Below are 55,952 nucleotides of genomic sequence, written 5' to 3'. Positions count from 1 at the left end.
ACCGTCGCCGGCGATCTTCACCGTGATCCTCAGGCGGTCGGCCGTGGGCGCCGCGGAGAGGGTGTACGGATTACCGCGGGACCAGCCCGGGCCGTCGAGGAACCGCCAGATGAAGAACTGTCCGGACTCGGTGCGCAGCCTGTCCAGCCGGTGTCCGCGCATGGTGACGGAGAAGATCCCCGGCCCCTCGGGACGTACCTCCGCCACGCGCAGGCGGTGATAGAGAGATCGCCAGGCGGGCCAGCCCAGCCGGTAGAGGACGGTGACGCCGGCGGCGAACAGATACAAGGTCCACCAGTAGGCGCGGGCCCAGGCTTCGTGGAAGTCGGCTCCGTCCTCCAGCATGTGCGGGAAGGTGAAGGCAACGCCCAGATAGGCGTACAGGTGGAGGAGGTGCCAGGACTCGTAACGCAGCCTTCGGCGGGCCGCACGGACCGAGGTGACGACCACCATGATCACCGCGATGGTGCCGATCGTGGCGAACAGCATCCACGGGTCGGTGATGAAGAGCTTCCACATTTCGTCCAGAGCGGCGGCCGGGTCACGGGAGATGCGCTGCACGGCGAAGAGGGCGATGTGCGCCATCATCAGCCAGAACGAGGCGAAGCCGATCCAGCGGTGGCGCCGGGTGAGCAGGTCGTGGCCCCAGGACCGCTCGACCCAGGGGATCCGGGCCAGGAGCACCACCTGCAGCAGCATCAGATCGGCGGAGACAAGACCGGTGAGCAGGCCGAGTGATCCGACTGCGGTGTCCACGGTGGTCAGGCTCAGCAGGCCCTGGTTGCGGATCCAGAGGAACACGACGGCGACCACTGAGGCGATGGCGGCCGGGCCCAGCAGGTCGGCGAGGCCGAACCGGAGGGCGCCCCGGCGCGGCGCGGGCGGCCTTCGGTGGCCGGCGGCCGCCGCGTTGGATGTGGTCATCAGTGGCTTTCCCTCAGACATGTGACGGGGCTGAGAGCACCCTGCTGGGCGCTTCGATGACCAGAGTGGAGGGCGTTTTTGTGGCGCCTTTAAGAAGGCACGGACAGCGGCGGGCGCCCACCGTTCTTAATCTGTTTTGTGAATGATCAGCCATGCTGTTCGCGGGCGGTTCAGACGGGCCCGTCCGTTTCGTCCGGGCTCCGTGATCCGCAACCGCCACAAGGCTCGGGTGTCTGCCCAGCACGGAAAGTGAGGGGCGATGTCAGTTTCCCGGCGAAAGCCGCTGGTGCTTGTCGTGGACGATGACCAGGGCGTCCGCCAGGCGCTGCGGCTGGGCCTGTCCGTCGAGGGCTTCGACGTCCAGGAGGCCCCGGACGCAGAGTCCGGTCTGGAGTCGATCACCACACAGCTGCCCTCGGTCGTCCTGCTGGACGTCGTCATGCCCGGCATCAGCGGAGTGGAGGCCGTACGGCGCATTCGGCTGCAAGGTCGCACGATTCCGGTGTGCATGCTCTCCGCACGCGACGAGGTCGACGACCGGGTGGCAGGACTGGCAGCCGGTGCCGACGACTACGTGGTCAAGCCGTTCTCGGTCGCCGAGCTCGCCGCCCGGCTGCACGCCCTGGTCCGCCTGCACGAGAGCAGCCAACAGCGCCCCCTCCTGTTGGGGGACCTCACCATCGAGCCCGCCCGCCGGGAAGCCACGCGCGCCGGTCGTGAGCTGGGGCTCACCACACGCGAATTCGATCTGCTGGTGACGCTCGCCCAGCGTCCGGGGCAGGTCCTGAGCCGCTCCCAGCTGCTGGAACAGGTGTGGGGATATACCTGGGACGTGGACACCAATGTGGTCGACGTCTTCATCGGCTATCTCCGCCGGAAACTCGAAGCGGACGGCGAGAAGCGGATCCTGCAGACAGTGCGCGGCGTCGGATTCGCGCTGCGGACATGAGGCTCCCCCTGCCGCGCAGCCTGCGCTCACAGATCACCGCGAGTGTCGCCCTCCTGGTGATGCTCGTGGTCGGCGCCTCCGGCCTCGTCATCGTGGACCGCATCGACCACCGTGACCGTACCGACGTCGACCGACAGCTCACCGCCCGCGCCGACAAGGTGCAGGGGGACGCCGACAAGCTGTTGTCGCAAGGAAACGGGGCGGACAGTCCCGGCAGTGACGACTACGGCGGCCTGCTGGTCGGCAGCCAGTCCCTGGTCCGGCTCGTTTCCGGGAATGAGATCATCACCCAGCGGGGTGATGAGCCCACGGCTGACATTCCCGTCCCGACATCGGACGGCCTGAGCACCGTCCGCGTCGGCGGCCAGTCCTGGCGGTCCTTCGTGCAGCCCCTCAAGGGCGACTCCGACGAACGTCTGCAAGTGCTGCAGAACCTCGACCCGATCGAGCAGCGACTGGCCGACAACACCAGAATCGTGGCCGTCGTCGCCGTACTGTCCATGTTCGTCGCGGCAGGCGGCGTCTGGCTGATCACCCGGATGATCCTGCAGCCGCTGCAAAGGCTGCGCACGGGAGCGCAGCGTATCCGCGCCGCCGACACCGATCAGCGGCTGCCGACGGTCACCGGGCCGCAGGAGGTGGCGGACTTGTCCGCATCCCTCAATCGGATGCTGGCCCAGCTCCAGACGAGCATGCACGCCACCCGCCGTTTCACCGCGGACGCGGGACACGAACTGCGCACCCCGCTCACCACCATCGGCATGAACCTCGAAACCCTGCAGCGCAATCCCCACCTGCCCGCCGCCCACCGGCAGGAGGCCCTCGATGCCATGGTCATGGAGCATCGCAGGATCACGGTGCTGTTGGAGGGCTTGCAGATCCTTGCCCGCGGTGATGCCGGTGCGCTTCCTCCGCGGGCCACGGTGGACCTGCCCGCACTGCTCGACGAGGCGGTACGTCACGCTCAGCACCGGCATCCGCTGACCACGTACAGCATGTCCGTCGCCACCGGTGGCGTTCCGCGCGTCGAGGGCTGGCCGGCCGGCCTGCGCATGGCCGTGGACAACCTGCTCAACAACGCGGCCCTGCACGGGCGGCAGCCCCAGGGGCAGGTTCACGTGTCGCTGGCGTGGGACTCCTCGCAGGCGCACATCTCCGTTGTCGACGACGGGCCCGGCATTCCCCCGGACCAGCGCGAAGCCGTCAAGGAACGCTTCGCACGGGGCCGCAGGCCACGCAGTCACGGCTCCGGTCTCGGGCTGGCCCTTGTGCAGCAACAGGCCGAGCTGCACGGCGGGACGCTGACCCTGGGAGACGCCGCCGGCGGCGGACTCAGAGCGACGCTGACCATCCAGCTGCACCGGGCCGCCGGGTCCTCCACCCACAGCACTCCCCCGGCGCACTCCCGACGGGGGTAAGTGTCTGTGGTGGGATCACGTGGATTCGTTGGCGTGGGCCCCGGCGGGTTCTGTCTTCCTGAGCCGGACACCGTGAGGTGCGCCGTGCAGTTCCGCATAGACGCCTCGGTGCGCGAGGAGCTCGTGATGTGTTCCGGTCTCCACCACCTGACCGTTGTTGAGCACCACGATGCGGTCGGCCTGGGGAGCCAGCTGCAGGTCGTGAGTGATCATGATGGTGGTGCGGCCGGACATCAACTGGCGTAGCGGGCCGATCACTCGACGGGCTGCCAGGGCGTCGAGTCCGGTGGTGGGCTCGTCGAGGATCAGTACGGGCGCGTCGCGCAGCATCGCCCGGGCGATCGCGATGCGCTGCAGCTGGCCGCCGGAGAGCTGCGCGGTGTGGGGATCGATGTGGGTGTCGTAGCCGTCGGGCAGTGCGGTGACGAAGTCGTGGGCGGCAGCGGCTCGGGCCGCGTGTTGGACCTCCTGGTCGGTGGCACCGGGACGTCCGCAGGCTATGTTCTCGTGGATGCTGTCGTGCAGGATGAGGGTTTTCTGGGGCAGCAGGGTGACGTTCTCGCGCAGGAAGGACAGGGCGACGGTGTTCAGGTCGACGCCGTCGAGATGGATGCCACCTGCAGTGGGGTCGTAGAAGCGCAGGAGCAGTTTGGCGATGGTGGACTTTCCCGCGCCGCTGGGGCCGGTGACGACGATGAACTCACCGGGCCTGGCGGTCAGGGACACGTCGCTGAGAGTGGGCGTGTCCTGTCCGGGATAGCTGAAGCCGACGCGGTCGAGCTGCACCATGCCGTGCACGCGCCATGGTGTGACGGCCTGGTGGGTCGGCGGGTCGGTGACGGCGGGCTGTGTGTCAAGGATGTCCAGCAGCCGTTCGGCGCCGGCGATGGCCGCGCTGATGGTCAGGCCCAGTTGGCCGAGGCTGCGCAGCGGAGGGTACAGGTAGCCCAGAAAGGCGGAGAAGGACAGGAGTTGGCCGAGGGTCATGCGGTCCTGGGAGATTTCCCAGGCGCCCAGTCCGATCACGCCGAGGACGCACACCGTCTCGAGAACCTCGACGGCCTGCTCGTAGAGTTCGCCCATGCGCGCACCGGTCACCGAGGCCCGCATCCACGCGCGAGCCTCGCGGCGCAACCGCTTCTCCTCGGCGTTCTTCCGGTTGTAGGCCTGCGTGAGCACCACGTTGCCGAGCGCCTCTTCGACGACCGAGGTGATGGCCCCGTCGGCGACACGTTCCTCGCGGGCGACGGCCTTGATGGGGGCGGAGAACTTCCGGGCCGTGAGCCACAGGACCGGTGCGAGCAGGAAGGTGGCCAGCGCCAGGTCCCAGCGCAGCCACAGGGCGGCGGCCGAGAACAGCACGACGTTGAAGACGGCGGAGACGATACCGACGACGCCGGAGACGACCATTTCCTCGATCGACTCGACGTCCCCTGTCAGCCGTTCCAGCAGGTCACCCTGGCGGTGTCTTTGGAAGAAGTCGGGTGGCAAGTCCTGTACGTGCCCGAAGACGTCGGCCCGCAGGCGCATGACGAAACGCTCCGCTGTCCACACGGCGAGGGAGTTGCCGGCGTACCCCACGGCGGCACCGAGGACCGCGACAGCAAGCCACTGGCCCGCGGGTGTCCAGAAGGCTTTCAGCGAGCCCTTCTGGAGCGCGTGGTCGGTCAGCTGGCCGAACAGCAGGATCGCGGCCGTCTCGCACAGCGCGGCGACGATGACACCGACACAGATCAGCACCAGCCAGCGCCGGTCACCCCTTGTCAGGGGCCAGAAGCGGGCGAACGCCTGCCCCATGGTGAGCGTGGGTGGCGTGTTCGTCTCAGCGCCGTCGGTGTCCCTCGCAACGGTGTGCAGTTGCAGTCCCGCCAGCGTCTGAGTGCCGTGGGGGCGCAGCAGGCCGGGGCGGCGGTGACGTCCTCGTACGGGGGGTGCTTGCGGCAGGCGCAGTTGCATCGTCTGCTGTTCGTCGTACGAGGTCACTGCCACTCCTGGATCGGCTTGGACATGCAGGAGGCGGGTCCGCGGCTCCGTGCCGCGGACCCGCCTTTCGTTCAGCGGCAGGTCAGTGCTTGATCGGACGCTTGTGAGTCTTCGGCTTCACCGTCTTGGCCTTGGCGGGCTTGGCCGGCTTGGCAGGCTTGGCAGGCTTCGTGGTCTTGACGGCGGCGATCTTCTTGAAGCTCATGATTCCTCCATAAGCGCAGCCCAACAGCTGCTCAGTTCTTCCGTCGGAGCCGTCCGGCTTCGACACGGAAAACACTAGAAGGCGTTCTTGAGGGTGGCTTAAGAAAGGGCTCCCGATTACCCACTTCAAAAGAATCAAAGAATATTCGACAAGCAGGATCCTGGAAATTCGCCGCTCGCCGGCGGCCCGAGCATGCAGAAAGCGGGCCTGCGACTGGCAGTCGCAGGCCCGCTTGCCCTCTCCGTTGAGGGTGAGGGGTTGTTCAGCTTGAGAAGGAAGGTCCGACCTGAGGTTACTTGATCGGGCGGGTCTTGCGGGCCTTCGCCGGCTTGGCGGGCTTGACCGCCTTGGCGGGCTTCACCTTGGCAGGCTTGGCGGGCTTGACCGGGACGACCTTCTGGAAGCTCATGATTCCTCCATACGCACAGCTCAGCGGCTGCCTAGTTCCTTCGCCGCAGCCGTTCGGCTTCGACACGGAAAACACTAGGAGGCGTTCTTGAGAGGAGTTTAAGGAAGCGGACTCCGAGGAGTTCTCTCCCTATTCTGAAGAACTCTAATGAATTAGAAAAACACAGGAACACCCACATCGGGCAGGAACCCGTCCGGCCCCGCCCCGTCAGCGACTCCCGCGGGCGTTGAGCCTGGCGGCCTGGCGCGTCAGGTGGTCGCGTTCGGCGAGGTTGGCTGCTTTTGGGGCGGCCTCGGCGTACAGCCGTGCCGCCGTCGCCAGGTCGCCGTCACGCTCATGGAGGTACGCCGCCACGGCGGTGTGCCGGGGCAGTGAGTCGTCCAGCGCCGCGAGCTCCGCCAGGCCGGCGCGCGGTCCGTCGGCCTCACCGACGGCCACCGCGCGGTTGAGCCGGACGACCGGGCTGTCGGTCAGACGCGCGAGTTCGTCGTACCACTCGACGATCTGCACCCAGTCGGTCTCCTCGGCGGTGGGCGCGTCGGCGTGGAGGGCGGCGATGGCGGCCTGGGCCTGGAACTCGCCCAGCCGGTCGCGGGCGAGGGCCGACTGCAGGATCCCGACGCCCTCGGCGATCGACTTGGTGTCCCAGCGGGCGCGGTCCTGCTCGGCGAGCGGCACCAGGCTGCCGTCGGCCGCGGTCCGGGCGGCGCGCCGGGCGTGGTGGAGCAGCATGAGAGCGAGCAGTCCCGCCACCTCGGGATGGTCGATCGCGGCCGCGAGCTGCCGGGTGAGCCGGATGGCCTCGGCGGCGAGGTCGACGTCGCCGGAGTAGCCCTCGTTGAAGACCAGATAGAGGACGCGCAGCACGGTGGCGACGTCGCCGGGCTGGTCGAACCGGACGCCGGAGACGGTGCGCTTGGCCCGGCTGATGCGTTGCGCCATCGTCGCCTCCGGAACCAGGTAGGCCTGGGCGATCTGCCGGGTGGTCAGTCCGCCGACGGCACGCAGCGTCAGGGCGACCGCGGAGGACGGTGTCAGCGATGGGTGGGCGCACAGGAAGTAGAGCTGGAGGGTGTCGTCCACCGCGGGCGCGGGCCCGGTAGCCGGCTCCTCCTCGACAAGGTCCTCACGCCGTCGGCGGGCAGTGTCCGCCCGGGTCTGGTCGAGGAACTTGCGCCAGGCAGCGGTGACCAGCCAGCCCTTCGCATCCCGCGGCGGGTCGGCCGGCCACACGCGGACGGCCTCGACCAGCGCGTCCTGTACGGCGTCCTCGGCCGCCGCGAAATCGGCTCCGCGGCGGACGAGGATCCCGAGCACACTCGGCGTGAGGCTCCGAAGCAGCGCCTCGTTCACTTCCGAGGTCACTCCGTGACCGTGGGCCGCACGCCATAGGCGGGACGCAGCTCCAGCCACTCGTGGATCGGCTCCCCGCCCTTTCCAGGGGCGGCCGACAGTTCCCCGGCCAGCTCGACCGCCCGCTCGTAGCTGTCGACGTCGATCAGCATCCAGCCGGCGATGAGGTCCTTGGTCTCGGCGAACGGTCCGTCGGTGACCGGCGGGCGCCCCTCACCGTCGTAGCGGACGAACGTCCCCTCGGGAGCGAGCGCCTGCTCGCCGACGAATTCGCCGGTCACCACCAACCGGTCCGCGAAGTCGCGCATGTACTGCACATGCGCCGAGATCTCCTCCGGCGTCCACTGCTCCATCGGCACGTCATTGACCGAAGCCGGAGCGCCGCGGTAGTGCTTGAGCAGCAAGTACTTGGCCATGGTGATTCTCCTCGGTGCTGGTGCGAGCCATTCTGGCCGCGTTCACTGCGGGGACGAAGCCAGTCACCGGATCTCGACATCGCCGTCCGAACTTTTCCGAGATTCGTCGAGGAGCCTGGGTGCGCTGTCTCACGGCCTCCCCGTCCGCGCCGTGGCGCGAGAGCAGGACGGAGCGACGCCTCCCAAGATCAGCGGCGACCGGGCAACTGAGTCAGAAGAGATTCCTCCCGTACGCCATTCCCTGTGGTCCTGGCGCGTCGTGGTGCGTTCGGACCCACGGCTTGTTCGGCGTGGTACGCCACTGATCGCGCCTGTTGCGACAATGGGCGGGTGAATAACGTGTCATCACAGAATCAGGATCGCCGAGGCCGGCCCAACTACGACCGTGAGTCTCTTCTCGAGATCGCGGTCGAGGTCTTCAACGAGCGCGGTTATGACGCCACCGGTATGGAGGAGCTGGCCAGACGCCTGGGCCTGAGCAAGTCCAGCATCTACCACCATGTCTCCGGCAAGGAGGAACTTCTGGATCTTGCCGTCACCCGTGCGCTCGATGCCCTTTTTTCTCTCATTGACGAACCCGATGCAGCCCAACTGCCCCCGACGGCCAGGCTTGAGCACATCGTGCGTGGGAGCGTCGAAGTACTCGCAGCCGAGTTGCCGTATGTCACCTTGCTGCTGAGGGTCCATGGGAACAGTGCCGCTGAACAGCGAATCCTGAAGCGGCGACGCGAGTTCGACCACCGGGTTGCCGAACTGGTCGAACTCGCGGCGGAAGAAGGAGGAATCCGTGCCGATATCGATCCCCATCTTGCGAGCCGACTGGTTTTCGGCACCGTGAATTCTCTCATCGAGTGGTACCGGCCGGACGGGGAACTGCCTGTGTCGGTCCTCGCCGACGCTCTCGCCACCCTCGTCTTCGGCGGCTTGCGGTCTCACGGTCACTCCGGCCCTGGCGACACTCCCCCGCGCACGAGTCGACCCCGCATCTGAAGCGAAGCCACCTCCGCAAGGAATTCGGTCGCGCCCCGTGAGGTGAGCCGATACTTTCCGTCTGAGCGCATCGAGGTTCGAGACGCGACCGCAAGGGGAGATCTGCATGGACGCTGAGGGTGCGTGGACCGACCGACTGGGCTTGCTGCTCGACCAGTTCGACAAGGCCCGGGAGATGGCCCAGGTGCGGCTGACGGGGCTCGGTGATGAGGAGTACCTGTGGGAGCCGGTCCCCGGTTGCTGGTCGCTCCGGCGCCGGGGCGAGGCGGCGACGCCCAGGGCGTTCGGGCCGGGCGAGTGGGTGCTCGATCTGGGCGCGGCGGACATCCCGGCGAGCGAGTACGCCGAGGTGGCCAGACAGGCCGCCAGTGGCATGACCGTCGCCAAGATCGCCGAGGACTGGAGCGTGAGCGTCGAGCGGGTCGAGCAGATCCTCGCTCACACCGGTGCGCCGGAGCCGGACATGGCGCCGATCACGACCATCGCGTGGCGGCTGGGCCACCTGCACTACCAGTTCGCGGGCGGATGGGAGTGGGCCTTCGGCGAGCGGCTGCAGGACCCGAAGCTGATGATCGACTTCTCGCCCTCCGCCGCCCTGACCCTCGATCGGTTCTGGCCTGTCATCGACCGCTGGCGCGAGAGCATCGGCGCCGTCACGGAGGAGCAGCTCGACACGGTCGGCTTCTCGCAGTACCCGTACGGTTCCGACCCGGACGACCCGTTCATCGGCGTGCTGTCGGGGACCAATCTCGAATTCATCCATCACATGGCCGAGATTGCGTTGCTCCGCGACCTGTGGCGGGCCCGCTTCACGGCCATCCTCTGAACGGTCGGCCGTACGACCGCCAGATTGCGTACGTAAACAGTGCGATGCAGCGCTTCCTGCCCGACGGGACCCGTTGCCGCTACCCCCCTGACCAACTGCCGGAAGGACAAGGGCGGTCCGCGAAAGGGTCCCCCGGAGCGGACGTCAGTCACCGACCGCCGTCTCTGGAGGACCCCGACCGTCAAGTCGTTCTACGGGTAACCAGCCACACACAGCCGAGGCTGATAAGCGTCACCGCCGTGAGGTAGAGGGCGATAGGTGTGGTGGATGACCAGCTTGTGTAGAGGCCTGTGGCAACGGTCGGCGCGATGCCGCCACCAAGGATCGCTCCCAATTGGTAGCCGAGAGAAGCCCCGCTATAGCGAATCTCAGCCCTGAAGAGTTCCGAGAACAGTGCCGCTATCGGCCCGTAAACGATACCCATGAATACCGCCGTCACCAGGAGTGCCAGCAGAATCAGGGCTGTGTTCGCGGTGTTGATCATTGGGAACAGGAAGAGCGCACACACGACAAGGCCTATGGAACCAGCTCTGAGCACCACCCGGCGGCCATGCCGGTCCGAAAGAGCGGAAGCCCATGGAATCACCGCGAGCCACACCAGGGACGCGATGAGCGTGAGGACAAGGATGCGGTTCCGGCTCAGTTCAAGTACGGCGGTCGTGTAGGACAGCAGGTAGGCCATGAAGATGTAGCCGACCGCGTTGATTCCGATGAACGCTCCGGCGGAAAGCGCGACTTCCTTCCAGTGCTCTCGCAGCACCGTCACGATGGGCATGCGCTGTTTCGTCTTCGACTGCTTGACCGCCTCGAAGTCCGGGCTTTCGGCGATGGTGAGTCGAATCACCAGGCCTGCCACGACCATGACGGCACTCGCCAGGAAGGGGACTCGCCACCCCCAGGCCAGGAAAGCGTCGCTGCTGAGATTGGTGGTGAGGCCGAGGAACACCAGGTTGGCAATGATGAGCCCGCCGGGCACGCCCATCTGCGGGAAACTGCCGTAGAAGGCCTTCTTTCGGTCCGGGGCATGCTCGACAGCCATGAGGACCGCGCCGCCCCACTCGCCACCGACCCCTATGCCCTGGATGAAACGGAGGGTCACCAGCAGGATCGGCGCCCAGACACCGACGGTGGCGTAGGTGGGAAGCAGCCCTATGCCCACCGTGGCCAGTCCCATGGTGAGCAGCGAAATCACCAGCATGGACTTGCGGCCGACCCGGTCACCGAAGTGGCCCATGACGATGCCGCCCACCGGGCGGGCGAAGAAGCCGACCGAGTAAGTGGCGAAGGCGGCCAGGGTTCCGGCTGCCGAGGAGACGCCGGGGAAGAACAGCGGTCCGAACGCAATTGCCGCAGCCATGCCGTAGATGAAGTAGTCGTACCACTCAATGGCGGTTCCGACGAAGCTTGCTGTTGCCACTCGCAGCGGGCGTACCTGCTTTGGTGTGACTGTCTCGGGTAGGTTTCGGTCGATGGCCACTGCTGTCTCCTGACAGGGTGAGCGATGCCGCCGCAGCTGTTCATCGGGGCTTGGGGAGAGAGATACCAAAGCGGATTTGGGGATAAACCCGCCCGATTGCCGATCTGATCGAGGCCGGCCTTTCGCTACCTCGATCAATGGCTGGATGCGCCCTGCCGACTTGCTCCTGAGCCCGGTTTCCTGGCACGCCTCGTGTCGTTGGACCGAGCTGGTCGACTCAAGCAGGGCGCTGCGCAACTGGGTTCCGCAGATTTCACTGGGTGAGTGATATCGACGGCGCCAGCAGCAGTCGGCGGAAGACCGAGGCAGGGTGACGCCCGGATCGCTCCCGCCAGCTGGAGATGGAGACTCTGCAGCTGAGTGGACTAGGCCTTTCATCATGTCGGCAGAGACTTCCAGGGCTGCGGCTGATCTTCGCCCCAGACCTACCGACCGAACGATTGGTCGTCTCGTGACTGGTAAGTAAAGGCAGCCATGCAACCGGTGTCAAGAGAGTGGAACGGATGGAAGTTTGCCCGTCCAAGAGCATCACTGGGGCAATCGTTTACTGGCGCCCCTCAACGCCCTGACTGTCGCAGGGATGGCCTTCGTCACCTCGGGCAACTCGGGGGCGGACACCGCCGCCAGAGGCCCGCACAGCCACGTCCTCCATCCGGACAACCCAGAGAAGTGACGCTCCGTCGGCGGAAGTCAGAAGAGGCAATCAGGCATGCCAACAACCCATGCAAGGTTTGCTGATTTGCATGGAAGCACTATCGAACGGCAATCGTGACCTTGCGCGGACGGCGGCTCGCGAAGAGACAGCCGTCGCGCAGGGGTGCCCCTTTGGTTCGCCGAGGGCGGTCAGCTGTCGTAGTCGACGGTCAGCGTCTCGGAGAGCGGGTACGTCTGGCACGTCAGCACGTATCCCGCATCGATCTCAGCGGTTTCGAGGGCATAGTTGCGGCGCATGTCCGCCTCGCCCTGCGTGACTCGAGCGCGGCAGGTGCCACAGACCCCTCCCTTGCAGGCGAAGGGGAGGTCCGGCCGGATGCGCGCGGCCGAGTCGAGGATCGTACTGTCGCGGGGCAGCCCGGCCGTGGTGGAGCGGCCGTCGAGGGTGATGGTGACCTCGCTGACGGGTCCGTCGGCCGTTGGCTCTTCGCGGCGGATCGCCTGGGCCGGCTCGTCGGCGAAGAACAGTTCCTGGTGCACTCGTTCGTTGGACACATTGAGTTTCGCCAGTACCTGCTGGGCGTCCCGGACCATCCCATGGGGACCGCACAGCCACCAGTGGTCGGCGCTGGGGACATCGATCAGTCCGTCGATGAGGGCATCGAGGCGCTCGCCGTCCAGGCGTCCGGAGAGCAGGTCGGCCTCACGGGGTTCCCGGGAGAGGACGTGTGCGAGCTGGAAGCGTGTGCGATAGGTGTCCTTCAGGTCGGCCAGCTCGTCGGCGAACATGACTGTGTCGGTGCGCCTGTTTCCGTAGAAGAGCGTCACCTTGGACAGGTCGTTGGACGCCAGTACCGACTCGGCGATGGACATCATCGGGGTGACCCCGGATCCTGCCGCGATGAGTACATGGTGACCTGGCCCGGTGAGGTCGGGGGTGAAGACACCTGTGGGAGCCATGACTTCGATGGTGTCACCGGCCCTCACCTCGTGGACCAGCCAGGAGGAGAACAGCCCTCCCGGCACCTCCCGCACCCCGATGCGAGGGGGTGCGCCGACGGGCGAGCAGATCGAATACGAGCGCCGTTCGTCCCGGCCGTCGATCTCACGGCGCAGCGTGAGTGACTGACCTGGCGCGAAGACGAACTCCTCCGCCAAGGCATCGGGGATCTCAAAGCTGACAGCGACCGCGTCTTCGCACAGGCGTTGCACACCGGCAACGCGCAGGGAGTGGAACATCGGGCGGCGCCTGCGTGCCCTTGTCGCGGGGGCACCGGAGGTCGGTGCCATCAGCTCTGCCATCAGATCTCCTTGACGTACTCGAACGGCTCATGGCAAGTGAGGCAACGCCACAGTGCCTTGCAGGAGGTGGACGCGAAACGCGATGTCTCCTCGGTATCCACCGACTGGCAGCGCGGGCACGGCACGACGTGACGGATCGGCGACAGGCTCAGCGGTACCGGGCCGGCGGGGCGTTGCGGTGTCCTCAGCGGTGGGGCGATGTCGTACTCGGTGAGTTTGCGGCGCCCCGCGGGGGTGATCCAGTCACTGGTCCACGGCGGGTTCAGTACCGTGCGGATCTCCACGCGTTCGAAGCCGGCCTCCTGAAGGCGGGCAGACACGTCCGCCCGCATCTCCGCCATGGCCGGGCATCCCGAGTACGTCGGGGTCAGGCTCGCGACGACCGTGCCGTCCTCCGCGATGGTGACATCGCGCAGGACGCCCAGGTCGGCCAGGGTGAGCATGGGCAGTTCGGGGTCGGGCACCTTCTCGGCAACACGCCGGGCGCGCCGGACGTCGGACAGGACGGTCACCATGTCGCCTCCGGGTGGGCGCGGGCCACACTCTGCAGTTCGGCCAGGAGGGGCGCGAGGTACTCGGTGTGCTCGCCGTGCCGGCCCGCTCCGGGCAGAGGCGGAACCTGCGGCATGGTGAGCCCGGCGGCGTCGAGGACCTGCTGAAGATCTGCCAGGACTTCGCTTCGCCCGTCGTGGGCCGAGAACAGTTCCGGCAAGTAGGGGGCCACGGCTGCCAGGGCGTTGTTGATGCGGCGGTGGGATTCTTCCGTTCCGTCTCCCAGGCGCACCATCCACTCGGCTGCGTACTGCCGGTGGTAGGCCAGTTCCTTCAGTGCCTTGGCGGCGATCGCCGAGAGTACGGGGTCCGGCGACGATTCGAGCCTTGCGAAGTGAGCGATACGCCAGCTGGAGAACACGAACAGCCGCACGATGGAGAACGCGAAGTCGCCGTTGGGAAGTTCGACCAGGCGGACGCTGCGGAAGTCCTCGGCGTCCCTGAAGTAGGCGTAGGCGTCCTCGGTGCGTCCGGTGCCGTCGGCCTGGCCGCAGCGGGAGTACAGCAGTCGCGCCTGGCCCAGCAGGTCGAGCCCGATGTTGGCGAGCGCCACCTCCTCCTCCAACTCGGGTGCCAGGGTGACCCATTCGGCGAGCCGTTGCGCCAGGACGAGGGTGTCGTCGCCAAGTGCACTGCAGGTGGCGGCCAGTTCGGCGGCATCGATGCCGTCGGGCACCGAGGTGTCCACACCGTGCAGCGGGTCCTCAAATCCGGTACCGAACGCCCAGCGGGCATCGCTGTCGTCGTGGCCCTCGGCCAGAGTCATGTAGACGTGGTCGTCACTCATCCCCGGCTCCTAGATGTGCGGGACATCGTCAGGGATGTCGTAGAAGGTCGGATGGCGGTACACCTTGTCCGCGCTGGGCGCGAAGAAGGGGTCCTTCTCGTCGCGTGTGGAGGCGGCGATGTACTCCGAGCGCACAGCCCAGATACTGACGCCCTCGTTGCGCCGGGTGTAGAGGTCGCGGGCGTGGGTGAGGGCCATCCGGTCGTCCGCTGCGTGGAGCGACCCCACGTGCACATGGTTCAGTCCGCGCTTGCCCCGGACGAACACCTCGTACAACGGCCAGTCCCGCTTCTCGTTCTCCGTGTCGCTCATGCAGCTGCCTCCTCACGTGCCCGGGCGGCCTGCTTGCTCGCGTGGGCGGTCGCCGCCTCACGTACCCAGGCGCCTTCATCGTGTGCGACCCTGCGCCGTTCGACCCGCTCCGTGTTGCAGGGGCCGTCTCCGGTGATCACCCGCTTCAGTTCGGCGAAGTCAGGGGTGCCGAAGTCGTGGTGGCCTCGTTCGTCGTTCCAGCGCAGTTCGGGGTCGGGCAGGGTGACGCCGAGCTTCGCCGCCTGCGGAACTGTCATGTCGACGAAGCGCTGGCGCAGCTCGTCGTTGCTGTGCCGCTTGATCTTCCAGGCCATGGACTGGGCGGAGTTGGGCGAGTCGTCGTCCGGTGGACCGAACATCATCAGCGAGGGCCACCACCATCGGTCGACGGCGTCCTGCACCATCTCGCGCTGACCGTCCGTGCCACGCATCATCGTCATCAGCAGTTCGTAGCCCTGGCGCTGATGGAACGACTCCTCCTTGCAGACCCGCACCATGGCCCGGGCGTAGGGACCGTACGAGCTACGGCACAGGGGCACCTGATTGCAGATCGCCGCACCGTCCACGAACCAGCCGATGACGCCCACGTCGGCGAAGGTGGGCGTCGGATAGTTGAAGATCGACGAGTACTTCTGGCGGCCGTCGATCAGTCGCCGGGTCAGGTCGGCCCGGTCCGCTCCCAGCGTCTCGGCCGCGGAGTACAGGTACAGTCCGTGGCCTGCTTCGTCCTGGACCTTCGCGAACAGGATCGCCTTGCGGCGCAGCGACGGCGCCCTGGTGATCCATTCGCCTTCCGGCTGCATGCCGATGATTTCCGAGTGTGCGTGCTGGGCGATCTGCCGGACCAGCGTCTTGCGGTACCCCTCCGGCATCCAGTCGCGCGGCTCGATCCGCTGGTCGCGCGCGATCGTCGACTCGAAGTGGGACCGCAGGTCCGGCTCGGTGTCGCCACCGGAGGACGCGACGGACTGTGCTGTAGCCATCTGTACCACCTTCCCTACCGACCATTCGTTCGGTCCATCATACGATGAGCCCTCCCCGGCCTGGCAAGCACCGGGGGTGTCAGCACCCGGAAAAGGACGGCTGCTGTCCTGCCAGGAAGGCCCGCACCGCGGCGCGGTGATCCTCTGTGGCGCCCAGCCGCTCCTGCGCTGTGGCCTCACGCTCGAGTACGGCCTTCAGGTCCTGCCCCTCCGCGGCCCGCACCAGAGATTTGAGCTCGGCGTATGCGGCGGTCGGACCGTCGGCCAGACGTCGGGCCAGGGCGAGTCCTTCCGCGCGGGCGGAACCGTCCGGCACCACCCGATGGAGCAGTCCCCACTGCTGGGCTTCCTCGGTTCCGAAACGCTCCGCCAGAAGCGCCAGGGCAGTGGCGCGTGAGGGCCCGACGGCCTGAGCCAGCGTGGCGCTCAGTCCGCTGTCGGCGGCCAGCCCTATCGCGGTGAACGCGGTGGTGAAGCGTGCGCTCTGCCCGGCGACCCGGACATCGCCGCAGAGGGCAAGGCCAAGCCCTGCCCCGACACAGGAGCCCTCGATCGCCACGACCAGCGGACACGGCAGCGTGTGGAGGGCTTCCACCAGCGGGTTGTACTCGGCTCTCAGCAGCGCAAACGCGGTGGCGGGCTCGTCCTCAAGTGCCTGGGCGTGCTCCTTGAGGTCCTGGCCGACGCAGAAATGGTCACCCTGGGCCGTGAGGAGCACTGCCTTGATCTGCGCGCCCTCATGGTGTGCCTGTCGCACAGCGGCCAGCAGGCCGAGCCGCAGGTGGACGTCCAGTGCGTTGCGAGCCCTGGGCCGTTGCAGCTCGATCACGGCGACCGCCCCGTCACGGGTGTAGCCCACGCCGGTTGGCTCGCTCCCGGCGGAGTCCGCCGCCCTGACGGTCACCATGTGTAGAACCCCTGTCCCGCCTTCTGCCCGAGTTCGCCACGTGCCACCTTGTCCCGCAGCAATTGCGGTGGCGCGAAGCGATCGCCGAGTGTGGCATGCAGGTATTCGGCGATGGCGAGCCGCACATCGAGCCCGACCAGGTCCGTCAGCCGCAGCGGTCCCATCGGGTGCCGGTAGCCGAGCCGCATCGCGTCGTCGATGGCCTCGGGGGCGGCGACACCTTCTTCGACCATACGGATGGCTTCCAGGCCCAGAGCCAGGCCGAGACGGCTGCTGGCGAAGCCGGGGGAATCCTTGACGACGACGTCCTGCTTGCCCAGCGCCTTGGTCCATTCCAGAGCGGCTTGGACCGTGTGAGGAGCGGTGTCGGGGGCGACCACGATCTCGACCAGGGCGGAGGCCGGCACCGGGTTGAAGAAGTGCATGCCGAGGAAGCGTTCGGGGCGGCGGAGGACGGAGGCGAGGTCGGTGACCGACAGCGAGCTCGTGTTGGTGGCCAGCACCGTCGCCTCGCTCACCGCTTCCTCGGCCGCCTTGAGCAGGCGGGCCTTGAGCGCGGCATCCTCGGGAACGGCCTCCACGACCAGTGCGATGTCCGGGGGCAGGGCCTCCACTGTGGCTACGAGAGTCACGCGGCGGGTGACGAGCGCTGCCGGCTCGGCAAGGTGACCTCGCTCCTCAGCGCGCCTGAGGCCGGCACCGATCCGCTCCACCGCCGCGGCGGCAGCCTCCGTCCCGCTCTCCACCACCGTCACCACCGAGCCGGCGGCAGCGAAGGACTGGGCGATCCCCGAGCCCATGCGTCCGCCCCCGATGACTCCGACGGCCTTGGGCGCTGACGTCATGTCCGGCTCCTTCTGTCGAGAAAACGTGTCATGCGGTCCTTCTTGTCATCACTCTCGAACAGCACGGCCTGTGCCAGGTCGTCGGCAACGGGGTGGGCCCCGGGCGAGTCGACGACGAGCTTCGTGAGGCGCAGGGCCGTAGCCGACGAGCGCGCCATGCGATCGAGCAGCGCGTGGGCCTCCCCCAGCAGTTCCTCGGCCGGTACGACATCGATGACCAGGCCCGCGGCGTGCGCCGCCCGGGCGTCGAGGTTGCGGCCGGCGAGCAGGATCTGCTTGGCGACCGATTCACCGACCAGTTCGGGCAGGCGCCAGCAGGCACCCGCCGCCGCAAGAATTCCAAGGCCCGGCTCGGGATTACCGAAGACAGCGTCGGGGCCGGCAAGGCGCAGGTCGCAGGCGTAGGCCAGTTCGGCCCCGCCTCCCAGAGCCCAGCCGTCGACCGCGGCGAGCGTGGGCATGGGCAGCCGCCGGACTCGCTCGAAGAGCCGGCTGTTGATGCCCTGGAGAGCTTCGTCCCTGCCCCGCTTGAGCAGTTCGGCGATGTCGGCCCCGCCTGCGAAGACACCGCCGTGACCGGTCAGGAGAAGCAGCTTCGGGGCGCGTTCCAGTTCTTCGCACACCTGGTGCAGCTCGGTGATCATGCGGCCACTGATGGCGTTGCGGGCCTCGGGGCGGTGCAGGGTCACGACGAGCCGGTCCGTCCGCTCCTCCACCAGCAAGGTGTCGTACGACGCGGAGAGACTGTCGGCAGTCATATCCGCTCCACCAGGAGCGCGACGCCCTGACCCACGCCCACGCACAGGGTGGCGAGGCCGCGGCGGCCGTTCTCCCGCTCCAGCCGGCCGAGCAGGGTGAGGAGGATGCGGGCGCCGGAGCAGCCCAGTGGGTGGCCCAGGGCGATGGCCCCGCCGTCGGCGTTGACCTTCTCCTCGTCCAGCTTCAACCGCCGCATCACGGCGAGTGCCTGAGCGGCGAAGGCTTCGTTCAGCTCGATCGCGTCGAGGTCCCCGGTCTCCCAACCCGCGCGGCCGAGTGCCTTCTCGGTGGCCGGGACGGGCCCCAGTCCCATGAGGTTGGGCTGCACGCCGGCCGAGGCGGAACCGATGATCCGCGCCCGCGGTGTCAGTCCATAGCGGTCGACGGCTGCCGCGCCGGCCAGCACCAGTGCGGCGGCGCCGTCCGACAGCGGAGAGGAAGAGCCTGCCGTGACGATGCCGTCCTTGCGGAAAATGGTGCGCAGGGAGCCCAGCTTTTCCAGGGTCGTGGTCGCGCGCGGGCCCTCGTCCCGGGTCACGTGGGTGTCATTGACCGGGACCGGCACGATCTCCCGGTCGAAGCGGCCTGCCTCCTGCGCCGCAAGAGCTCGGTGGTGACTGCGCAGGGCGAAGGCGTCCGACTCGGCACGGGTGATGCCGTCCAGAGCCGCCACCTCTTCCGCGGTCTCCCCCATGGACAGGGTGATCTTGGGTGTCTGCGGTCCGGCGTCGTCGGCGACAGCCCGGTCCGCGGCCGCGAACTGCGGGTTGGTGAACCGCCAGCCCAAGGAGGTGTCGTGCACCTGCCCCGGCTTGGCCCATGGGGTGCCGGGCTTCTCCATCACCCAGGGCGCGCGGGTCATGGACTCCACTCCCCCGGCGACCACCAGATCGGCCTCTCCGGCGCGGATCGTGTGAGCGGCAGAGGCCACCGCTGTCAGGCCCGAAGCGCAGAGGCGGTTGACGGTGTAGCCGGGCACGGTGTGGGGCAGGCCCGCGAGCAGCGCAGCCATGCGTGCGACGTCCCTGTTGTCCTCACCGGCCTGGTTGGCGGCTCCCAGGACGACTTCGTCCACGGCTTCGCGTGGAATGGCGGAGCGGCGGACGGCCTCGGCGACGACCAGAGCCGCGAGGTCATCGGGGCGTACGGCGGCCAGGGCACCGCCGTAGCGCCCCTGGGGGGTCCGGGCTCCGTCGATCAGGTAGATCTCATCCGACATCAGGCGGACTCCTCATTGGGGGCTGGGGCAGGGCGGCGCGACTGCAGGGTCGCGAAGCGGCCGGCGACGAAGGCGGCGTCGGACAAGGTGGCAGTGGCCGCCGGGCTGGCGGCGCTGCCGTGGAAGTCGCTGAAGGCGGCCGACTGGTTGACGAAAACCCCACCGGTGAGGTTTTCCGAGAGGTGTACGCCGACGTCCAGCGCCGCCTCCTCGGCTGCCGCCAGGACCTCTTCCCTGGTGGAGTGGACGGCGGCGGTCAGTGCTCCGTGCTCGCGCACCGTGTCGCGGAAGACGGAGAGGCTGTGCTCGGTGGAGTCGGTAACGATGACGAAGGAGACCGGCCCGAACCACTCGCGGGTGTAGACGGCCCGATCGGTTTCCGGGTCGAGCCGTGCCACCAGCGGCGTCCGCATGGCAACCCCGGGGTACGCGGGGTGCGCGACGGCAGCCGACGCTCGGACCGTGCGGCCCAGGCCGGCAGCCTCCTCAAGCCGCTCGCGCACTCCCTCGTTCACGAGGGCTCCCAGGGTGCCGGCTGCCCGGGCCGGGTCACTCAGCAGCTGATCCAGCGCGGCGCCGAGGTCGGCCGCGAACTCGTCGGCGCTCTTGGCACCCTCGTCCGTGACAAAGCCTGCGCGGGGGATGAGGAGGTTCTGCGGGGTGGTGCACATCTGCCCGCTGTAGAGGGACAGCGAGAAGGCCAGGTTGCCCAGGAGGCCGCGGTAGTCGTCGGTGGAGTCCAGCACCACCGTGTTCACGCCCGCCTTCTCCGTGTGGACGGCGGCCTGGTGTGCGTGGGTCTCCAGCCAGTCGCCGAAGGCGGTCGAGCCGGTGAAGTCGATGATCCGTACGTCGGGATGCACGGCAAGGACACCCGCACTGCGCTCGTCCGGCTCTTCGGCGACAAGCAGCACCACATTGGGATCGAAGCCGGCCTCAGCCAGGACTTCGCGAGCGATGCGCACAGTGATCGCCAGGGGCAGGACGGCCCCGGGATGCGGCTTGACGATGACCGGATTGCCGGTGACGAGGCTGGCGAACAGGCCCGGGTAGCCATTCCAGGTCGGAAAGGTGTTGCAGGCGATCAGCAGCGCCACTCCGCGCCCGACCGGTGTGAACTTCTTGTCCATCACCAGGTGGCCGCCCTTGCGCTGGGGCTTGCTCCAGCGGGCTCGGACGGGGTGCCGTTTCTGCTCCGTCCAGGCGTAGGCCACCGCCTCCAGGCCACGGTCCTGCGCATGGGGGCCACCGGCCTGGAAGGCCATGACGAACGCCTGCCCGGTGGTGTGCTGCACGGCGTGGGCGATCTCGAAACTCGCGGTATTCAGCCGGGCCAGGATCTCCGCGGCCACGCCGGCCCTGGTGTCGGGTGTGGCGTCACGCCAGGAGGCGGCCGCGGCCTTCGCGGCGGCAACGGCGTCCTCGGACGCCAGGTGGGGGTAACTGATGCCCAGCGGGAATCCGTACGGCGAGGTCTCGGTGGGCGCGGCCCAGGTCTGGCCGGGGTGGCCGGGCAGGTCGAACGGGGTGCCGAGCTGACGGTGGAAAGCGGCCTCACCGTTCTTGGCGGCGTCTTCCCCGTAGAGGGACTTGCTCGGTGACTCGGGGTACGGCGACCAGTGATCCCGGGATAGGACCGCGGCGGCCGCCTGGTCGAGCAGTGCGCTGTGACGTGCGAAGCAGTCAAGATCCTCTGGGCTCTGTTGGAGCATACGGTCCCCCTCTTGACAGGCAGGAGTCTTGCTGGATTACTTGGCCTTGCCGCACGCTAACCGAATGTTCGGTCGGTCCACAAGGTGGTGGAAATGACGACCCAGGTAGACAGCACGACGCCTGATCCCGTCACAAGGATGTTCGCCGATGACGAGGCGTCACGAGGGCTCGGCATCGAGCTGCTGCAGCACGGCGACGGGGCTGCCGTGCTTCGGATGACCGTGACCTCAGCCATGGTCAACGGACACAAGATCGCCCATGGTGGCTTCCTGTTCCTGCTCGCCGACTCGGCCTTCGCATGCGCCTGCAACAGCCACGGACCCGTGACCGTCGCCGCGTCCGCCGACATCGACTTCATTGCGCCCGCGTACGAAGGTGATGTCCTGGTGGCCACGGCACATGAACGCACTCGGTTCGGCCGCAGCGGCATCTACGACGTGAGTGTCCTGCGCGGCGACGAAGTGATCGCGGAGTTCCGCGGCCGGAGTCGCACTCTGCGCAGCACGCAACATGAGGAGCCGCAATGAGCAGCGAAGTCATCGTGCCCGAGCACCTGGAAGCGCGCCGGGGAGACCCACCTCCCAGGGCATTGCTGGATGACGGCGAGTTGCTGTCGCGCGAGGAGATCAGGTCTCTCCAGCTCACCAGACTGCGCACGACGCTGCAGCACGCGTACGACAACGTGGAGCTGTACCGGCACAAGTTCGACGCGGCCGGAGTCAAGCCCGACGACTGCCGCAGCCTTGAGGACCTTGCCCGGTTCCCCTTCACCACCAAGGCCGACCTGCGCGACACCTACCCCTTCGGCATGTTCGCCGTCCCGATGTCGGAGGTGCGCCGCGTGCATGCGTCCAGCGGCACCACCGGCCGCCCCACGGTGGTCGGTTACACCGACAACGACCTCTCCATGTGGGCCGATGTCGTCGCCCGATCCATCCGGGCCGCCGGCGGCCGCCCGGGGCACAAAGTGCATATCTCCTACGGCTACGGCCTGTTCACCGGCGGCCTCGGTGCCCACTACGGCGCCGAGCGCGCCGGTTGCACCGTGATCCCTGCCTCCGGCGGCATGACCGCACGCCAGGTGCAGATCATCCAGGACTTCAAGCCCGAGATCATCATGGTCACGCCCTCGTACATGCTCACCCTTCTCGACGAGTTCGAGCGACAGGGCATCGACCCTCGCTCGACCTCCCTCAAGGTCGGCATCTTCGGCGCCGAACCCTGGACGGAGGAGATGCGCCGCGAGATCGAAGAGCGCCTGGACATCCACGCCGTCGACATCTACGGGCTGTCCGAGGTGATCGGTCCCGGCGTCGCCCAGGAATGTGTGGAGACCAAGGACGGACTGCATGTCTGGGAGGACCACTTCTACCCCGAGGTCGTCGATCCACTCAACGATGACGTCCTGGCGGAGGGTGACAGCGGTGAACTGGTCTTCACCTCGCTCACCAAAGAAGCCCTGCCCATCATCCGCTACCGCACACGGGACCTGACTCGGCTGCTGCCCGGGACCGCCCGGCCCGGATTCCGCCGTATCGAGAAGATCACCGGACGTTCCGACGACATGATCATCCTTCGCGGTGTCAATGTCTTCCCCAGCCAGGTGGAAGAGATCGTGCTGCGTACGCCCGGTGTGGCCCCGCACTTCCAGATCGAACTCAGCCGGCGGGGACGGATGGACCACATGACCGTCCGCGTGGAAGCACGGCCCGACAGCAATCCCCCTCAGCGCGCGGCCGCCACAAAGACCATCACTCAGGGAATCAAGGACGGCGTCGGAGTCACCGTCGAAGTAGCCGTCGTAGACCCGGAAACCCTGGAGCGGTCGCTGGGGAAGCTTCGCCGCGTGAAGGACACGCGTCGGCCCTGAGCGACCAGGGAATCCGTACGTCCTTCCCCCGCAGGGTCGACCGACTCCTCACGTTTACAGGGGTTGAGGGCCGGGGTCCTGTCCTTCGTGGGAGCACGGAATTGGTGTGCTCCCACGAAGGCACGTATCGCTGCCGTCGACAACGGCTCGCAGGTGTCCTGCTAGTGCTGTGCCGGCGTAACTTCGCCGGGTTTGCGCCTCGCCCTACCTCCGCCAGAACAAATGATGCGCAACGCCACTCGGGCTGGGCACGACCTCGAGATGGAACCGGTCGAGCAGGTCATCGGGTGACTCCCAGAGGCGAAGGCCTGATCCGAGCTTCACCGGCGAGACCGCCACGTGCAGGGTGTCCACGAGGCCGGCGGCAAGGAACTCCCTGACCGTGGTGACCCCGCCGCCGAGTCGGACGTCCTTGCCCTGCGCGGCCTCCCGCGCCCGTTCGAGGACAGTGATCGGGTCGGCGTCGACAAAGTGGAACGTGGTATCGGAGAGCGTGATCGACGGACGTACATGGTGGGTCATGACGAACACCGGGGTGTGAAAGGGGGGTTCGTCACCCCACCAGCCGCGCCAGTCGTAGTCGTGCCAGGGCCCCCGCTGGGGGCCGAACTTGTTGCGGCCCATGATCTCGGCGCCGATGTTGTGTGCGAAGTCCCGTGTGAAGTAGTCGTCGAGGCCTCGACTGCCCCCGGGGTCGGTGCGCATGGGCCAGCTCGCCGTGGCGCCGGCCCAGGCGAACAGCCTCGCGGGATCGACGTGGCCGAACGGCCTCTCGAGGCTCTGGTCCTCACCGGCACCGATTCCGTCACTTGAGACGTTGAAGTTCATGACTTTCAGTAGCTGGCCCATGTGTTTCCCTCGTCAGGTCCTGTCGCATCCTCGTGTGGCGAAGTGCCCCACATCAGTACGTCGAACGGGGCGCGGGCGGATCGACAGGGGGCGTAGCTTTTTTTCTCGCCGCGGATGCGGGCTGTCCTCGCTGCGCAGGCGCAGGTTCCAGTGCACCATCCCGGAGGAGGCCGACCAGGTCCGCAACGGCGAGAAGCCACGAAGCGGCCGCGCTGGTCGCGAGCATCGAACGAGTGGCGGTGACCAGCGCTGTCGTCACGGTCTCGGGACCAGCTGCACCCTACGGTCCAGAACGGCTGAATGAATACCGACGGACGTGTCCCGCATGTAGGCCGTCCGCAGTTCGTGCGCTTTCCGGTACTCCTCGGTTGCGAGGGCCTCGCGCATCTCCGTCTCGGACTCGAAGGCGATCCGCACGATCGCGTCGATCGGCTCCTCCTCCCCGTCCGTCGCGAGGTCGGTCAGGTAGTACTGCACGTACTCCTTGACCTGGGGAAGACCCGCGTAGGTCGGTCCGTACTCCAGTTCCATGAACCGGCGGAAGTCCTCCGTGGAAACCTCCGGACGCTTCCTGATCACCGTCATCAGCCTGAGCATGCCGCCACCACCTTCCTGAACACCTGTTCATTGCACGCTAACATGAACAGGTGTTCAATGACTCGGTGACCAAGGCAGACAACCGAGACCTGCGCTCCGAGCTCGTGGCCGCCGCGACCGCCATGCTGGCGGAGCCTCAAGCGGTGGCCGTTCCGTCGCTGCGCTCGATCGCCCGGGCCTGCGGGGTGGCCCCTTCGGCCGTGTACTGGCACTTCCCCTCCGAGGCGGACCTGCGCTCCGCGGTGCTCGACGCCGAGTACACCTCGCTGGTCGAAGCGGTCGAGTCGGCCCTCGACGCAACGGACGAGGCGGACAACCAGCTGGTCGTCGCCGGCGACGCCTACATCGCGTGGGGTGCGGCCCACCCGGGCGCGTACCAACTCCTGTTCGAGAGCAGTGACGCGCTGCCGGAGACCAGAGCCGCGCACGGCCCTCGTCTCCAGGCCCGCATCGTCGAACTCGCGCGGCTCGTCGACCCGGACGCACCCTTCGCCTCCGCACTCCTGTTGTGGTCGGCATGGCACGGTGTCGTCTCGCTACGGCTCCACAAGAAGAGCGAGTGGGACTGGGGAATGACCGCACAGGAAGCGAACCGCCGGCTGATTCAAGCGTTGGTGACCAACCGAGGCCGGTGAGCGGGTTACCGGTGACGCCCTGCATCAGGGTGCCGGCCGGCCCGGGAGCGACGCCGACCAACAGGCTCAAGTCCCGTGACCAACGCGGCGGGACGCCGTACCGGGCATGACTCCGCCGGTCCACCGAGTGCCGTAAGCCGACGTCCGAACACGCAGGACGCCAGGACGAGTTGGCGCCACGCCGCGGCCGGCCTCACGACAGACGCGACCGCCGGCACCCCCGCGGGCGGCCCCTCGCCTGCCTCGTCACAGAAGACCGGGGTGTGATCAACAGAGCTACCATGTGGATATGACTGAGAGTTCCCGGGGAAGCAAGCCGACGGATGGTGGCCGTCCCCTGAGGCGAGATGCCGCTCTCAACCGGGAAAGAATCCTCCAGGCCGCACGCGAGGTCTTCAGGCAGCGCGGGCTGGGGGTCACACTCGATGACGTGGCCCACCACGCCGGCGTCGGCGTCGGTACGATGTATCGCCGCTTCCCCACCAAGGAAGCCCTCGTACGCACCCTGTTCGAGCAGGATCTCGCGTTGCGGCAGGAGTCGGCCGAGAGGGCGCTCGCCCACCCCGACCCTTGGCAGGGCCTGGTCGACTTCCTCATGGACATGACCGGCGACCTCGCCGAGAACCGCGGCCTCCATGAAGTGATCATGCTGGGCAGCCACAGCTCCGGGCCCATGGAGAGAGCACGCGGAGGCATGCTCCCCTTCCTCGGAGCCTTGATCCGCCGCGCCCAGGAGAGCGGGGACCTCCGGGCCGAGGTGACCCCTTCCGACATCCCCGTCATCCAGCACATGCTGAGCGCCGCCACGCAGTTCACACAGGGCAAGCGGCCGGACATCTGGCGCCGCTACATCGAGGTCCTTCTGAACGGCCTCCGGGAGCGCCCCGACAACCCTCCCCTGACGACTCCAAGCCTCAGCAACGAAACGGTGGAGCAGGTCATGGGACTGGTCAGGCCCGCCGACGAACGAGAGTAGCGAGCCGGCGGCAGACCCCTGTCAGCGCTTGCATGCAGCCTCCGATCCGGAACCCAACGGCCGGCCGTAACGGACCCATTAGCGCCTTGACGCGTCGGGCGCCATGTGGCGTGCGCGGAGGTCCGCCCGCAAAGTCCAAAAGCGCTCTCAGCGAGCGAGAGTCCAGGCCCTGACCTCGCCATCCGGCTGAAGTTCTCGCCGCAGGCCGGCCGTCACAGCCTGAGTGGCCCTCAGGCGGGCTATCCATGTCCTGCGTATCGACCAGGGCGGTGATACCGTTGGGAAGTGGAGAGAATATCTCCGCTTATGGAGGAGGTTCATCATGACTGCGCGCAGCACGCTCAGCGTGATCGCAGGGATCACGATTCTCGGTCTCGGGGTGACGGCTTGCTCATCCGGGGGATCGTCCACAACAGCCGCCGGATCCGCGTCCCCCTCCCCCGCGACAAAGACCGTCGCCTGCCCAACGGCCTCCAGCGAAACCACGAGCACCGCTTCCTCAGGGGCATCCAGCGCCCCTCCCGCCGGGGCGTCGATTCCCGTGGCGAAGACGGTGAAGCCGGCCGACACCAGCAACAGCACGGTCATCACTCCGGACGGCCCGCAGATGGAGTGCACCAACATCGCGGTGACGACACACAAGGACATCACCTACTCGTCACCCACGGCCGACGGTAAGAAGCTCGACCTTAAGCTGGACCTTCAGGTGCCGGAGACGGCAGGCAAGAAGCCCTTGGTGGTCTACATCACCGGAGGCGGGTTCGTGATGGATGACAAGTCGGCCAACCTCGGCCAACGCACCTACGTGGCGGATCAGGGTTACGCCGTTGCGAGTATCGAGTACCGCACAACGACGACCGGCTCCACCTACAAGGACGGCGTCGCCGACGTGAAGTCCGCCATCCGCTTTCTGCGTGCCCACGCCGATGAGTACGGCATCGACACGACCAAGGTGGCCGTCTGGGGTCAGTCGGCGGGCGGATACCTCGCCGCCATGGCTGGTGCCACCAACGGGACGAAGCAGTTCGACTCCGGGGACAACCTCGGCCAGAGCAGTGACGTCCAGGCCGTTGTCGACGAGTTCGGCGCCGGTGACCTGGCAAAGACCGCCGACGACTTCGATGCGGCGACCAAGGCCACGTACATGGCTCCTGGCAGCTTCGTCAACGCGTACGTTTTCGGCCCCAACTCCAGCAAGACCGTCGCAACGGACGCTGCCGCGAACAAGGCAGCCGACCCGGCCACCTACCTGAGCTCGTCCTCCGCTCCGTTCATCCTGCTCCAGGGGTCCGACGACCACATCATCTCTTCCAGCCAGTCATTGATCCTTCTCGACGCTCTCAAGGCGAAGGGAGTGGGGGCCACGCGCTGTGTCGTCAAGGGTGCCAACCACGGAGACATGTCGTTCCTCGGTGACACCAAGGCCGGTATCCCGTGGTCCACACAGAAAGTGATGGGCACCATCACCGGATTCCTGGACAAGAAGCTCGAAAACTGATGTCCGGTGGCTGCGAGCGGGCCGGCGGTGAATTCGCCACCCCTGGCCTGTAGTCACTCGAGCGGACCTGCTGCCTGTCTCTGGGCCTCCTCCCTCGCCTACAACCACTTCCCCATGACCAGTAGTTGGTTGTCGTGTTGGTCATGGGGAGCGGGCGGTGGGACGGAACCGACTGCTCCGCGCCACGCGTCTCCGGTCGGCCTCGGTACATGTGATGCAGGGCACTTCGCGAATTCCGAACTTTCCGATGTCATTCCCGTCCTGTCGCTGACCCCGCCCGACCTCGATGGGAGGCCTCATGCCGTCCCCAATACCGTCGGCTCCGGAGGGTGGCAGGCGCCACGCTCAAGGATCCGACGCGCACTCTGCCGGTCGCCTCGTCGGGCGATCAGCAGAGTTGGCCCTCGTCGACAAGCTCTTCAGTTCGGCCGCCACGCGGGGCATCGCCCTCATGCTGACCGGAGAGGCAGGGGTGGGCAAAAGCGCTCTGCTCGATACCGCGGCGCTGCGAGCGTCCGAAGCGGGCTTCCAGGTTCTGCGTGTCGTCGGCTCCCCATTCGAACAGAGCGTCAGCTTCTCGGCCCTGAACCAGATACTCCAGCCACTGAGTGGCGAAATCGCCGCGCTGCCCCGGCGGCAGGCTGGAACACTCCGAGCGATCCGCGGGCTGTCCGAAGAGCAGCCGCCCCAACTGCTCGCCATCGCCGACGCTGTTCAAGTGCTGCTCTCCCGGGCTACCAGGAAGAGTGGTCCCCTCGCACTGGTCATTGACGACGTCGCATGGCTGGACCGGCCCAGCGCCGTGGTCATGGGGACCGTCGCCCGCTGTGTACGGAGCAGTTCCCTGGTCCTGCTGGCAGCGTCCAGGACCGGCGACGAGTCCTTCTTGAGCAACACCGGGATACCTGCGTACGAGGTGCAGCCCCTGGACGAGGACTCCGCGAACGAGCTGGTGGCAGAGCGGTTTCCGGCAATGGCGGCCAGGGTCCGCCGGCGTCTTGTCACAGAGGCCGGCGGAAACCCGCTGGCTCTGCTGGAGTTGCCCGTCACCCTCAATGAGGCTCAGCGGACAGAGCATGGACCGCTGCCGGCTGTGCTGCCGCTGTCCGAGCGGCTCAAGAAGATCTTTTCCGTACGGGTCAGTGCTCTCCCGGACGCGACACGGAGGTTGCTTCTGCTCGCCGTGCTGGACGGCTCAGGTGATCTGCACATCCTTGAACGGGCCGTGAGCGGCTCCGACGGCCTGACCGGGCTGGGCCCCGCCGAGAAGGCCGGACTGGTGCAGGTCGATCCCCTGACGAGCCGCCTCGTCTTTCGGCACCCACTCACTCGTTCCGCGGTCATGGAGTTGTCGACGAGCGCCGAGCGCCGGTGCGGACATCAGGCGCTGGCCGATGAATTCCCGGAAGGATCTGAGCGCCGGGCCCGGCATCTGGCCGATGCTGCGGTCGGCCCCGACGACCAAGTGGCCTCCCTCTTGAACGAAGTGGCCTACAGCACGCTGCGTCGTGGCGATGCCGTCGGCGCCATCACCACTCTGCTGCGTGCTTCCGAGTTGAGCAGCACGGGGACGGCGAAGGGAATCAGGCTGGCCGAGGCGGCCTGCCTAGGCGCCAACATCACCGGTGACCTCCGCAACGTACGCGCTTTACTGGACAACGCAGCGCTGGCTGACCCCATGAATGCCGGATCCCTCGCGGCCGCCGCGGCAGCGGCCAGCCAACTCCTCAATGGCGAAGGCGATGTGGACACCGCTCACAGGCTCCTCGTCGGCGCGATCGACAACCATGCCCGGCCGAGCCGAACAGACGACGACATCCTCGGCGAGGCGCTGCACGTACTCCTCCTGGTGTGCTCGTACAGCGGCCGACCGGAGCTTTGGCAGATTTTCGAGAGCACGGTGACACATACCCAACTGCACTCCCCCGACCTCCTGTTGCCAGTGGTCCGCGGCGCGTTCGGTGATCCCGCCCACGGGGCGCTGTCCGTGCTGGACACTCTCGACGGCCTCGTCATCGATCTTCATCGGGAGGCCGACCCCAGACGCATCATTCGGACCGCGATGTCCGCGGCGTACGTCGACCGCCTGCCCGGCTGTCGCAGTGCCCTGCGCCGGGTCATCGACGACGGCCGCAGTGGAGGAGCCATCGCCTCGGCGATCGACGCCCTCTTCCTGCTGGGGAACGACGCCTACACCAGCGGGCAGTGGGACGACCTTCCGGACGTCATCGATGAGGGTCTGCGCTGGTGTGCAACGTACAGCTACCGTCTGTCGGCATTTGAAGGCCGCTTCCTGCAAGGTCTGCTGGCCGCCGCGCAAGGTGACTGTCAAGGGGCACGGCAGACCGCCGACTGTCTCGTGTCCTGGGGGAACCCTCGCGGACTCGGTAAGTTGCGTCTGTACGCCGCCCACATCCGGGCTCTGTCCGCGCTCGGCAGCGCGGACTTCGAAGGCGCCTATCGCCATTTGAGGTCAGTGGGCACGCCCGGCCGGCTGCCGCCGCACATGCCCCATGCTCTGTGGCTCTTCCTGGATTTCACCGAGGCCGCCGCTCGCACGGGCCGCCACTGCGAAGCCACCGAACACGTCGCAGCGGTCAGGCGAAGCGACATCCCCTCCATCTCGCCGCGGCTGGCCATGATGACCGATGCCGCCGAGGCCGTGGCCACCCCTGACGTCATCGAACATGAACTGTTCGAGAGCGCCATCGCCGCCCCCAACGCCGAACGGTGGCCGTTCGACTGGGCGCGGATCTGCCTGGCCTACGGCGAGAGGCTGCGCAGAGCCAAAGCCGGCGTCGCGGCACGCGTCCATCTGGACGCCGCGCTCAGCACGTTCCAGCGCCTGGGTGCCAAGCCCTGGAGTACGCGGGCGGCGAATGAACTCCGGGCGAGCGGTATCCCCGTCGAGGCCGTCGTACCTGGTGAAGACCGGCACTACTCACTGCTGACTCCGCAGGAATGCCAGATAGCGCAGCTGGCGGCCACCGGGCTGACCAACAAGCAGATCGCCGCCCAGCTTTTCCTCTCTCCCCGCACCGTGGCCACGCATCTGTACAGCGTCTTTCCGAAACTGAACGTCACCTCTCGTGCCGGACTGCGCGACGCACTCAGCGGCCTGCCCCCGGCCGCCCGCGCCGGCTCCGGGAATGTACTGGGGTGAGTTGACGGTGCCGGTCAGATCGTCGGGGGCGCTCACTCGACCGTTGGCACGCGCGCGAAGCTCTCCTACTTGTCCTGCTTCCGGCGAACCATCTCGGTGATCCAGATTGGGGCGAACGGCGATGTGCAGCCCGGGGACGTCGGGTAGTCCTTGAGCACCTCCAGGCGCTCGCCGATGCCGATGGCACGGGCGCGGTGCTCGGAGTGTTCGATCCCGATCTGGGCCAGGCAGTGGTTCATCGCCCACTGCAGGCGATCCGGGGCGTCCTTCATCTCCGTCTCGATGATGTCGAGCAGTCCTGCGAGGTCGAGATCATCGGGCTTCTTCGCCACACGCTCGGTGGTCAGTGCCCAGCCGGCACTCGCGACCACCGGATCCGGATCGGCGGACCAGGCCAGTCGGAGTTCTTGGGAGTGCGGATTCTTCTTCACCACGTAGTTCACGAGCCAGTCGTGCACCTTGGGTGCGCGCGCCTCGCGCAGCATGACGTCCAGCTCGTCACGTTCGAACGCCTTCGGGCGGCAGATCAGGATCGCCAGCAGCCTTGCCGCGGTGTCGTCCGTCTCCCAGAGCCGGCACGCGAGTTCCTGCTGCGTCTTCAGCCGCTTCGCGAGCGCGCGCAGCTTGCTGAGGTTCACCCCGTGATCGTCACCGTGCTTCTCGTTCACCGCACGCGCCTTCGGGTCTTCGAGCTCGGCCAGCTCGGCCACCACCTCGGCCAACGCCGTCTCGGCCACCTCGGTCTCCTGTCCGTCGCAGGCGGGATTCAGCGTACGACGGGAGCCGGCCTCCCGTCGTACACGCCGGTTCGGCGACTGCCGCCGCCACGAAAACACACGTCGGGCAGGTCGCGACCTTCAGGGCCGGGGCAGGTGCGGTACACCTGCCCCGGCCCTGAAGCGCGGCTCAGACCCTGTTTCCGCGCGACCTGAGAGTCACAGGGCGCCTCGCGCCGTGCTGTTCACGAACCGTGTCACCGCGTGGGCGAAGTCTTCCGGCTCCTGGCAGGTGCGGGTCGTCCACCGGCCGGGAGGGGACCGGGGCTCGTAGCAGGGAACGGCTGGCATTGCACACGATCATCCGCAGCCACGCGCCCACGGACCCCGGCTCGCGGACGTCCCCGATCCGCCGCAGTGCACTCAGGGCCGCCTCCTGCAGCACGTCATCGGCATCGGCACCCGGCCCGGGAATGCTCAGCGCCACGGCCCGCATACCGGCCCAATGCCGTTCCAGCAACAACCTCAGAGCGGCGACCTCTACCGCCTGAGCTGCCCGCCTTAGCACGGCGTCCTCAGCGCGTGCGGCCCCGGCCACATCCCCGTTCACGAGACCCCCCTCCATCGCCTCGCCACATCCCCCAAGTGTGCCCAAGCCCAACGGCCCCTCCTAGGCGGGAGGGTGTCTCTGGTGTGGTCCGTCACGCGAACGACAGCCGGGTCACGCACCCTGCGCATCGGTGTCCAGGGATGTCGTCCGGCCGTCAGTCCCGGCCCGTAGGCCGTCCATCAGGAGTCCGATCAGACGGTCGGCCTGGGAGCGCCAGTCACCGGATACGTCCAGGCGGAGAAGGCCGCTCATGGCCAGCACCACGTCGGCCGTCCCGAGATCGGAGCGGATCGCTTTCGCGGCTGCACCTGCGGCGACGAGGGAGTCGATCGCGCCGAAGACCTTCGCGTAGGACTCGGAGGCCCAGCCTCCGCCGGAGGGATTCATGCTCTGCAGCGCTTCGGACATCTGCTGCTTGGTGACCAACAGGGCCGCCAGGCGTCTCATCCACTCCTTGAGCGCCTGGTCCGGCGGCAGCGTCTTGAGGAGTTCGTCCGCGGCCGAACACAGCTGATCCACCTCGTACTCGTAGGTGGCCAGGACAAGGGATTCCCGGTCCGGGAAGTGCCGGTAGAGGGTGGCAATGCCCACCCCGGCGGCCTTGGCGATGCCGCCCAGTGAGGCGTTCTTGCCCGCGCGGTTGAACTCGTCCTGCGCTGCGGCCAGCAGCTTCTCGCGGTTCCGACGAGCGTGGGCGCGTACCGGCTGCGGTGGCCCCTGACGTTCCTGCATGCGCACTCCCCGGACCCTCATGCCGCCCGGGCAGGCAGACATTCCGGCCCCTGCTTGCTTACCGGAGGACCCTCCGATAACGTTGTTAATACCGGAGGGTCCTCCGGTATCTCTGTCACCCTACAACCGTCCTGCGGGTCCGCACCCGCTCGCACCACAGCGGGACCACCGTGGACGACGAACGGAGACATCCCATGAACACGATTTCACTCGGCGACCTCACCACCTCCTCCCAGGGGCTTGGCTGCATGGGGATGAGTGAGGGATACGGCCCCACGAGCTGGGACGACGCGATCGACACCGTCCGCCGCGCCCTCGACCTCGGCGTCACTCTCATCGACACCGCGGACGCCTACGCCTTCGGTCACAACGAGGTCCTCGTGGGCCGTGCCATCGCCGGCCGCCGCGACGAGGTCCAGCTCGCGACCAAGACCGGCATCGACCGCACGGGCAGCGACGCCTGGGTGCTGCGCGGGGAGGCCGGCTACATCAAGCGCGCATGTGACGCCTCCCTGATGCGGCTGGGGGTCGACCACATCGACCTCTACTACCTGCACCGGCCCCCGCAGACCGCCGAGATCGAGGAGTCCGTCGGCGCCATGGCGGAGCTGGTGAAGGAGGGAAAGATCCGGCACATCGGCCTCTCCGAGGTGGACACCGCACTCCTGCGGCGCGCTCACGCCGTTCACCCGATCACGGCGGTCCAGAGCGAGTACTCGATCTGGTCCCGTGATGTGGAGACGACGGTTGCCGACGGCCTGCGCGAGCTGGGAGTGGCCCTGGTCGCGTACTCGCCGCTCGGCCGAGGCTTCCTGACCGGCACGGTGGATACGGCATCCCTGCCGACGGGTGACGCCCGCAAGCGGCTCCCCCGCTTCCAGACCACGGCCAACGAGGCGGTCGCGGACAGCGTCCGCTCACTCGCGGAGACCAAGGGAGTCACTGCGGCGCAGCTGGCCCTTGCCTGGGTGCATGGGAGCAGCGAGCGCCTCGGCGTTCCCGTCGTGCCCATTCCCGGAACGAAGCGCGTGAAGTGGCTGGAGCAGAATGTGGCCGCCGAGGGCATCGATCTGACCGCCGCCGAAGTGCGAGCGCTCGATGCACTGGCGGCCCAGGTGGTGGGCGGCCGTTACTGACCGATGTAGGTGCCGGAGTGCCGTGGCGCGGGAAGCCACAGCCCTCCCGGCCGACGGGAGGGGACTCACGATCCGGTCGTGTCGGCGAAAGGCCGCACGCGAGACTGATCCGCTACCCCCGCTCCGCCGAGCCGGAGGATGGACCTCCACCGAATCGGACACAGGGGCCCCTGCAAAACCGGACGCACGGACCTCTGCCGATCCGTACGCCCCGCCCTCTGCCGAACCAGGCGCACGGCCCCGCTCGCGAAGCCCCCCGAGAATGAGCCCCAGCCCGAACTCGAAGCGGTCGTCGAGGTTGACGATCTCCTCGACGGGCGTGGCGAGCAGCTGAGGGTACGTCTCGCCCGCGGCGGCGATGTCGAGTTGTCGAGAGCGCCGTCGCTCTGCCCCTGCTGTTCCAGGGCTTCCCCCAGGATGTAGCAGAAGACGGTGGACGCCGCCCGGAGAGCCGTGGCCCCGCTGAAGCCCGCCCGCTGCATGACGCCGACGAGACGGTCCGCGAAAGCCAGAGTGTGCCGTTTGGCGGCGTGGCTGCCTCCGACGATCCTGGCGCCGTCCTGCTGCGCGAGCAGAGCCCGCCGAAGTTGTCTGCCGAGGAGGACGACCTCCGCTTCCCACTCGTCCCCACGATTCTCCGTCAGGGCTTCGGCCAGGATCGCTTCCGCCAGCTCGTCGAGGAGTGCCTAGTTGTTGCTGAACACACGGTAGTTGGCGGGCAGTTGCAGCTTGGTCCTGTCCGCCAACCGCCTGGTGGTGAGTGCTTCCAGCCCACCGTCGTCGACAATCTGCAGAGCGGCGGCTACCAGTGCTCCGGCACGGCTTGTGGCGGAAGGCGGAGCACTGGCGGGTCCGGGTGAGGAATCCTTATGACTCGTCGGCACGTTGACGATGTTGTCGGCACCATTGCCATACCGGCGACAACAGCCGCTGACCGTACGGGCTGTGTCAGTACGTCCTCTCGGACTGCTGCAACTGGGCCGCGAGGGACACCAGGAGCGCATCATCGGCGTACCGCGCGCCGAGCAGCACTCCGATCGGCAGCCCCTCGGCGTTCCGGGTGAGCGGGACGGTGATCGAGGGCATGCCGGTGAGGTTGTAGACCCCGGTGTACGGCATGAACGCGGTCATTCTGGCGAACTCGGCCGCCGGATCCGCGTCGTTGCGCAACTCCCCGATCCGCACCGGTGGTTGGGCCAGCGCCGGGGACAGAATGACGTCATAGGCGGCGAAGAGCAGGTCGGTGAGCATCTGCCCGAGCCCGCGGAAGGTGGACAGCGCCGCGTGGTACTCCCGCGCGGACACCCCGTCGGCGACCTCCCTCAGATAGGCCGTGAAGGGCATCAGCTCGTGCTCCCGCTCCGGCCTCACCTCGTACGACGCCGCCTCCACCGACCAGACACGGGTGAACGCCTCGACGATGCCCCCGTCGGGCGGCATCTCCAGCTCCCCCACCTCATGGCCCAGCGCGGCGAGGGCCGCGGCGGCGTTGTCGAGCGCGTCCGCGCAGTCGCGGTGCAGGACAGCGCCGGGCACCATCGGGTCCCGCAGCACCACGACACGCAGCGGCCGGGGGTCACGGCGGGCGTGCTCCACCAGAGTCGCGCCACCGGGGTGCCCCGGCGCGGTGTAGACATCGCCGGGCATCGGCCCCGACATCACGTCGACCAGCGCCGCCGCGTCGGCCACCGTGCGGGCCAGCGCGCCGTGCACCGACAGTCCTGTGACGTCGGGGCGCATGGGCCCGTTGCTGATCCGGCCCCGGCTCGGTTTCAGTCCCACCAGGCCGCAGACGGAGGCGGGGATACGTACGGAACCGCCGGCGTCGGTGCCGTGCGCGAGCGGGGCGAGGCCCGCCGCGACGGCCGCCGCCGCACCGCCGCTGGAACCGCCGGGCGCGCGCCCGGGGCTCAGCGGATGGCGGGTCGGCGGCCCGAGCCGGTTCTCCGTGTAGCAGGGCAGTCCGAACTCGGCGGTGTTCGTCTTGCCCAGCATGACCGTGCCGGCCTCCCGCAACCGGGTGGCGACGTGGTCGTCGACATCGCTGACGTGGTCCGCGAAGGCCGCCGAACCCCAGGTGCACCGCACCCCGTCGACCTGGACGAGGTCCTTGATCGGTACGGGCACGCCATGCAGCACGCTGAGCCGCGTACCGTCCCGGCGAGCCGTCACGACCGCCCGCTCGGCCTGTTCCGCCTGGGCCCGGGCGAGTTCGGCCGTGACGGTGAGGTACGCGCCCAGTTCCGCGTCCCGCTCCTCGATGCGACCGAGGTAGTGGTCGGTCAGTTCGACCGGGGAGAGGTCGCCCTTGGCCATGACGGCCGCCTGTTCCAGCGCGGTCATCTCATGAAGATCGGACATCCCGTCAGATCCCCTTTCCGCCGCGGGCCAGCTTGACAAGGCCCGGGGCCAGGGCGGCGAGGGCGGCGACCCGGCGCAGCCGGGTGGTCACCCGCTGCCGGTTCGAACGGGCCTGCTGATGCACGTCGACGTACACCTCCGGGCGCACGGTCGCCCCGGAGAGCAGCTTGACCACCATGTGGGAGGTGAGGGCACCGAACATCATGGCGACATAGGTGACCTGCGGGAAGCTGTAGTCGGGCCGCCCCAGATTCGCCTTGACCTCGACGAGCATCTCCACCGGCACATAGCGCAACGGCACGGCCTTCAGCAGCAGTTGCCAGGACGTGAGCCGGTCCAGATCGGCCTCGGCGATCGCGCCGTCGAACGGCTCCTTGACGTACCGGTAGTCGTAGCAGCGCACGTACTGGGCGCCCGCGATGTCCCATCCGGTGACCAGCGGCAGCCGCCGCTCCAACGCGAGGCGGTGGAGCAGGTGTTTGGCCCGCCAGCCGTCCATGGTCGTCACGTCCACGCCGTCCACGATGACGTCGCAGTCACCGACCAGCGCCGCCGCCGTCTCCTCGGTGACGCCTTCCGGGAAGACCTTGACGCGGGCGTGCGGGTTGATGGCCTCCACCCGCTCGCCGGCGACCGTGGCCTTGTTGCGGTCGACGTCGGTGGCCGCCGCGCTCTGCCGGTTGAGATTGTTCACCTCGTACGTGCCCGGGTCGGCCAGTACGAAGGAGCGCACCCCCAGTCGGGCGAGCGGCTCGACGGCTGCTCCTCCGATGGAGCCGCATCCGGCGACGAGCACCGTCGCATCGCGCAGCACGGCCTGTTCGCCGGGGCTGACAACTCCCCTGTTGCGGGTGGTCAGTTCGCCGTAGAAGTCCTTCTCCCCGGTGTGGAGCTCGCCGGCTCGGAGCTCCTCCGCCTTCAACTCCTCGGCCTGATAACTGCCCATCTACGACGCCTCCTTCATGCGGTACGCGCCCGTGCGGCGGGCGGTCATGGCGGAGACCAGTCCCACGAGGGTCATCCCGTCCGGGCCGCCGCCGAGGTACTCCTCGATGAGGTCCATGTAGTCGCCGAGGTCGTCGTGGACGGGCGCCACGAAGGGAACGGCGTTGACCGTCTGGTCGTAGATGGGCGCCATGATGTCCGTCTCGGGCAGCCACGGCGAGGTGCCCCGGTCGACCTGGAGGTCGAAGCCGGTGAGGCGGAAGTGCCGAATCGCCACCTTCTCCTTGGCGTCGCCCAGCATGACGCGCATACGGCCCTCGGACGCCGCGATGACCCTGCCGAGGCCCAGCAGCAGATGCCAGGGCACGCGTTCGGTGGCGGGGCCGGCCGGCAGGTCGAGGTCGCGTACGAACCGCTTGATCTCGAAGACCTGGTGTGTGCTCAATCCCTCGGCCGCGAAGCGAGTCAGCAGGTCGATGTCGTGCGCCACCTCGGTGGAGAACCGCCAGCGGTCCGGGGCGTCGAGCGGCCGGGAGACCGGGTCCTGGGAGCAGCCGAGACTGATGTACCCGCGGATCCTGCCCGTCCGGGTGCACAGGCTGACGGTGTGCACGTTCTGTACGCCCTCCGGGTGCCGGACCGTCTCCCGGAAGACCGCGCGCTCGTAGACGAGTTGGGGTGATATCCAGCCGAGCCGCAGATACTGTACGAGCCGGAACCCCATGATCCCGTTGAGGTATCGCAGGGGGAGCTGGTCGTCCTCGACGGTGAGGGTGATCAGTTCGTCCCTGGAGTCGTACGCGACGTAGAGCGGGTCGCCGACGACGTGGTCGGGCAGGGACCGGAAGTCCAGGGTGGAGTGGAGCCGGATGATGTCCGCGAGGTACCGGTCCCGTGCCGGCAACTGGTCCGTCATATCAACTCTCCGGAATACAGGCTCTCGGTGACGGCGAGGGCCAGGACCTCGGGCGTGCCCTCGTAGATCCGGGCGCCGTAGGCGTCGCGCAGCCGCTTCTCCATGCCGAACGACTTCACATAACCACGGGCGCCGGTCAGCGACATGGCCATGTCGGCGACGTCGATGGCGACGCGGTCCGCGAAGAGCTTGGCCACCGCCGGCTCGTACTGCGGGGCGGGGAGTTCGTTGTCCACCTTGTGTGCCGCCTTCATGTACAGCAGACGGGCCGCGTCGACCTTCGCGGACATCTCGGCGAGCTTGAAAGCGGTGAACTGGTGCTCGCGCAGGGGGAGTCCGCCCTGGACCCGGGTGTCGCACCACTCGATGGCCTGCTCGAGGGCGCCTCGGGCCACGCCGACGGAGATCCCGGCGACGGAGGCGCGTGCCATGTTGCTCTGGGCGATATTGATGGCCATGCCGTCGCCCTCCTCGCCGATCATGTTCTCGGCGGGGATCCGGACGTCGTGGAACTCCAGTTCGCTGCCGAGGCAGAGCCGGTAGCCCATCTTGTCGGCGACCGGCCCGCGGACCACTCCCGGCAGGTCGAGCGGCACCATGAACGAGGTGAGGCCGGTGGCGCCCGGCGCGCCCTCCATGTTGGCGAACACCGAGGCGAACGCGGCGACCTGGGCGTTGGTGATGAAGCGCTTCTTGCCGTTCAGGACGTAGTGGTCGCCGTCGCGGCGGGCGGTCATCACATCGCGGGCGTGGACCGCGTTGGCCGGGATGATCAGGTCGCAGCCCGCCTCCTCCTCGGTGACCGCGTTGCACGCGAGGACCGGCGCGTCACCCGAGAACATCGGCAGGAAACGGGCCTGGAGCCGCGGGTCGCCGGAGAGCAGCACCGGGGTCTGCCCGAGCATGGCGGCGCCGAAGATGAGGGCGGTGCCGGCACAGACCGAGGCCACCTCCTCCAGCGCGACCGCGGCGCCGATCATGCCGAGGCCGAGGCCGCCGTAGTCCCTGGGCACGGCGACCCGGGTGAGGCCGAGAGCGTGCCCCTGGGCGACCATGTCCCAGTCGAAGTCGTCGGCCGGCGCCCCGTCGAGGGCGGTCACACGGGGAGCGACAACCTCCCGGGCGAATTCCCGTACCTGGAGACGGAGTTTCTCCACGTCACCGGGAAGTACGTCGAAATTGAGCTCGAGCACGTCGTTGTTCGTCATGTCTCTCCGAAACTCGGATCCGAATGCCAGGGGAAGTACCGAAGACCGCGTCGTGCGGTCCTTCGGGGTTCTCAGGCGGGAAGCCCCTCCTGCGCGGCCAGTTCCGGATACCTGTCGAATGCGGGCCGCAGGATGGGGACGAGTTCCAGCACTCGGGCGACCTTGCCGCGGATCCGTACCTTTCCGGTGGCGATGGCGGTCGGCATCATGAGCTTGCCGAGCCAGAGCTGGTGCGCGGTGTCGCTGGACATCTTGATCTTGACCGTTGCCTCTTCGGGCGCGTCGGCCCCCACTGTCAGCGCGTCCGCAGACACGTGCACGATGCACTCCGGGTCGCTCTGAGTCAGCCGGATGGTCAGGTTGCTCGCGCGCAACTGCGAAGTGAACTGCTCGTCCTTCAGCAGGATTTCGAAGAGCGTGCCGAACACTCGCTCAGCAACTTGGGTCGACTCGAAAACGGCCATGAATTCCTCTCCCAACAACGGTACCCAGCAGCGATTCCTGACAACGGACCGCTGTTTCGGCGTTCAAGCGCATCCTAGGAATCCCGATCGGCACGGACGGACGTATCGACAGACCGCGAAAAGGAAGAGGAAGGAAATTTGAAAGAGAACGAGCGCCCCCTATCACGCGCATGTACACGGGGTGATTCGGCGCGGCGTCCGGAGAGGGTGCCGTTCGCCACACTCAACGCCCCTCCCCCGCGCCTCAACACCCCGCGCGCAGACCGGAGATGGCGGGGTCGGACTGGCGGCCGCCGGCACCACTGGGCATTCGGGGCGTGGGCGTCGTAGATTGAAAGCGTGACAGTCGATCGTTCGCCCGCCATCGCCTCCCAGGAATGCCTCGTCTTCGGCCCGCTGGAGAACCAGATCATGGAGGTTCTGTGGCAGGCCCCCGGACCGATGACGGTCCGCGAGGTCCTCGGCGCGCTCAACGCCGGCCGTGAGACCCCGCTGGCGTACACGACCGCCATGACCGTACTGAGCCGCCTCGCCGAGAAGGGCGCGGCCAGCCGCACCAAGGCGGGCCGGAGTTACGCGTACTCGCCCTGCGTCGCGGACGAGGCGGCGATGGCCGTCCGTGACGTCATCCGCGACTTCGGGGTGAGCGCGGTCGGCCACTTCCTGGACGAGATCCGCAGCGAACCCGGCCTTCGCGAACGCTTCGAGAAGCTGCTGCACGAGGGCCCCGGCCACTGAATCGACGCTCTCGGACGGCATCGAGCGATCCGGTCTCTTTCAGGACTCCTTCGCCATTGCAGCGCACCCTCGCACCGCGAACTACTATGCTCGCGTAGTAGATTCACGGGGCGGCGCCTGGTGCGGGGTGCCCGCTCCTCTCACAGGAGGTGCGAATTGAGCACGACCTTATCCGCGGGCGCGGCCGCTCCCCGTCGCGGACTGATCATGACGGCCCTCGGCTGCTGTTTCCTGATGGTGATGATGGACAACACCATCCTGAACGTCGCCCTGCAGACGATCCAGGAGGACGTCGGAGCGACCAACGCGGAGCTCCAATGGGCCCTGGACTCCTACATCTTGTTCTACGCGGCCCTGATGTTCTCCTCCGGCATCCTCGCCGACGCCTTCGGCCGCCGCCGCGTCCTGGTGATCGGCCTCGTCGTCTTCGCCGTGGCCTCCGCACTGGCCGGCTTCGCCGACACCCCCGAGGAACTCATCCTCTGGCGCGGCGTGATGGGCGTGGCCGGTTCGGTCGTGCCGCCCGCCACCCTTGCGGTGATCAATGGCATCTACGCCCCTGAAGAGCGCGGCAAGGCCATCGGCATCTGGTCGGCGCTGGGCGGACTGTCCATCGCCCTGGGCCCGATCGCGGGCGGCTTCCTCCTCGAACACTTCTGGTGGGGCTCGGTCTTCCTCATCAACGTCCCCATCGCCGCCCTGTGCGCCGTCCTCCTGCTCCTGGTCCTCGCCGAGTCCCGGTCGGCGACCAGACCGCGCATCGACTACGTCGGCGTTCTGCTGTCCATCACGGGCATCGGCGCACTGGTCTACGGGGTGATCCGCGGCGGCGAGACGAACAACTGGACCGGCGTCGAGGCGCTGGGCACGATGGCCGCCGGTGTGATCCTGCTGGTCGTACTGGTCCTGTTCGAGAGCCGCACCGTGCAACCGGCCCTGGATGTGAAGCTGTTCCGGAACAAGTCCTTCGCCGCGGGCACCGCGAGTCTCTCCCTGTCCTTCTTCGCCCTGACCGGCGGAACCTTCCTGATGGTCTTCTACGTCCAGGCCATCCTCGGTCACACACCCCTCGAACTGGGGCTCATCCTGCTCCCGGTGGCCGTGGGCGCCGTCGTCTCAGCCATCCTGAGCAACCCGTTGGCCTTGCGGTTCGGCCCCAAGGCCGTCGTCACCACAGGACTGCTGCTGCTCACCCTGGCGTTCACGGGGCAGGCGACCATCGACGCCGACACGGCGCTGTGGTGGTACGAGATTCTGCTGGGCGTCTCCGGCTTCGGCCTCGGCCTGGTCATGGGCACCACCACGACGACCACGATGGCCGTCGTCTCGGCGGACAAGGCCGCCATCGGAGCGGGCGTCAACAACACCCTGCGGCAGATCGGCGCCGCGCTCGGAGTCGCCGTCCTCGGCTCGATCCTGTCTGTCTGGTACCGGAGCGAGTTGGGCAGCGCCGTCGACGTACTCCCGCAGGGCGTACGGGAGACGGCCTCGGAGTCCCTGGGCGGCACCATGGTCGCCGTCCGCGATCTCCAGGAGGCCGGTGGGCTGTCGGCCGAGGCGCAGCAGCAGATTCCCGGCCTGCTGGCCTCGGCCCAGGACGCGTTTCTCTCGGCCATGCACGTGAGCTTCGCCGTGGCCGCCGGGGCGCTGGCACTGGCCGCGGTGGTGGCCGTGCTGTGGCTGCCCGGCCGGATCACCCCGCCCACGGTCACGGACACCGCCGAGCAGCGGACTCCGGCGGACTCCCCCGCCGAGGCGACGCGGTAGCCCGTCCGGCCGTGGGGCGGGTCGGGGTCGGCCAGGGGTGCGGGTGCCGGCGTACGAATGAATGCCGACGCGTCGCACCCTGGCCGGCTTCAGGCACCCGGCCGGGGCAGGTTGCTGAAGCCGGCGTTGTACCTTCAGCGCCCCGGACGGATCACCGGCAACCGGCTCTCAACAGCCGGGGCTTCATCAGCCCGGCCCCTCACCGGCCTGGGTCTTCAGCAGAAAACCGCGCCCCCGGACGGTCTCTATGGCCAGCCCGACGGACACGACCTTCCGCCTGAGTCTCATCATGTGCAGGTCGAGGGCGTTCTGACTGGCGGACCGATTGGCCGAGAGGAGCCGCTCCGCCAACTCGGCGCGGCTCGCCATGCCCGGGCGACGCTGCACGAGCCCGCGGAACACCTCCGCCTCGGAGACCGTGAGCGGCAGGACCGCGCCGCCGTAGCGGAGTATCCCGTCCTCGTCCACGACGGGTGAAGCACTGTGGGAGGTGGCCTTGAAGTGCAGTGACGCGATCCGGGCCTTTAACTCCCCGGCCTCCACGGGCTGTCGTACCCAGTCCTCGTGCGCCCCCGCCAATTCCGGCACCCGAGCACCACGGGCCACCACGATGAGGCAGGGCAGCCCCTGCATCCGGAAGCCCTCCAGTTTTCCTGACTCGGCAGGCCAGCGGACGATCTTCACGTCCAGCGACTTCATGTCTTCCACGGATGCTTTCCCTCTCGTGCTTACTCGTGCTGTGGCACATGACGAAGCGGCGCCGGCCATCCGGACGCCTGCAGAACTGGCGGGACGAACCCCGAGAGACCAAGGGCACACGGCAGATGCGTCCCCGCCCAAGGTCGTCGAAGCCGAACGAAATACCCCGCCACTGCAGACACCAAACGAAACCGCATTCATGCCGGCTACAAATACAACCGCATAGAGTTGTCTCAAATCGGGCATTCCCAGCACAGGGAGAATGAGAATGCTGGAAAATGCGACAAACAAATCACGGCGGCGATTCCCTGTACGATCGGACCAGGCTCCCGCACGTACCACAAAGAGCAGAGTCGACACCCACCCCAACACACCGACCAGGCATTCTTTGCGGAAAATTGACCAAAGTGATTGCATGCGGGCCCCCCGCCCTCACACTTTAAACGTCTCAGCTATTGGCAGGCTGTCAATACGCACCCGCGCCCGCACTCTTTCACCCCTCGATTCACTCCCCCCTCCAAGGAGCTGCACAGGCAATTTAGCCTCGACGCTATCACTCTCCGCAACCGCCTCATGTAAATGCCAGCCAATTTTTAGGCGAAGGCGAAAGGTTCCAGGGCGAATGCACAAGGACTGAAAAATAGGGTGGTTTGGCCTGTTTCCAGCGACTGGCGGGGAGGCTGACCATCCGGTCCGGTGTGAGGGTGTTGCCCCGGACCGTGCCGGTGGGCCGGTGGGCCGGCGAGACGCCGCCAGGCCGGGACAGCACGAAATCCGGGGGGCTCCGTCGTAATGGCGTGGCAGGAACCGCCGCACGGTCCGGATCCCGGCAGGACAGGGCTGGGGCTACGCGGTCGTGGCCCGCTTGATGATGTCGGCAACCGCGTCGGGCTGCGACAGGTGCACGGAGTGGCTGCCCGGGACCTCCGAGACCGTTGCGCCGGCGCGCTCGGCCATGGCTCGCTGTGCCGGCGGGGGAATCATCCGGTCGTCCTCCGCGACGAGATACCAGCTGGGCTTCGTGCGCCAGGCAGGGCTGGTGACAGCGCCGGAAAGGGCGTCAACGCCCCATGGAACCTGCGAGTCGGCCATGAACTCCGCCTGCTCAAGCGGAAGATCCCCGGCGAACGACGCCGGGAACTGCTCCCGGTCCAGCAGGAGGTAGCCGTCCCGCGGCGGAAGGATCGGCGGGACGGGCGCGCCGGGCGGAGGATCGGCGATGAGGGAGTTGACGGACTCACCTTTGTCCGGGGCAATTGCTGCGACGTAGACGAGAGTGGAAACCTGAGCGTCCTGGCCGGCTTCGGTGTCACGACGCCGCCATAGGAGTGTCCTACGAGAGCGACCGGTCCCTCCTGAGCAGCGACCACCCGCAGAGTTGCGCCGACGTCGCCGACGAGCGACTGTGTCGGGTTTTGCACAACACTGACGCTGTAGCCGGCCTTCACAAGGCGGTCATAAACCGCCTGCCACCCACAACCGTCCACGAATCCACCATGAACGAGCACGACATTCCGTACCGCGATCTCTGCTGTCATTTTCCTGTCTCCGCCAGTAGACCGGCGACTCCGTTCTTCGAGTCACTTCGATCGTAATTTCCGGCGCTGCCGGTGGGCTTCCGTCAGATGACGTAGCGGCACGGGCTGAATATGACAGCGGTATCGGTCCCTGTCCGGCGGCCCGGCGCGGATACCCACCAGGTCAGGCCGCCGGGCCGGATTGGACTGGGATGTGTTCGTCGTCCCGCTGGAGTACGAATTCGACGGGAATGGCGATCTGCCTCGCCGTCCCGGCGAGAGAATTTGGCCAGAAAGAATCGAACACCGCAGTGGCGAGCCAGGGTTCGGCCGCCGTCATTCGACGATGCCTCCACAAGGAAATGCACAGAATGCCCCAAGGTCGCTCTGAGGCCCTGCCGTGCGACTCGCCGGCCTGTGACGTACGCCACACACCCCTCACCGAGCCACCAGCCGATGTCGGAGTCCTGTCGACATCCTCTGCGCCGTGCGGGGCCCGAGAGTATCTGGGACGTGGGCATGAAGAAGAGTTCAGACATTGAGCCGCAGCTTGCCAACTGCAGGGACTACTGGCGGGGTTGGGGAACATCGGAACGCGTCGACAGTGACCTGACCTACTACCGCAGTGGGTTTGCCGACGGCCAGCTCACTGGCGTTCTGCGGCTGTGCAGCAGCGATCAGCCGGACGACGCGGTCGGCCACGCCGTCGGCCGATTGGCCGGAGCCCCCTGGATGTGGTGGGTGGGGCCGGACAGCGCTCCGGACACCGCGGCCAGGCTCACCGGTCACAGGGCGGTCAGGCTTGGGGCCATGCCGGTCATGACCGTCCCCCTCGACAAGGTCGCTCCCGTCGACGGACCGGCAGACCTGAAGATCGAAGCGGTCGAAGGTATCGACGCGAAGCACACGGAGTGGCCGGCAACTACGTGGCGACCACCTCTCCGGACTGCCGGCGTCAGGGAATCGGAACGGCCCTCACCACGGCGGCCCTCGACGCGGGAAGAGAGCGCGGGCTGAGCGTCGGCACCCTCCAGGCCAGCCCGTCGGGTACTCCTGTGTATCGACGCATGGGGTTCTAGCAGGTGGGCGAGTACGAGTACTTCAGGATCTCCGCCTCCTGACGCCTCCGTACTGCTGGGGCTGCTTGCGGGTTGGCAGTCAGCGCGGCGGCTGGAGATCCGCCTGGGACCCACAGCCGCCGCGCTGCAGACGGAGGATCGGGGGCGCTGCGCCCCGGCGCCGAGGACGTCGACTGCCGGACGCGGACCTACGACTCCGGATGCGTCCTGCGGTATCCGACGGCGTCGGCCACCAGGCGCAGGCCTGCCGCTACGCCCCGGACGCCTGCTTGATCAGGTCGGCGACCGCGTCGGGCTGGGACAGATACACGGAGTGGCTTCCGGGGACCTCCACGGTCGTCGCCCCGATGCGCTCGGACATCGCCCGCTGCGCCGGCGGAGGGATCATGCGGTCGTCGGAGGCCACGAGGTACCAGCTCGGCTTGGTCCGCCAGGCAGGCTCCGTAGCCGCACCCCCGAGGGCGTCCACGCCCCACGGAACCTGCGAGTCGGCCATGAACGCGGCCTCCTCCAGGGGCAGATCACCCGCGAACGACTCGGCGAACCGCTCACGCTCCAGGAACAGGAAGCCGTCCTTCGGAGGCAGGATCGGGGGCACCGGGGCGCCCGGCGGCGGGTCGGCGATCAGGCTGTTCACCGACTCGCCCTTGTCCGGGGCGAAGGCGGCGATGTAGACGAGGGCCTCGACGCTGTCGTGGCGGCCGGCTTCCGTGATGACCACTCCGCCGTACGAGTGACCGACCAGCACGACCGGGCCTTCCAACCCGTCGATGACCTGGTGCGTGGCGGCTACGTCCCCTGCCAGGCTCAGCGTGGGGTTCTGGACCACACTCACGTTGTAGCCCTCGCTCACGAGCCGGCCGTACACCGCCTTCCAGCCGGAGCCGTCGACGAACCCACCGTGAACGAGCACGACGTTTCGGATTGCCGAGTTTGCGACCATTACCTTCACCTTCATCTGCGATGACCGTTTCATCGGGCTATTTGAGGCTAGAACGTCTTGGCGTCGGCCGCTTCTGTCAAATGACGTAAGTCCGGCCGCGGTGCCGGAAGAGCTGGGCCGGGGTCAGTTCGAGGACGCGTACCGGCACGCGTCAGCGGTCAGCCCCGCGGGCGAGCTCGCCTCCCACGTCCCCACCGCTCTGTTCCTCGTCATGGATCTCGTCGAGGCAGCCGTCCGCACGGACCGGCACGCCGGGGCGGCGGCTCATGTCGCCGCGGTACGCGGGGCGGGCATCGCTGCGATCTCGCCACGCCTCGCCATGATCGTGGAGGCATCGTCAGCGATCGCGACCCCCCGGCAGCCGGGCGCCCGAGCTGTTCGAGAAGGCCCTCGCCGTCCCCGGCACCGACCGTTGGCCGTTCGAAAGGGCCCGGGTTCAACTCGCCTACGGCGAGCGCCTCGCCGGGCGAGATCCGTCACCGAAGCCCGCCCCCCTCTCACGGACGCGCTCGACACCATCAAACGGCTCGGTGCCCGCCCCTGGTCGTCCCGGACCGGCAACGAACTGCGTGCGACGGGGCTGTCCACCAAACCCGCCGGGGGCATCGCGCCCGCGTCCCTGACGCCCCAGCAGCGGGAGATCGCGATGCTCGCGGCCGCCGGCCTCACCAACAAACAGATCGGCGAACAGCTCTTCCTCTCCCCGCGAACCGTCTCCGCCCACCTGTACCAGCTCTTGTAGTAGGGCACGGGCACCCCACTGGCCCCGGAATACCCGCCCGGGACACCTCCCCGCACCAACGGAGATCGCCGACCGGCCGAAGCCGCCCAGCGCCAGGACATGGGAAGAGCAGAGACCGGTCCGGCGGCAGGCGCCACGCCCGCCGCCGGCCTCAGTGGACCCAGGGAAAGCCGAGAGGCCTCAGCCCTGGGCCAGCTCCGCCACCGGCTGCCACTTCTCCCACGTCGCCAGACGCTGCTCGTAGTCCGCCCTGGCGATACCCAGTGGCGCCGTGCCGAAGAAGCACCGCAGCGGCGGCTCGGCGGCGTCCACGATCTCCAGGACGGCCGCGGCGGACGCGGTCGGGTCGCCCGGTGTGCCGACGCGCTGACGGCGCTCCTCCTGCACCTGCGCGTGGTACTCGGCGTACGCGGGCAACTGCTCGGACCTGCTCGACGACGAACCCGCCCAGTCGGTGGAGAAGCCACCGGGCTCGATCAGCGTGACCTTGATGCCGAACGGCGCCACCTCCTGGGCCAGCGTCTGGCTGATCCCCTCAAGGGCCCACTTCGACGCGTGGTAGATGCCGACCAGCGGGAACGCGCTGATCCCGCCGATGGAGGAGACCTGCAGAATGTGACCGCTGCCCTGCTCACGCAGGAACGGCAGTGCCGCCTGGGTGATCCACAGCGCGCCGAACAGGTTGGTCTCCAGCTGCGCGCGGGCCTCCGCCTCGGTGATCTCCTCGACCATGCCGAAGTGGCCGTAGCCCGCGTTGTTGACCACCACGTCCAGACGCCCGAAGCGCTCGTGCGCCTGCCGCACGGCGGCAAAGCCCGCGTCGCGGTCCGTGACATCGAGTTGCAGGGGCAGGAGCCGCTCTCCGTAGGTCGCGCCAAGATCGTCCAACGTGGACAGATCGCGTGCCGTCGCGGCGACGGAGTCACCGCGGTCCAGCGCCGCGATCGCCCACTCCCGACCGAAGCCGCGCGAGGCTCCGGTGATGAGCCAGACCTTCTGTGTCATGGCGTACTCCCTCATGAAAGTCATCGCCCGCTCCGTCACGACGGCGCGGCCGTACTTCACCAGCGAACACCCTGGAGTGCGCTCGAAGTCAACTTCAGTACTCCCCCGGCGCCCGGGTGCCGTTCACGGCGACGCGGCGGCCCTGGGGGGTCTGGAGGGTTCTGGAGGGGTCTGGAGGGGTCTGGGAAAGTTCTTCACCGGCAGGAGCCCGGATCCTGTGCGATTGCCGGCAACAGGTACCCGCCCGTCAGGCCTCCGACCGAATTTTCGGCTGACGAGTCGTCAGCCATACACTCGCGCCCGGCATGAGGTCGACTTCGCGCGGCCGGCGGAACCCGAGGGGCCGCAACTGGTCCGCGTGACGGGCGGAGACCGTGATCGCGACGGCGGTCGCGGACTGATCGTCGACGGAGTGCAGCCCCGGGGCCAGCAGGTCGGCGGCGACGGTGTGGTCCCAGGCACTCGTGTCGTCCAGCGCGCCCGCGATGACCACCTTCCAGTGCGGCCCGTCGGGTCCCGCCTCCTTCAGCAACGCCGGCATGACCGGACGGTGCTGTGGGCTGATGGCGAGTTCACGGGCGAGAAGGCCGCTGAAGTACGTCTCGGGGGGCTCGGAATCGACGCCGGGCGGCAGCCAGACGGCGGCCGCGAGGAGCGCCCCGTCCTCCTGCTCGGCCACCCACACCTGGCCCTCTTCGAGGGCATGGTGGGCCAGCACCAGCCGCATGGCGCTCTGCGCCTGCTCCCAGTCCAGTGCGGAGCCGCCCGGAGCCGGGGCTGAAGGCGAGGCCGAGGGCGGGGCCGGAGCGATCAGGCGCACCACGGCGGGTACGTCCACCAGTCCCGCCGCACGCACGGACGTCCGAGGGCGCAGTTGAAGAGTCGTCATGTTCGTGTTCTCCATTTCAGATGGCCCGGCTTCAGCTGGCCCGACTCGCTCCGGTGAGGCCGCCCGCGGCCGGGTGTACCCGGCCGGTGGACGCAAACGCGGTGCGGAACAGCCGGGAGGGTCGCAGGCCCGGTGCGGCAACCGGCCTCGTCCGGCGTCGCAGGCGCGGTCGGCCGTCGCCGTCGTCGAAGCGGTCAGGGTGGTCGTCGTGGTCATGGTCGTGCTGAGGCTGGGGCCTGCTGAGCAGGACCACACCGCGGCCGGCCGCCGCGGCGCCGACGAGGGCGAGCACGGTGCCGGTCGTCCCGTACTGGAAGCCTTCGCCGAGCAGGGTGATGCCGATGAGGGACGCGGTGACGGGGTTGACCAGGGTGAGCAGGGCGAGCGGGCCGCCGAGGCCGCTGCGGTAGGCCTTCTGGGAGAGCAGAAGCCCGGCCGCGGCGAACGCGGCGGTGAGGACCGTCACCGCCGCCACGCTCCAGGACAGCGCCGGCCCGACGGCGAGCTTCTGAGCCAGTGTGGAGCCGACCCCCGAGGCGATACCGGAAGCCGCCGCGAAGGCGAGGCCGCCGAGGCCGAATCGGCCCGAAGCGAGCCGGACGAGCACCGCGACGACGGTGGCGGCGGTGAGCGCGACCACCAGGACCTCGGTGGCGTGCAGGGTGTTGTCCGGCGCGTTGCCCGAGGCGGTGGCGGTGAGCAGCGCGGTCAGCCCGACGAGGGTGAGGGCCATGCCGCGCCACTGCGTTCCCGAGGTCCGTCGGCGGGCGGCCAGCGAGCCCAGGGGCACTGCCGCCACGAGGGTCAGCGCGCCGAGCGGCTGCACGAGTGTCAGTGGCCCGTACCGCAGGGCGACCACGTGCAGCAAGGCGCCGGTGGCATTGAGAACGACCGACCACCACCACGAGCCGCGGATGAGGGCGCCGCGCAGGTCCGGCGTTCTGGCGGCGGTCCTCTCCTGGACCACGGCTGCTGTGGCGTAGCAGACCGCAGAGACCAAGGAGAGGGCGACAGCCAGGAACACCGGAGAGGTCGTCATCGCGCGGTCCGCGCCACGACGGTGACAACCAGGGCCGCGAACCCCGCCTCAGGCGGTACGTCGGGCTTGCTATTGCTGCGGCTGCACACGCCCCGAGCTCCCATCAATACGAAACGGTTTCGTACACATAAACTACGGTGACCTGGAGCGAAACGCAAGCGTTTCTTTAATTCGACGCTTGACGAACCCGCTCAGGTACGTCATTCCACGCCCGCCGGCACCCACTCCGGACGCCCGCCGCCACCTTCGACCCTCCCTCACGGCAGCGCGCAGGCTACGACGCCCAGGATTATTGTCGGCGGTATGGACGGAAATCGCCCAGGGTGGCGCCAGTGTCTCCTCGGCGGGGCGGTGTTCGCCGTCTGCATGGCCGGCACCACGCTGCCGACCCCGCTCTACAGCCTCTACCAGGAGAAGTTCGACTTCTCCGAGCTGATGGTGACCGTCGTGTACGCCGTGTACGCCTTCGGGGTCATCGGCGTACTGCTGCTGGCCGGCAACGCCTCGGACGCCGTGGGCAGGCGGCCCGTACTGCTGGCGGGCCTGGGATTCGCCACCTTGAGCGCGGTCTGCTTCCTGTCCGCCGACGGGCTGACCTGGCTGTATGTGGGCCGGCTGATGTCGGGACTGTCCGCCGGGCTGTTCACCGGGGCCGCCACGGTATACGTGCTGGAACTGGCACCACCCGGCGGCGCCGCCCGGGCCACGTTCGTGGCGACAGCCGTCAACATGGGCGGCCTCGGCTGCGGTCCGCTGCTCGCCGGAGTGCTCGCCCAGTACGCCGACTGGCCGCTGTACCTGCCGTTCGCCGTGCACCTCGTGCTGGTGGCCGGCTCGGCCCTCGTCCTGCTGAGCCTGCCCGAGACCGTACGGGAGCGACGGCCGCTGAGCACCGTACGGCCGCAGCGGCCGGGCGTGCCCCCTCAGGTGCGGGCGGTGTTCGGGCCCGCGGCGATCGCCTCCTTCGTGGGGTTCGCGCTGTTCGGGGTGTTCACCGCGGTCAGCCCGGCCTTCCTCGAGGAATCCCTGAACGTGGACAACCACGCCGTCAGCGGGCTTGTCGTCGCGCTGGCCTTCTTCGCCTCGATCGTCGGGCAGCTGCTGGTCGGCCGGGTCGGGGTCGGCCGGTCGCTGCCGCTGGGCTGCGCCACGCTCTTCCTCGCCCTTGCGCTGCTCGCGGGTGCGCTGCGGTGGGACCTGCTGTCACTGGTGGTGGCGAGCGCGCTCGTCGCCGGGGTCGGCCAGGGGCTGGCGTTCCGCGGAGCGCTGTCCGCGGTGGCCGAGGCCTCTCCCCCGGACCGGCGCGCGGCAGTGATCTCGATGCTGTTCGTGGTGGCGTACGCCGGCATCTCTCTGCCGGTGATCGGCGTGGGGGTGCTGACGGGCCCGATGGGCCTGGAGGGTGCGGGGCTGGTGTTCATCGCGTGCATGGCCGTCCTCGTCACGGGCGCCGCCGCCTATCTGCTGCGGCGACCGGTGCGAGTGAACGCGTGAACGCGTGCGGGCACGCCCCTTTGCCGCGCCCGCACGCACACCTGTCGATGGATTCGGCCGCCACCCGGATGCGTGGCGTGCTGTACGGCAGCGCATCCGCCCCGCCGTACACCGACCCCTGCCGACCCCGTCCGGGGCCACGCCCTCGTCGTCAGCCGCCCAACGCCGCCGAGACCACGGTCTTCGCCTCCTCCTGGACCTGACGAAGATGGTCGCTGCCGAGGAAGGACTCGGCGTAGATCTTGTAGACGTCCTCGGTGCCCGAGGGACGGGCCGCGAACCAGGCGCTGGCGGTGGTCACCTTGATGCCGCCGATGGACGCGCCATTGCCCGGAGCCTCGGTGAGTACCGCGGTGACGTCTTCTCCCGCCAAGGTGTCCGTGCTGACCTGCGCGGGCGAGAGCTTGGCGAGGAGGGCCTTCTCCTCACGGGTCGCCGGGGCGTCGATGCGCTCGTACGCGGGCTCGCCGAAACGTGCGGTCAGCGCGGCATAGTGCTCCGACGGCGTCTTCCCGGTCACGGCCGTGATCTCCGAGGCGAGCAGAGCCAGGATGATGCCGTCCTTGTCGGTGGTCCACACCGAGCCGTCGTGGCGCAGGAAGGAAGCACCGGCCGACTCCTCCCCGCCGAAACCGAGTGAGCCGTCGGACAGCCCGTCCACGAACCACTTGAATCCCACCGGCACCTCGACCAGTCGACGGCCCAGGTCCGCGGCGACCCGGTCGATCATCCCCGACGACACCAGCGTCTTGCCGATCCCCGTGTCCGCGGGCCACTGCTCCCGGTGGGAGTACAGGTAGAAGATGGCGGCGGCGAGGTAGTGGTTGGGGTTCATGAGTCCGGCGTCCGGGGTGACGATCCCGTGGCGGTCGGCGTCGGCGTCGTTGCCCGTGGCGATCTGGAAGCGGTCGCGCTGCTCGATCAGCGAGGCCATGGCATAGGGCGAGGAACAGTCCATACGGATCTTGCCGTCCCAGTCCAGCGTCATGAACCGCCAGGTGGGGTCGGCAAGCGGGTTGACCACGGTGAGGTCGAGCGCGTGCTGTTCGGCGATGCGTCCCCAGTAGGCGACCGATGCCCCGCCCAGGGGGTCCGCGCCGATGCGCACACCGGCCGCCCGGATCGCGTCCAGGTCCAGCACCTGCGGCAGGTCGGCCACGTAGGCGCCGAGGAAGTCGTAGCGGCCGGTGCCGGGAGCGGTCAGCGCCCTGGCGTAGGTGATGCGGCGTACGTCCTTGAGGCCGCCCGCGATGAGTTCGTTGGCCCGGTCCTGGATCCAGCCGGTCGCCTCGGAGCCCGCCGGGCCGCCGTTCGGCGGGTTGTACTTGAAGCCACCGTCGGCGGGCGGATTGTGGGAGGGGGTGACCACGACCCCGTCCGCGAAGCCGGCGGACCGGCCCCGGTTGTGGGCGAGGATGGCGTGCGAGACGGCCGGTGTGGGCGTGTAGCCGTCCGCGCTGTCGAGGAGCACCGACACATCGTTGGCCGCGAACACCTCCAGGGCGGTGACCTTGGCGGGCTCCGACAGGCCATGGGTGTCGGCGCCCAGGAAGAGCGGACCGTCGATGCCCTGGGCGTCGCGGTACTCGCAGATCGCCTGGCTCGTCGCGGCGATGTGGTCCTCGTTGAAGGCGGTCGCCAGTGACGACCCGCGATGTCCGGACGTACCGAAGGCGACGCGCTGGCCGGGTTCCGCCGGGTCGGGGTGCAGCGAGTAGTACGCCGTGACCAACCGGGCTACGTCGACGAGGTCCTCGGGGCCTGCCTGTTGGCCCGCTCGCTCGTGCGGCATGGGCGCGCACCTCCACATCGGTTGTTCTTCGTTTGCGGTCTCATCTTTCCTCATCGGAACTCCCCGGTCGCACCGTGGTGCGACGGTGGCCGAAAGCCTCGCCTGCCGGTGTCCTCGGGGCAGCACATCCGTCGGCCGAGGGGGCCGCTCGAGGCGACGGGCGGCTCATCACTCACGCGCTCCGTTGTGTCGCCCTCTGCCCTCGCCGTCCGGTGGCGGCGGCATGGGTGGGGCATTCCCGGCAGTGAGGTTCTCCAGCACCTCCACCAGATCCTGACAGGCCAGTTCCACGGAGCGCCTTGTGTTGCGCTGCTCAGTGATCACGGCCGAGAGGAGCAGTGCGGTCAGGGCCATGGATCCGTTGAAGGCCTGGAGTTTGAACATCAGCGCGGTATCACTCAGCCGCCCGAACGGACCGACCCGTTCCGTGGCCGCGACGGTGGCCGTCACGGAGGCGAAGAGGGCACAGAGCACACTGCCTCCCTGCGGGAAACGCAGCGCCGCCCAGACCAGCAGCGGATAGACGAGGAACAGCAGACTGATCGGGCTGTACGCGGCGAACGGCACGACGACACAGACGACGAGCCCCAGTATCACGGCCTCTTTCCACCGCGGCGCGCGCAACGGCAGGCGTATCCGGTACAGCATGAGAAGGACCGGGGTGACGATCAGGACACCCATCGCGTCGCCCACCCACCACGCCAGCCACACGGACCAGAAGTTGTGTGCGGCGATCTTGTCCGCGAGGACCAGCACGCCGACGTCGACGGTGGCGCTGATCAGCATGCTGCCGAGGGCCCCCAGGAACACCAGGGCAAGGCCGTCGCGCAGACGGCTGAGGTCGGTCCGGAAGCCCAGTCCGCGCAGCGTGAGATAGGCGCAGACCGGAGCCGCGGTGTTGGCCGCGATGATGCCGATCGCAGGCGCGGGGGGCTGGAGCGAGCCGAGGGTGATGACGACGAGGAGGGCGCCGATCGCGATCCCGAGCCAGCAACGGATCCCGAAGATCAACAGGCCCGCCACCGCCACGCCCGTGGGCGGCCAGATGGGCGTGAAGACCGCGCCTTCGACGGTGAGCCGCCGCATCAGTCCCAGGCGCCCTGCCGCGAAGTAGCACGCGGCCACGGCCAGCGTCTGGACGGCGACGACGACCGGTCGGCGCAGCTCGCGTGTACCCACCACAGCAGCAATCAGACACCCCCGCCGCCGCGTCGGCGAGGCGAGGCACCCCTCCGGCCTGCGGCGCCGTCGGTCCTCCGGGCGTCCCCCCCCTCCCGCGTCGCCGTCGGCCCTACGGCGTCCTCCGTCCTACCGGGCCCTCCGTCCTACGGCGCCCTCCGTCCTGCGGCGCCCTCCGTCCTACCGGGCCCTCCGTCCTACGGCGCCCTCCGCCCTACCGGGCCCTCCGTCCTGCGGCGCCCTCCGCCCTGAAGCGTCCACCGCCTACGGCGTCCTACGGCCGAAGGCCGGACGGCTCGTGGCCGACCACCAGTACGGCCGCGTCGTCCTCGTGTCCCACGCGCTCGGCGCCCTTGATCACTCCGGCGGCGAGTGAACCGGCCGACAGACCCGCCACGGCGGCGATGCCCGCGAGCCGCACCACCTGATCGAGCCCCTCGTCGACGCTCATCGAAGGACCCTCGACCACACCGTCGGTCAACAGCACGAACAGTCCGCCGGTGGTGAGCCGGTACCGGGTCACCGGGTACTCCGTGCCCACCTCCACGCCCAGCGGAGGACCGCCTTCGTCCTCGGTAATGCCGGACTTTCCGTCCGCCGTCGCCCAGACGCACGGTATGTGCCCTGCCCGTGCGCTCTCCAGCACTCCGGTGGACGGGTCGAGCCGCATGAAGGTGCAGGTGGCGAAGAGGTCGGTGCCGATGGAGAGGAGGAGGTCGTTCGTCCGGGCGAGGAGTTCTCCCGGCTCGCTCGTGACGGAGGCGAGCGCCCGCAGCCCGACCCGGACCTGGCCCATGAACGCGGCCGCCTCGATGTTGTGTCCCTGGACATCACCGATGGAGAGCCCGATGCGTCCGTCAGGCAGCTCGAAGGCGTCGTACCAGTCGCCGCCCACGTTGAGGCCGTAGCAGGCCGGTGCGTACTGGACGGCCACATCGAATCCGGGGGCGCTCGGCATGTCTCCGGGGAGCATGCCGCGTTGCAGCGCGATGGCCAGCTCGACCTGTGAGCGCTGGAACTCCGCACGCTCACGCGCCTGCGCCGTCAGCGACCCGAGCCGGGCCAGCAGCTCGTCGCCGTCGTCCGTCGGACGCTTGCGGGACATCGACCACCCCGGGAGAAAACCGCACCATAAAGGCAAAGGGAACATTACCCCACTATCGGATGATAACGACACAGCCGACCTGGTCCGGTATCGGTGCGTCCAGGCCGGCGATGCCCGGCAGAGGGGGCGAGACGCTCCCGGCGGACGTGCCTCCCGGGGAAAACGGTGGTGGGGGCGGGCGCGGGCCGGCCCCCCACCCGTTTTGGCGGGGGGGCCGTGCGCCCGGGGGGTGGGGCCCCCGCATGCGGGCCGCGCCCGGGGGGGGGCCCCCAGACCGGGCCCGGGGGGGGGGGGGGGTATTAAAA

The 55,952-nt window shown here is 68.2% G+C and carries 51 protein-coding genes and 4 pseudogenes (1 of these 55 running past the window's edge); 18 read left to right on the top strand and 37 right to left on the bottom strand.

The genetic code is table 11. The features are described 5' to 3' along the window. On the bottom strand, positions 1-924 hold the 5' portion of the coding sequence (locus ACFVKT_RS05070) for a ferric reductase-like transmembrane domain-containing protein (protein WP_385727597.1). Its footprint begins 483 nt before the window's first position; 924 of the gene's 1,407 nt are visible here — the first part of the coding sequence; it begins with the start codon at positions 922-924; its stop codon lies off the left edge, out of view. A gap of 259 nt (positions 925-1,183) precedes the next feature. On the opposite strand from ACFVKT_RS05070, the gene ACFVKT_RS05065 reads away from it, so the two are divergent. Together ACFVKT_RS05065 and ACFVKT_RS05060 are read left to right on the top strand one after the other, a co-directional pair. Beyond that, positions 1,184-1,873 carry a response regulator transcription factor gene (locus tag ACFVKT_RS05065; protein WP_385727595.1) on the top strand — a complete coding sequence of 230 codons (690 nt, stop codon included), beginning with the start codon at positions 1,184-1,186 and terminating at the stop codon, positions 1,871-1,873. Then, entirely contained in the window at positions 1,870-3,291 is a 1,422-nt protein-coding gene (locus ACFVKT_RS05060; RefSeq protein WP_385727593.1) for an ATP-binding protein, read from the top strand. The genes ACFVKT_RS05065 and ACFVKT_RS05060 overlap by 4 nt, the downstream gene beginning before the upstream one ends. A gap of 15 nt (positions 3,292-3,306) precedes the next feature. On the opposite strand, the gene ACFVKT_RS05055 is transcribed toward ACFVKT_RS05060, so the two are convergent. The 4 genes from ACFVKT_RS05055 to ACFVKT_RS05040 form a co-directional block, all read right to left on the bottom strand. Continuing rightward, on the bottom strand, positions 3,307-5,247 hold the full coding sequence (locus ACFVKT_RS05055; RefSeq protein ID WP_385728167.1) for an ABC transporter ATP-binding protein: 1,941 nt from the start codon (positions 5,245-5,247) through the stop codon (positions 3,307-3,309). Between the two features lie 109 nt (positions 5,248-5,356). Next, the gene (locus ACFVKT_RS05050) at positions 5,357-5,479 is read right to left on the bottom strand and encodes a hypothetical protein (protein ID WP_385727591.1); all 123 of its coding nucleotides are present in this window, start codon (positions 5,477-5,479) and stop codon (positions 5,357-5,359) included. A gap of 616 nt (positions 5,480-6,095) precedes the next feature. Beyond that, complete coding sequence (locus ACFVKT_RS05045) at positions 6,096-7,241, bottom strand: RNA polymerase sigma factor (RefSeq protein ID WP_385728165.1); 1,146 nt, start codon at positions 7,239-7,241, stop codon at positions 6,096-6,098. 8 nt (positions 7,242-7,249) lie between these two features. Then, a complete protein-coding gene (locus tag ACFVKT_RS05040) occupies positions 7,250-7,657 on the bottom strand; it encodes a YciI family protein (protein ID WP_385727589.1) in 408 nt (135 codons plus the stop codon). 339 nt (positions 7,658-7,996) lie between these two features. Here ACFVKT_RS05040 and ACFVKT_RS05035 point away from each other — a divergent pair, with 339 nt between their 5' ends. Both ACFVKT_RS05035 and ACFVKT_RS05030 read left to right on the top strand, forming a co-directional pair. Then, the gene (locus ACFVKT_RS05035; protein ID WP_385728163.1) at positions 7,997-8,647 is read left to right on the top strand and encodes a TetR/AcrR family transcriptional regulator; all 651 of its coding nucleotides are present in this window, start codon (positions 7,997-7,999) and stop codon (positions 8,645-8,647) included. Between the two features lie 106 nt (positions 8,648-8,753). After that, a complete protein-coding gene (locus tag ACFVKT_RS05030) occupies positions 8,754-9,473 on the top strand; it encodes a DinB family protein (protein WP_385727587.1) in 720 nt (239 codons plus the stop codon). 181 nt (positions 9,474-9,654) lie between these two features. On the opposite strand, the gene ACFVKT_RS05025 is transcribed toward ACFVKT_RS05030, so the two are convergent. The 11 genes from ACFVKT_RS05025 to paaN all read right to left on the bottom strand — a co-directional run bounded on the left by ACFVKT_RS05025 (position 9,655) and on the right by paaN (position 20,982). Next, a complete protein-coding gene (locus tag ACFVKT_RS05025) occupies positions 9,655-10,950 on the bottom strand; it encodes an MFS transporter (protein ID WP_385727585.1) in 1,296 nt (431 codons plus the stop codon). Positions 10,951-11,793: 843 nt separating this feature from the next. Then, on the bottom strand, positions 11,794-12,894 hold the full coding sequence (gene paaE / locus ACFVKT_RS05020) for a 1,2-phenylacetyl-CoA epoxidase subunit PaaE (RefSeq protein WP_385728161.1): 1,101 nt from the start codon (positions 12,892-12,894) through the stop codon (positions 11,794-11,796). A gap of 11 nt (positions 12,895-12,905) precedes the next feature. Next, entirely contained in the window at positions 12,906-13,421 is a 516-nt protein-coding gene (gene paaD / locus ACFVKT_RS05015; RefSeq protein ID WP_385727583.1) for a 1,2-phenylacetyl-CoA epoxidase subunit PaaD, read from the bottom strand. Further along, a complete protein-coding gene (gene paaC / locus ACFVKT_RS05010; protein WP_385727582.1) occupies positions 13,415-14,245 on the bottom strand; it encodes a 1,2-phenylacetyl-CoA epoxidase subunit PaaC in 831 nt (276 codons plus the stop codon). The genes paaD and paaC overlap by 7 nt, the downstream gene beginning before the upstream one ends. A 9-nt stretch (positions 14,246-14,254) precedes the next feature. Beyond that, complete coding sequence (paaB, locus tag ACFVKT_RS05005; protein WP_385727580.1) at positions 14,255-14,557, bottom strand: 1,2-phenylacetyl-CoA epoxidase subunit PaaB; 303 nt, start codon at positions 14,555-14,557, stop codon at positions 14,255-14,257. Continuing rightward, positions 14,554-15,540 (bottom strand): 1,2-phenylacetyl-CoA epoxidase subunit PaaA, encoded by a 987-nt coding sequence (gene paaA / locus ACFVKT_RS05000; protein ID WP_385727578.1) that lies wholly within the window; start codon positions 15,538-15,540, stop codon positions 14,554-14,556. Before paaA ends, paaB begins: the two co-directional genes overlap by 4 nt. Positions 15,541-15,619: 79 nt before the next feature. Then, entirely contained in the window at positions 15,620-16,447 is an 828-nt protein-coding gene (locus ACFVKT_RS04995) for an enoyl-CoA hydratase/isomerase family protein (protein WP_385727576.1), read from the bottom strand. After that, a complete protein-coding gene (locus ACFVKT_RS04990) occupies positions 16,441-17,292 on the bottom strand; it encodes a 3-hydroxyacyl-CoA dehydrogenase family protein (protein ID WP_385727574.1) in 852 nt (283 codons plus the stop codon). Before ACFVKT_RS04990 ends, ACFVKT_RS04995 begins: the two co-directional genes overlap by 7 nt. Continuing rightward, positions 17,289-18,050 carry an enoyl-CoA hydratase/isomerase family protein gene (locus ACFVKT_RS04985; protein ID WP_385727572.1) on the bottom strand — a complete coding sequence of 254 codons (762 nt, stop codon included), beginning with the start codon at positions 18,048-18,050 and terminating at the stop codon, positions 17,289-17,291. The genes ACFVKT_RS04990 and ACFVKT_RS04985 overlap by 4 nt, the downstream gene beginning before the upstream one ends. Next, positions 18,047-19,270: a thiolase family protein gene (locus ACFVKT_RS04980; protein ID WP_385727570.1), complete on the bottom strand. Its 1,224-nt coding sequence runs from the start codon at positions 19,268-19,270 to the stop codon at positions 18,047-18,049. Before ACFVKT_RS04980 ends, ACFVKT_RS04985 begins: the two co-directional genes overlap by 4 nt. Next, positions 19,270-20,982, bottom strand: coding sequence for a phenylacetic acid degradation protein PaaN (gene paaN / locus ACFVKT_RS04975; RefSeq protein WP_385727568.1), 1,713 nt, complete (start codon positions 20,980-20,982; stop codon positions 19,270-19,272). Before paaN ends, ACFVKT_RS04980 begins: the two co-directional genes overlap by 1 nt. 93 nt (positions 20,983-21,075) lie before the next feature. On the opposite strand from paaN, the gene paaI reads away from it, so the two are divergent. Next, on the top strand, positions 21,076-21,510 hold the full coding sequence (paaI, locus tag ACFVKT_RS04970; protein WP_385728159.1) for a hydroxyphenylacetyl-CoA thioesterase PaaI: 435 nt from the start codon (positions 21,076-21,078) through the stop codon (positions 21,508-21,510). Next, on the top strand, positions 21,507-22,853 hold the full coding sequence (paaK, locus tag ACFVKT_RS04965; RefSeq protein ID WP_385727566.1) for a phenylacetate--CoA ligase PaaK: 1,347 nt from the start codon (positions 21,507-21,509) through the stop codon (positions 22,851-22,853). The genes paaI and paaK overlap by 4 nt, the downstream gene beginning before the upstream one ends. A gap of 204 nt (positions 22,854-23,057) precedes the next feature. Here paaK and ACFVKT_RS04960 read toward each other — a convergent pair whose 3' ends face one another. Beyond that, entirely contained in the window at positions 23,058-23,702 is a 645-nt protein-coding gene (locus ACFVKT_RS04960; RefSeq protein ID WP_385727564.1) for a dihydrofolate reductase family protein, read from the bottom strand. A 255-nt stretch (positions 23,703-23,957) separates the two neighbouring features. Beyond that, entirely contained in the window at positions 23,958-24,299 is a 342-nt protein-coding gene (locus ACFVKT_RS04955; RefSeq protein WP_385727562.1) for an EthD domain-containing protein, read from the bottom strand. A 65-nt stretch (positions 24,300-24,364) separates the two neighbouring features. On the opposite strand from ACFVKT_RS04955, the gene ACFVKT_RS04950 reads away from it, so the two are divergent. The 5 genes and pseudogenes from ACFVKT_RS04950 to ACFVKT_RS04930 all read left to right on the top strand — a co-directional run bounded on the left by ACFVKT_RS04950 (position 24,365) and on the right by ACFVKT_RS04930 (position 30,571). Further along, positions 24,365-24,934 carry a TetR/AcrR family transcriptional regulator gene (locus ACFVKT_RS04950; protein ID WP_385727560.1) on the top strand — a complete coding sequence of 190 codons (570 nt, stop codon included), beginning with the start codon at positions 24,365-24,367 and terminating at the stop codon, positions 24,932-24,934. Positions 24,935-25,223: 289 nt separating this feature from the next. Further along, positions 25,224-25,910: a TetR/AcrR family transcriptional regulator gene (locus ACFVKT_RS04945; protein WP_385727558.1), complete on the top strand. Its 687-nt coding sequence runs from the start codon at positions 25,224-25,226 to the stop codon at positions 25,908-25,910. Positions 25,911-26,451: 541 nt separating this feature from the next. Beyond that, positions 26,452-27,408: a prolyl oligopeptidase family serine peptidase gene (locus ACFVKT_RS04940; RefSeq protein WP_385727557.1), complete on the top strand. Its 957-nt coding sequence runs from the start codon at positions 26,452-26,454 to the stop codon at positions 27,406-27,408. A 286-nt stretch (positions 27,409-27,694) separates the two neighbouring features. Next, positions 27,695-28,201 (top strand): annotated as a pseudogene (locus ACFVKT_RS04935) (ATP-binding protein); the annotation flags it as partial. Between the two features lie 246 nt (positions 28,202-28,447). After that, positions 28,448-30,571, top strand: coding sequence for a LuxR C-terminal-related transcriptional regulator (locus ACFVKT_RS04930; RefSeq protein WP_385728157.1), 2,124 nt, complete (start codon positions 28,448-28,450; stop codon positions 30,569-30,571). 65 nt (positions 30,572-30,636) lie between these two features. Here the strand turns inward: ACFVKT_RS04930 and ACFVKT_RS04925 are convergent, their stop codons facing one another. From ACFVKT_RS04925 to ACFVKT_RS04915, 3 genes and pseudogenes are all read right to left on the bottom strand, one after another. Then, positions 30,637-31,308 (bottom strand): DNA alkylation repair protein, encoded by a 672-nt coding sequence (locus ACFVKT_RS04925; protein ID WP_385727555.1) that lies wholly within the window; start codon positions 31,306-31,308, stop codon positions 30,637-30,639. Between the two features lie 277 nt (positions 31,309-31,585). Further along, a pseudogene (locus tag ACFVKT_RS04920) lies at positions 31,586-31,912 on the bottom strand (RNA polymerase sigma factor); the annotation flags it as partial. Positions 31,913-32,008: 96 nt separating this feature from the next. Then, positions 32,009-32,629, bottom strand: coding sequence for a TetR/AcrR family transcriptional regulator (locus ACFVKT_RS04915; RefSeq protein ID WP_385727553.1), 621 nt, complete (start codon positions 32,627-32,629; stop codon positions 32,009-32,011). A 194-nt stretch (positions 32,630-32,823) separates the two neighbouring features. Here ACFVKT_RS04915 and ACFVKT_RS04910 point away from each other — a divergent pair, with 194 nt between their 5' ends. Further along, positions 32,824-33,765: an aldo/keto reductase gene (locus ACFVKT_RS04910; RefSeq protein ID WP_385727551.1), complete on the top strand. Its 942-nt coding sequence runs from the start codon at positions 32,824-32,826 to the stop codon at positions 33,763-33,765. Positions 33,766-34,020: 255 nt separating this feature from the next. Here ACFVKT_RS04910 and ACFVKT_RS04905 read toward each other — a convergent pair. The 6 genes and pseudogenes from ACFVKT_RS04905 to ACFVKT_RS04880 form a co-directional block, all read right to left on the bottom strand. Then, positions 34,021-34,409 (bottom strand): annotated as a pseudogene (locus ACFVKT_RS04905) (TetR/AcrR family transcriptional regulator C-terminal domain-containing protein); the annotation flags it as partial. Between the two features lie 304 nt (positions 34,410-34,713). Then, on the bottom strand, positions 34,714-36,126 hold the full coding sequence (locus ACFVKT_RS04900; protein WP_385727549.1) for an amidase: 1,413 nt from the start codon (positions 36,124-36,126) through the stop codon (positions 34,714-34,716). A gap of 4 nt (positions 36,127-36,130) precedes the next feature. Further along, complete coding sequence (locus tag ACFVKT_RS04895; protein ID WP_385727547.1) at positions 36,131-37,072, bottom strand: HesA/MoeB/ThiF family protein; 942 nt, start codon at positions 37,070-37,072, stop codon at positions 36,131-36,133. After that, entirely contained in the window at positions 37,073-37,987 is a 915-nt protein-coding gene (locus ACFVKT_RS04890; protein WP_385727545.1) for a hypothetical protein, read from the bottom strand. Then, positions 37,984-39,195, bottom strand: coding sequence for an acyl-CoA dehydrogenase family protein (locus ACFVKT_RS04885; RefSeq protein ID WP_365433128.1), 1,212 nt, complete (start codon positions 39,193-39,195; stop codon positions 37,984-37,986). The genes ACFVKT_RS04890 and ACFVKT_RS04885 overlap by 4 nt, the downstream gene beginning before the upstream one ends. 71 nt (positions 39,196-39,266) lie before the next feature. After that, positions 39,267-39,659, bottom strand: coding sequence for an SCP2 sterol-binding domain-containing protein (locus ACFVKT_RS04880; RefSeq protein WP_385727543.1), 393 nt, complete (start codon positions 39,657-39,659; stop codon positions 39,267-39,269). Between the two features lie 339 nt (positions 39,660-39,998). On the opposite strand from ACFVKT_RS04880, the gene ACFVKT_RS04875 reads away from it, so the two are divergent. Together ACFVKT_RS04875 and ACFVKT_RS04870 are read left to right on the top strand one after the other, a co-directional pair. Beyond that, positions 39,999-40,397 (top strand): BlaI/MecI/CopY family transcriptional regulator, encoded by a 399-nt coding sequence (locus ACFVKT_RS04875; RefSeq protein ID WP_385727541.1) that lies wholly within the window; start codon positions 39,999-40,001, stop codon positions 40,395-40,397. Positions 40,398-40,553: 156 nt separating this feature from the next. Next, the gene (locus tag ACFVKT_RS04870; RefSeq protein WP_385727539.1) at positions 40,554-42,164 is read left to right on the top strand and encodes an MFS transporter; all 1,611 of its coding nucleotides are present in this window, start codon (positions 40,554-40,556) and stop codon (positions 42,162-42,164) included. Between the two features lie 186 nt (positions 42,165-42,350). Here the strand turns inward: ACFVKT_RS04870 and ACFVKT_RS04865 are convergent, their stop codons facing one another. The 3 genes and pseudogenes from ACFVKT_RS04865 to ACFVKT_RS04855 form a co-directional block, all read right to left on the bottom strand. Beyond that, positions 42,351-42,863: a winged helix-turn-helix domain-containing protein gene (locus ACFVKT_RS04865; RefSeq protein WP_385728155.1), complete on the bottom strand. Its 513-nt coding sequence runs from the start codon at positions 42,861-42,863 to the stop codon at positions 42,351-42,353. A gap of 846 nt (positions 42,864-43,709) precedes the next feature. Continuing rightward, positions 43,710-44,120, bottom strand: coding sequence for an alpha/beta fold hydrolase (locus ACFVKT_RS04860; protein WP_385728153.1), 411 nt, complete (start codon positions 44,118-44,120; stop codon positions 43,710-43,712). A 92-nt stretch (positions 44,121-44,212) separates the two neighbouring features. After that, positions 44,213-44,401 (bottom strand): annotated as a pseudogene (locus ACFVKT_RS04855) (alpha/beta hydrolase); the annotation flags it as partial. A 492-nt stretch (positions 44,402-44,893) separates the two neighbouring features. Between ACFVKT_RS04855 and ACFVKT_RS04850 the strand changes: the two are divergent. Further along, positions 44,894-45,397: a hypothetical protein gene (locus ACFVKT_RS04850; RefSeq protein ID WP_385728197.1), complete on the top strand. Its 504-nt coding sequence runs from the start codon at positions 44,894-44,896 to the stop codon at positions 45,395-45,397. Beyond that, positions 45,343-45,459, top strand: coding sequence for a hypothetical protein (locus ACFVKT_RS04845; RefSeq protein WP_385728151.1), 117 nt, complete (start codon positions 45,343-45,345; stop codon positions 45,457-45,459). Before ACFVKT_RS04850 ends, ACFVKT_RS04845 begins: the two co-directional genes overlap by 55 nt. Before the next feature lie 250 nt (positions 45,460-45,709). Here ACFVKT_RS04845 and ACFVKT_RS04840 read toward each other — a convergent pair whose 3' ends face one another. After that, entirely contained in the window at positions 45,710-46,402 is a 693-nt protein-coding gene (locus ACFVKT_RS04840) for an alpha/beta fold hydrolase (protein WP_385727537.1), read from the bottom strand. Positions 46,403-46,502: 100 nt separating this feature from the next. Between ACFVKT_RS04840 and ACFVKT_RS04835 the strand changes: the two genes are divergently transcribed. Then, positions 46,503-47,144: a LuxR C-terminal-related transcriptional regulator gene (locus ACFVKT_RS04835; protein WP_385727535.1), complete on the top strand. Its 642-nt coding sequence runs from the start codon at positions 46,503-46,505 to the stop codon at positions 47,142-47,144. 180 nt (positions 47,145-47,324) lie between these two features. Here the strand turns inward: ACFVKT_RS04835 and ACFVKT_RS04830 are convergent, their stop codons facing one another. The 3 genes from ACFVKT_RS04830 to ACFVKT_RS04820 form a co-directional block, all read right to left on the bottom strand. Further along, on the bottom strand, positions 47,325-48,149 hold the full coding sequence (locus ACFVKT_RS04830) for an SDR family oxidoreductase (protein WP_385727533.1): 825 nt from the start codon (positions 48,147-48,149) through the stop codon (positions 47,325-47,327). A gap of 247 nt (positions 48,150-48,396) precedes the next feature. Then, complete coding sequence (locus ACFVKT_RS04825) at positions 48,397-49,038, bottom strand: hypothetical protein (RefSeq protein ID WP_385727531.1); 642 nt, start codon at positions 49,036-49,038, stop codon at positions 48,397-48,399. A 31-nt stretch (positions 49,039-49,069) separates the two neighbouring features. After that, on the bottom strand, positions 49,070-50,077 hold the full coding sequence (locus ACFVKT_RS04820) for a hypothetical protein (RefSeq protein WP_385727529.1): 1,008 nt from the start codon (positions 50,075-50,077) through the stop codon (positions 49,070-49,072). 303 nt (positions 50,078-50,380) lie between these two features. Here ACFVKT_RS04820 and ACFVKT_RS04815 point away from each other — a divergent pair, with 303 nt between their 5' ends. Continuing rightward, positions 50,381-51,571: an MFS transporter gene (locus ACFVKT_RS04815; RefSeq protein WP_385727527.1), complete on the top strand. Its 1,191-nt coding sequence runs from the start codon at positions 50,381-50,383 to the stop codon at positions 51,569-51,571. 151 nt (positions 51,572-51,722) lie between these two features. Here ACFVKT_RS04815 and pgm read toward each other — a convergent pair whose 3' ends face one another. From pgm to ACFVKT_RS04800, 3 genes are all read right to left on the bottom strand, one after another. Then, positions 51,723-53,363, bottom strand: coding sequence for a phosphoglucomutase (alpha-D-glucose-1,6-bisphosphate-dependent) (gene pgm / locus ACFVKT_RS04810; RefSeq protein WP_385727525.1), 1,641 nt, complete (start codon positions 53,361-53,363; stop codon positions 51,723-51,725). Between the two features lie 168 nt (positions 53,364-53,531). Beyond that, positions 53,532-54,545: an MASE1 domain-containing protein gene (locus ACFVKT_RS04805; protein WP_385727523.1), complete on the bottom strand. Its 1,014-nt coding sequence runs from the start codon at positions 54,543-54,545 to the stop codon at positions 53,532-53,534. A 271-nt stretch (positions 54,546-54,816) separates the two neighbouring features. Then, the gene (locus ACFVKT_RS04800) at positions 54,817-55,647 is read right to left on the bottom strand and encodes a PP2C family protein-serine/threonine phosphatase (protein ID WP_385727521.1); all 831 of its coding nucleotides are present in this window, start codon (positions 55,645-55,647) and stop codon (positions 54,817-54,819) included. Positions 55,648-55,952 lie beyond the last annotated feature (305 nt).

Origin of the sequence: Streptomyces sp. NPDC127595, from assembly GCF_042671685.1 — a bacterium.
Lineage (GTDB): Bacteria > Actinomycetota > Actinomycetes > Streptomycetales > Streptomycetaceae > Streptomyces.
This window is presented reverse-complemented; position numbering and strand designations above follow the sequence as displayed.

Excerpts from the sequence above, each read along its gene's own strand:
- ACFVKT_RS05065 (WP_385727595.1), top strand. The coding sequence starts at position 1,184 with ATGTCAGTTTCCCGGCGAAAGCCGCTGGTGCTTGTCGTGGACGATGAC.
- ACFVKT_RS05060 (WP_385727593.1), top strand. The coding sequence starts at position 1,870 with ATGAGGCTCCCCCTGCCGCGCAGCCTGCGCTCACAGATCACCGCGAGT.
- ACFVKT_RS05055 (WP_385728167.1), bottom strand. The coding sequence starts at position 5,247 with ATGCAACTGCGCCTGCCGCAAGCACCCCCCGTACGAGGACGTCACCGC.
- ACFVKT_RS05050 (WP_385727591.1), bottom strand. The coding sequence starts at position 5,479 with ATGAGCTTCAAGAAGATCGCCGCCGTCAAGACCACGAAGCCTGCCAAG.
- ACFVKT_RS05040 (WP_385727589.1), bottom strand. The coding sequence starts at position 7,657 with ATGGCCAAGTACTTGCTGCTCAAGCACTACCGCGGCGCTCCGGCTTCG.
- ACFVKT_RS05030 (WP_385727587.1), top strand. The coding sequence starts at position 8,754 with ATGGACGCTGAGGGTGCGTGGACCGACCGACTGGGCTTGCTGCTCGAC.
- paaE (WP_385728161.1), bottom strand. The coding sequence starts at position 12,894 with ATGGCACCGACCTCCGGTGCCCCCGCGACAAGGGCACGCAGGCGCCGC.
- paaD (WP_385727583.1), bottom strand. The coding sequence starts at position 13,421 with ATGGTGACCGTCCTGTCCGACGTCCGGCGCGCCCGGCGTGTTGCCGAG.
- paaC (WP_385727582.1), bottom strand. The coding sequence starts at position 14,245 with ATGAGTGACGACCACGTCTACATGACTCTGGCCGAGGGCCACGACGAC.
- paaB (WP_385727580.1), bottom strand. The coding sequence starts at position 14,557 with ATGAGCGACACGGAGAACGAGAAGCGGGACTGGCCGTTGTACGAGGTG.
- paaA (WP_385727578.1), bottom strand. The coding sequence starts at position 15,540 with ATGGCTACAGCACAGTCCGTCGCGTCCTCCGGTGGCGACACCGAGCCG.
- ACFVKT_RS04995 (WP_385727576.1), bottom strand. The coding sequence starts at position 16,447 with ATGGTGACCGTCAGGGCGGCGGACTCCGCCGGGAGCGAGCCAACCGGC.
- ACFVKT_RS04990 (WP_385727574.1), bottom strand. The coding sequence starts at position 17,292 with ATGACGTCAGCGCCCAAGGCCGTCGGAGTCATCGGGGGCGGACGCATG.
- ACFVKT_RS04985 (WP_385727572.1), bottom strand. The coding sequence starts at position 18,050 with ATGACTGCCGACAGTCTCTCCGCGTCGTACGACACCTTGCTGGTGGAG.
- ACFVKT_RS04980 (WP_385727570.1), bottom strand. The coding sequence starts at position 19,270 with ATGTCGGATGAGATCTACCTGATCGACGGAGCCCGGACCCCCCAGGGG.
- paaN (WP_385727568.1), bottom strand. The coding sequence starts at position 20,982 with ATGCTCCAACAGAGCCCAGAGGATCTTGACTGCTTCGCACGTCACAGC.
- paaI (WP_385728159.1), top strand. The coding sequence starts at position 21,076 with ATGACGACCCAGGTAGACAGCACGACGCCTGATCCCGTCACAAGGATG.
- paaK (WP_385727566.1), top strand. The coding sequence starts at position 21,507 with ATGAGCAGCGAAGTCATCGTGCCCGAGCACCTGGAAGCGCGCCGGGGA.
- ACFVKT_RS04960 (WP_385727564.1), bottom strand. The coding sequence starts at position 23,702 with ATGGGCCAGCTACTGAAAGTCATGAACTTCAACGTCTCAAGTGACGGA.
- ACFVKT_RS04955 (WP_385727562.1), bottom strand. The coding sequence starts at position 24,299 with ATGCTCAGGCTGATGACGGTGATCAGGAAGCGTCCGGAGGTTTCCACG.
- ACFVKT_RS04945 (WP_385727558.1), top strand. The coding sequence starts at position 25,224 with ATGACTGAGAGTTCCCGGGGAAGCAAGCCGACGGATGGTGGCCGTCCC.
- ACFVKT_RS04915 (WP_385727553.1), bottom strand. The coding sequence starts at position 32,629 with ATGCAGGAACGTCAGGGGCCACCGCAGCCGGTACGCGCCCACGCTCGT.
- ACFVKT_RS04910 (WP_385727551.1), top strand. The coding sequence starts at position 32,824 with ATGAACACGATTTCACTCGGCGACCTCACCACCTCCTCCCAGGGGCTT.
- ACFVKT_RS04900 (WP_385727549.1), bottom strand. The coding sequence starts at position 36,126 with ATGTCCGATCTTCATGAGATGACCGCGCTGGAACAGGCGGCCGTCATG.
- ACFVKT_RS04895 (WP_385727547.1), bottom strand. The coding sequence starts at position 37,072 with ATGGGCAGTTATCAGGCCGAGGAGTTGAAGGCGGAGGAGCTCCGAGCC.
- ACFVKT_RS04890 (WP_385727545.1), bottom strand. The coding sequence starts at position 37,987 with ATGACGGACCAGTTGCCGGCACGGGACCGGTACCTCGCGGACATCATC.
- ACFVKT_RS04885 (WP_365433128.1), bottom strand. The coding sequence starts at position 39,195 with ATGACGAACAACGACGTGCTCGAGCTCAATTTCGACGTACTTCCCGGT.
- ACFVKT_RS04880 (WP_385727543.1), bottom strand. The coding sequence starts at position 39,659 with ATGGCCGTTTTCGAGTCGACCCAAGTTGCTGAGCGAGTGTTCGGCACG.
- ACFVKT_RS04865 (WP_385728155.1), bottom strand. The coding sequence starts at position 42,863 with ATGAAGTCGCTGGACGTGAAGATCGTCCGCTGGCCTGCCGAGTCAGGA.
- ACFVKT_RS04840 (WP_385727537.1), bottom strand. The coding sequence starts at position 46,402 with ATGGTCGCAAACTCGGCAATCCGAAACGTCGTGCTCGTTCACGGTGGG.
- ACFVKT_RS04830 (WP_385727533.1), bottom strand. The coding sequence starts at position 48,149 with ATGACACAGAAGGTCTGGCTCATCACCGGAGCCTCGCGCGGCTTCGGT.
- ACFVKT_RS04825 (WP_385727531.1), bottom strand. The coding sequence starts at position 49,038 with ATGACGACTCTTCAACTGCGCCCTCGGACGTCCGTGCGTGCGGCGGGA.
- ACFVKT_RS04820 (WP_385727529.1), bottom strand. The coding sequence starts at position 50,077 with ATGACGACCTCTCCGGTGTTCCTGGCTGTCGCCCTCTCCTTGGTCTCT.
- ACFVKT_RS04815 (WP_385727527.1), top strand. The coding sequence starts at position 50,381 with ATGGACGGAAATCGCCCAGGGTGGCGCCAGTGTCTCCTCGGCGGGGCG.
- pgm (WP_385727525.1), bottom strand. The coding sequence starts at position 53,363 with ATGCCGCACGAGCGAGCGGGCCAACAGGCAGGCCCCGAGGACCTCGTC.
- ACFVKT_RS04800 (WP_385727521.1), bottom strand. The coding sequence starts at position 55,647 with ATGTCCCGCAAGCGTCCGACGGACGACGGCGACGAGCTGCTGGCCCGG.